Below are 56,696 nucleotides of genomic sequence, written 5' to 3'. Positions count from 1 at the left end.
GCCCCGCGGGAAGAGCTTCTGGAACCGTCGCCTCAGAGGCGGCGGAGGACTGCGACCACCTTGCCCAGGATCGCCGCGTCGTCGCCCAGGATGGGCTCGTAGGCGGCGTTGTGGGGCAGCAGCCAGACGTGCTCGTCGGTGCGCTTGAAGGTCTTCACCGTCGCCTCGCCGTCGATCATCGCGGCCACGACGTCGCCGTTCTCGGCGTCCGGCTGCTGGCGCACGGCGACCCAGTCACCGTCGGTGATGGCGAGGTCCACCATGGAATCGCCGACGACCTTGAGCAGGAACAGCGTCCCGTCGCCGACGATCTCCTTCGGCAGCGGGAAGACGTCCTCGATCGACTCCTCGGCCAGGATCGGGCCGCCGGCCGCGATGCGCCCCACCACCGGCACGTAGGCGGGCTTGCTCTGCCCGGAGCCCTCGAGCTCCGGCTCGCCGCCGACCAGCACGCCGACCGTGCGCGGGCGGTGCGGGTCCCGGCGCAGGTAGCCCTTCCGCTCGAGCACGCGGAGCTGGTAAGCGACCGACGAGGTCGAGGTGAGGCCGACGGCATCACCGATCTCGCGCACGCTTGGCGGATAGCCGTGCTCGCGCATCCACTTGCGGATGGCGTCCAGCACGCGCAGCTGGCGTTCGCTGAGCTCTTCGACTCCGCTGGGCTGCTCGGGCAGGGTGTGCACCTCGGCCTGGGAGTCCTTGATGTCTTGTACCTGGCCCTTGATCGAGCCGGTCGCATTGCTCGCCACCGCTGCCTCCTGTCCATGTGGGTGAACTGCGGTGTTGATCGCGGGGGCGTTCGGAACGCCCGGTTTCCACAGTAGACGCGCGAAACGCAGAGATCAAACACCTGTTCGAGTTAATTTTGACCCCAGGTATCGCGCTGCGGGGCACTCTTGGTACACAATCGCACGCAGGTTCGATCGAACATTCATTCGATCTTGGTTCGCAGTGCGGGAGGCGGCATGACCACGTTCATCGATGCGGCGGGGCGGACGCGCCAGGTCGAGCGGCGGTCGGCCGCCCGGCGGAGGACGGCTGAGCCGGCCGCGGTGATCCGGCCTCGTGAGGGGGAAGTGCAGGCAGCCGGCCGGGTCGTGCCGCGCGCGGTGCGGCCGGCCTCGGTCGCGTACGACCGGGCGGGCCGGAGCGGCGAATGGATTTGGCTGACCTCGGTGGCGATCTTCACTTTCCTCATTGTCATGCTGGTGGGGCTCTTCGGGTTCCGCGACGCGCCGATGGCGGGCGGTACCACCCTGGTTGAGGTACACAGCGGCGACACTCTGTGGGGGATAGCCGACCGGGTGGCCCCGGGCGGCGATCCGCAGGCCGTGGTCGCCCGGATCGTGGAGCTGAACGAGTTGGACACGACCGCCGTCGAAGCCGGTCGACTGCTGGTGGTTCCGGTGTCCGGTTGATCTGCTCGGCGGAGTGGCCGGGGTCTCGCGGCCGGCTGCTCCGCGCGGCGACCTGCCGGTTTTCGATCGCGGCGCGCGGGGGAGGCGGACGCGGCACGCCGAAGGTCGTTCCCGGTTTGCATCGCGCTGTCGGCGAGGTTTAGAGTCGACCACAACATCTAGTAGTTACGTCCGTGTATTTAGTCCACAGGTTGGGCTTATAAGGTGTTCGCGCACCCACGGAGCGTGAATGGTCGTCGACTGCCGCGAGGCAGGTGGCGGCGAACTGGGGAAGGGGGGTGAGTGCCGGTGCGGTGCCCATTCTGCCGCGGGGAGGACTCCAGGGTCGTCGACTCGCGCGAGGTCGAGGAAGGCCAGGCGATCCGGCGCAGGCGATCGTGCTCGACGTGCGGTCGGCGCTTCACGACCATCGAAGAACTGGTGCTGTCGGTGGTCAAGCGCTCCGGTGTCACCGAGCCCTTCAGCCGGGAGAAGGTCGTGCGCGGCGTGCGCCGCGCGTGCCAGGGACGTCCGGTCGAGGAAGACGCGCTGCAGCAGCTCGCGCACCAGGTGGAGGAGACCGTCCGGTCGCTCGGCGTGTCCGAGCTGCCCAGCCACGAGGTCGGTTTGGCGATCCTCGGGCCGCTGCGCGAGCTGGACGAGGTCGCCTACCTGCGCTTCGCGAGCGTGTACCAGGCGTACTCCTCGGTGGAGGACTTCGAGAAGGAGATCGCCGAGCTGCGAGCGGCCCGCGAGGCCGCGCGGACCGGTGCGGAGAACAGCAGTGAGTAAGGCGCGCCGGCGCGCGGTTCGCCGCCAGGCCGGAAACGCAAGACGTCAGCAGGAGTCCCGACCGGGGACGCCGCTGAGTGAACAGCCACGACCGAACCGGACGGGTAGCCCGGACGGGGCCGACCAAGCACGACGAGCGAGTGACAAGGAAGAGGGTCAGGTCATGACAGAGACCGTCGGTAGCCCGGCCGGCGCAGCGGGGGAGTCGGCAGCAGGTGCCCGCGAGGGCATCCGGGTGCAACGCGTCTACACCACGGAGGGGGTGCATCCCTACGACGAGGTCAAGTGGGAGCACCGCGACGTGGTGATGACCAACTGGCGGGACGGGTCGGTCAACTTCGAACAGCGCGGTGTCGAGTTTCCCGACTTCTGGTCGCTCAACGCGGTCAACATCGTCACCAGCAAGTACTTCCGCGGTGCGGTGGGTTCCGAGGAGCGGGAGAGCAGCCTCCGGCAGCTCATCGACCGGGTCGTCAAGACCTACGTCGCCGCCGGTGTCGAGCACGACTACTTCGCCACCGACGCCGACGCGGAGATCTTCGAGCACGAGCTGACCTGGATGCTGCTGCACCAGGTGTTCAGCTTCAACTCCCCGGTGTGGTTCAACGTCGGCACCAGCTCGCGCCAGCAGGTGTCCGCCTGCTTCATCCTCTCCGTCGACGACACGATGGAGTCGATCCTCGACTGGTACAAGGAAGAGGGCCTGATCTTCAAGGGCGGCTCCGGTGCCGGCCTGAACCTGTCCCGCATCCGCTCCTCCCGCGAGCTGCTGTCCTCGGGCGGCACCGCTTCCGGTCCGGTTTCGTTCATGCGCGGTGCGGACGCCTCGGCGGGCACCATCAAGTCCGGTGGCGCGACCCGCCGCGCGGCGAAGATGGTCGTGCTGGACGTCGACCACCCGGACATCGAGGAGTTCATCGAGACCAAGGCGCGCGAGGAGCACAAGATCCGCGCGCTGCGCGACGCCGGGTTCGACATGGACCTCGGCGGCGCCGACTCCAACTCGGTGCAGTACCAGAACGCGAACAACTCGGTGCGCGTCTCCGACGAGTTCATGCGCGCGGTGGAGAGCGACGGCCAGTTCGGGCTGCGCTCCCGCACCTCCGGTGAGGTGCTGGACTCGGTGCAGGCCCGCGACCTGTTCCACAAGATGGCCAAGGCCGCTTGGGGTTGCGCCGACCCGGGCATCCAGTACGACGACACGATCAACGACTGGCACACCTCGCCGGAGACCGGTCGGATCACCGCGTCCAACCCGTGCTCGGAGTACATGCACCTGGACAACTCCAGCTGCAACCTGGCGTCGCTGAACCTGCTCAAGTTCCTGCGCGACGACCTGACCTTCGACGCGGACCTGTTCGAGAAGGCCGTCGAGTTCGTCATCACCGCGATGGACATCTCGATCTGCTTCGCGGACTTCCCGACCGAGTCGATCGGCATCACCACCCGCAAGTTCCGCCAGCTGGGCATCGGCTACGCCAACCTGGGCGCGCTGCTGATGGCCACCGGTCACGCCTACGACTCGGACGGCGGCCGCGCCCTGGCGGCGGCGATCACCTCGCTGATGACCGGTACCGCCTACAAGCGGTCGGCCGAGCTGGCCGGTGTGGTCGGCCCGTACGAGGGCTACGCCCGCAACGCCGAGGCGCACCAGCGCGTCATGCGCAAGCACGCCGCGGCCAACGACCTGGTCCGCACCTACCACCAGAACGACGCCGCCGTGCACAAGCTGGCGACGAAGGTGTGGCAGGAGGGCCTGGAGATCGGTGCCCGCAACGGCTGGCGCAACGCGCAGGCCTCCGTGCTGGCCCCGACCGGGACCATCGGCCTGATGATGGACTGCGACACCACCGGCATCGAGCCGGACCTGGCGCTGGTCAAGTTCAAGAAGCTGGTCGGCGGCGGCTCGATGCAGATCGTCAACCAGACGGTGCCGCGCGCGCTGCAGGCGCTGGGCTACCAGGACGAGCAGATCGAGGCGATCGTCGAGTTCATCGCCGAGAACGGCCACGTCGTCGACGCGCCGGGCCTGCGCCCGGAGCACTACGAGGTCTTCGACTGCGCGATGGGTGAGCGCTCGATCGCGCCGATGGGCCACGTGCGGATGATGGCCGCGGTGCAGCCGTTCATCTCGGGTGCGATCTCCAAGACGGTCAACATGCCGGAGTCGGCGACCGTCGAAGAGGTCGAGCAGCTCTACTTCGAGGGCTGGAAGCTGGGCCTGAAGGCGCTGGCGATCTACCGCGACAACTGCAAGGTGGGTCAGCCGCTGTCGGCGGGCAAGGGCGACAAGGCCGAGAAGGAGAAGGAGGTCGAGAAGCAGATCGAGTACCGCCCGGTCCGCAAGCGGCTTCCGAAGAAGCGCCCGAGCCAGACGGTCTCGTTCACCGTGGGCGGTGCCGAGGGCTACCTGCACGCCGGTTCGTACCCGGACGACGGGCTGGGCGAGATCTTCGTCAAGCTCGGCAAGCAGGGTTCGACCCTGGCGGGTGTCATGGACGCCTTCTCGATGTCGATCTCGGTGGGTCTGCAGTACGGCATCCCGCTGGAGTTCTACGTCTCGAAGTTCCAGAACCTGCGCTTCGAGCCGGCCGGCATGACCGACGACCCGGACGTCCGGATGGCCAGCAGCGTGCTGGACTACCTGTTCCGCCGCCTGGCGCTGGACTACCTGCCCTACGAGAAGCGCGCCCAGCTGGGCATCTTCACCGCCGATGAGCGGGAGGCGCAGGTCAACGGCGAGGTGGTCCCGGCCGAGCAGCCGAACGAGGTCCACCTGGACACCTTGCGCTCCACTGTGGACTACTCGAAGCAGGAGAAGTCCGAGGACACGAGCCGGGCGGGCAGCTCGACCGAGCTCCTGGAGCTGCGACTGGGCAAGGCCGCGGACGCGCCGCTGTGCATGACCTGCGGCACCAAGATGCGCCCGTCGGGCTCCTGCTACCTCTGCGAGGGCTGCGGCTCCACCTCCGGCTGCAGCTGATATCGAGCGGAATTGCGTTTGATGCAACACTGATCAACCGCGAGTAAAAGCATACTGGCAGGTCAGAGGGTGGTCCGGCGTAATGCCGGGCCGCCCTCTGGGCGTGTGAGCAGCCATGAACAGGCCCGGTTGCATCTAACTTCACGATGTTGTGTTAGATGCAACATGTGGATCAGCTTGTTGAGCTTGCTGGCGCGGCACACGAGGTGCTGCCGACTGGTGTCACGCATCTCGATCCGGCTCCTGCTGTTTTCGAGGCGATGTTGGAGGGTTGGACTCGACAGCAAAGAGTCCGGTTCCTTAAGGGTGACACGATCAAACCGCGGGTCGACTTGGTTCGTCGCCTGGCGGATTTCTCGAACCAGTACCCGTGGCAGTGGACTGCCAGCGAAGTGGAATGCTTTGTCGACCATCTGCGCTCTGGCGATAAACCGATCATGGTGTCCACCGCTCGGGGATACCTGGCTTCACTTCGCCTCTTCCTGGACTACGTCACCGATGCCCGTTATGACTGGCCCCGGGTATGCCGTGAACGGTTCGGTGAGATTCCACAACAGGTGCTGAACGAATGGAACACGGTTACTCATGTCGCCGAGTTCGAGGGACAGCCGCATCGTCGGCCGTTGACCTATGACGAGGTGCAAGCTCTCTTCGATGCTGCTGATGGGCTCGCTGAAGAAATCCGCGCCAAGAAGCGGAAGGGGGCCCTTGCTGCGCAACGTAACGCCGTCTTGCTCAAGACGATTTATGCTTACGGATTGCGACGGAGCGAAGCGTGGGGTCTCGATCTTGCTGATCTTCGGCATAATCCCAAAGCTCGCGAGTTCGGCCGTTTCGGCGGGTTGTTCGTTCGATGGGGGAAGTCGTCGAACGGCAGCCCGCCGAGGCGGCGCACGGTACTCACTGTGCCTGAGATGGATTGGATCACTCCAGCTTTGGAACAGTGGATCGACGAGATTCGCCCGCTGTTTTCCCCGGACAAACACCATGCCCTGTGGGTGACTGAGCGTCGGGGACGGCTCTCACGGCGGGGCATCAACGAAGCGTTCGAGGAGGCAAGAAACGCGGCTGGTCTGCCGAAAGAGTTGGATCTGCATTGCTTGCGGCACTCCTACGTCACGCACCTCGTAGAGTTCGACTATCCGGAACGTTTCGTGCAGGACCAGGTCGGACACGCCTATGCTTCGACTACGGCGATCTACACGGGTGTTTCTGATGACTATCGCAACCGGCTGCTCGCACGCGCACTGCGGGAGCAGCAGATCGAAGGGCTGGGCGGGCTTCCTTGATCAAAAAGATGGGTTTCCAGTGGCATCTACGTACTCGTATGGCAGAGAAAGGGTTGTTTCAGACCTCAGACTTGGTCCCGTTGTTGGCCGAACGGGGTGTGCATCTGTCACGGGAGCAGGTCTACCGTCTGGTCGCGCAGCCTCCGCAACGACTCTCCATGGATGCGTTTGCTGCGTTGTGCGACATCCTTGACTGTCAGCCAAATGACCTGATCGAGGTCCACGTTGTTAACCAGCAGGTTCGCAAGACCGCAGATCAAGATACACGGCCTGCACCGCCGGTCCGCCGGAGCACTATCCGTCGTCCGGAAGGGCTGTAGGGCTAATGAACAAACCGCAATCAACTGATCAGATCCTTGAGCTGCTGACCAAGGCTATTCCTAGCATCATGAGGGAAAAGGCGTTGACGGCGGTTATCGAATCTGCGCCATCGCCGCAGCTCTTGAGCCAGCTGCGCAAGCATTTGGTCGAACATCCGGACGCGCTGACGTCTGGAAACTCGGATGTTCCTCTCGTCATTGTTCGTTTGGCGCATGCACTGAAAGCAGTTGGATGTGGGGCGATCCAGCCGCCTACATGTGTGGATTGCGGTGAGCCCAAGGCGGATCTCAGGCGCCGGGCTGAGGGCGGACGTCGCTGCGGCGCTTGCTACCACCGACACAACGCCGAGCCATGCGCAAGTTGTGGGAAAAAGAGCCGGATCGTCAAACGGACCGCCGACGGTCGGCCGCTCTGTCAGTCTTGCTACGTGCGGGATCATCGACCCCGCGAGACGTGCGGCGAGTGCGGGCGTCCGACAAGGGTCAACGCTCGACGTGCAGACGGAGCCGCCCTCTGTGGAAAGTGCTACCAGCCACCACCGAAGCTATGCGCATCCTGCGGGCAGGAAGCGCCTGCGGCGGCGATTCGCGAGGAGGGGCCGATCTGCCGCCGCTGCTACCGATATCCCAAACGACGGTGCGGTCTGTGTGGCCGCGAACGCCGGATCCGTACCCGTGCCACGGCAGACCAACCCGATATCTGCTTCGGCTGCCACACCGACCCGATAGCGGAATGCACAGTCTGTCTCAGGGATAAGCCTTGCCGGCGCGTCGGTCCCAACCGATCGCCTATATGTGCGGGATGCCGTGCCCGTACTCGCCCTCTATCGCGCTGCGTCTCATGTGGACGCAACAGGCTCGTAGCTGCTCGCTGGCCAATTGGCACAGTATGCAGTACCTGCTACCTCTACATTCGGCGGCGAACCGAAGAATGTCCGCAGTGCCACCAGCTTCAGCCCCTGATCGGGCTCGATTCTAGGAATGAACGAATCTGTGGTCCATGTGCCGGGGCTGAAGTGGACTACATGTGCCGCACCTGCCACATAGGTACCGAACTCTATGCTGACCACGAATGTCATCGATGCGTATTGAAGCGACGACTTGGCGAACTCCTGTCTGCCCCGAACGGTCAGATCCATCCGCAGCTCGTGCCACTCCTGGAGTCATTTAGCGAAGTGGATAGTCCAAGTGTGATCCTGAACTGGCTGAGAAGAAGTGATCACACTCAACTGCTTCAAGACCTCGCGTGTCAACCCGAGGGCGAGATCCACCATCGGTTGCTCGATGAGTGGCCCCAGAGCCAAGCCCTGCACTACCTTCGCTCCGTTCTCATGCATACCGGTGTCCTGCCTGAGCGATCCGAATATCTTGAGCGGATCGGACCATGGCTTGAAGGCGTTCTTCAAGATGAGTCGCGTGAGCGCAGACGGCTACTTCGAGCTTACCTAAATTGGTTCGAACTGCCGCGTGCTCGCAGGCGTGCGCTGAGGCGTGACTTCACCGAATCGGCCAGCCGGTCTCTTCGTGCAAAGCTCGCTGCAGCCCTTGACTTGCTCGGCTACCTTGAAGTCCGCGGTAAACGACTTGGCGATCTGGATCAGAGCGACATGGACGAGTGGCTCATCGATAATCCACGCGGCGCCCAACGTATCCGTGGATTTCTCGCCTGGGCCAAACAGCGTGGATTGATCGACGAGATACGCGTTCCTAGGATTGGCCAGCCACAGCCCCATGAGTTCCTCGACATTGAGCAGCGCTTTCAGCAACTAAGCCGGTGCCTTCAAGATGTTGCTCTACCTCTGGATGTTCGAATAGCGGGAGCGTTGCTGTTGCTTTACGGGCACCCCATCAGTCGAACTGCCGCTCTCACCGCTGACCAACTGACGGAACGGAATGGAAATACATATCTGATCTTGGATAAGTGCCCGGTACTCGTGCCCCCGGCACTTGCCCGGCTACTGCACATCCAGCGGGCCACTGCGGAGCCACGGTCACTCGTCGAGCGAGGACAAGCAGAAGGTCGATGGTTGTTCCCTGGTTGGTCACCGGGCCGGCACGTAACCGTCTCCGGATTGAGCTCCAAGATCGCGCGGCACGGAATTTATGCCCGAGTCGCACGCAACACTGCACTCGCCGCTCTCGTCACCGAACTGCCACCTGCTGTCATTGCTGACTTGCTGGGTATTCACATCAACACAGCCGTTCGTTGGAGCAAGCAAGTCAGCCGAGACTGGCTCGACTTTGTCTCCACACGCTAACCGCACGGTTGACAGTGATCGTGCCCCTACCGCCACAGTAGAAGAGAGCCCCAGGCGGATCTGGAAGGGCGGGAACCTGGTGACCCCGCGGAATCAACTGTCCGTATTTCCCACGAGATGACTGGGAGTGATCACCACGCAGCGGCGCGGACCGGGTGTGCGACACGGGCATCTAGTCGCTGTCGATCTGGTCCGTGGTTGCGCCCGTGATGTCGCCGAAGTACTTCTCCCACAACGCCATTGCGTCGGCCCGTGACGGAGCACCAGCCGCTTGCAACGCCTTCGCCTCTGCCCAGAACCCCTCAAGCTGAGGAGGCGGCGTTGCCAGGAAGGTGAGGCCATCCGAGAACAGTGTGGCCTGCTGGCGGACCACGGACTCCACCAGCTCGACCTGCTGGATCGCAATGTCCTCGTCGATCGACTGCGCCGGCGTGAGGACCGCACCGGTGCCGCGGTCGACATCGACGTAGAAGCCCATTTGCTTCAGTTTGTCGCTGTCGGCAGCTCGTCCTGACCGTGAGTTCCACGCGATCAACCACTCCGCGTCCCCAGGGCCGCCCGCTGGTCCCCACTCCTGGCCGTCAACGAACTGCTCGACCAGATTCGTGTACTTTGGCTGGTGGCCGCCGAATTCCTTCCAGAACTTCGTCCAGGTCTCCTTGGTGGCGGTCTCCAACTGCAACGCCGTCACCACGCTGAGGTAGAACTTGCCGTACTCCTCGGCGGCCAGGATCGCCAGCGAGCAGGCCCTCGGCCATCGTTGCATCGCCAGCAGGATTCGCGCGTCGTCAAGCAGTTCGACGGCGTTGTCCAGTGCGGCCTGCGCCAGCGCCGTGAGTTGCGGCCTGGTCAGCCGTCTCGCACCCTTCGGCATGTGACTCCCTTCCCTGCAGGCCGGACCACTAGTGACCCTGCGGAATCAATTGTCGCGTGTTCTCTGCTCGCCTAGCCAGCTGGCTGCGGTTGCACCCGGCCGCGGCCCCTTCCTAGCGTATTCGGTTCGTACCCTTGGAATAGCGCACACTTCGAATAAGTGCACTGCGCCAGTAGGTCGGGATCTACCGCATCTAACAGAAAACCGAGCACCTGAAGCGAAGTCGCGAAGGTGCTGCTGAAAGGGGAGTCGGCCACTCAGGTCGGCTCCCCTTTCCAGTACCCCGCGACCTCACTCTCCGGTGCTGGTGGGAGACACCCGGGTCAAAATTCCATTGAAATCGAAGATCCGATTTCCATGGAATTTGCGGAGGTTGTCCGCAGACGTTGGCGGCTCTAGTCGTGGACGAGGTTGTCGACGTCGTAGCGAACTCCGGTCAGGTCTTCCGAGATCTCCCACAGCCGGCGCGCGGTTTCGACGTCGTGCAGGGCCCGGTGCTGGTTGCGCGGTGCGGGACCGCCGCGCAGTTCGAGGAATCCGGACGGGGCGAGGTAGCTTCCGCTGGGCACGTTCGGGTCGGTCGCGGCGCGCAGGGACGTCCTGGCGCCTCCGGGCGTGGGCTGGAAAGCGGCTCGGATGATCAGCGGCATGACGGTCCGGTAGAGCGCACCGCGTTCGGTGTTTGCGCCTCCGGTGAGCACGTTGCTGCGGGTGAGCCCGGGAGCGACGGCGAGGCTGTGCAGGTGCGGGAAGGCTTTCGCCGCACGGCGGTGCAGTTCTCGGGCGAAGTAGAGGTTCGCCCGCTTCGACTGCACGTAGGCGAATGCGGCTCGGTATCCGCGTTCGGCGTTGAGGTTGGTCAGGTCGAATCGCGCGAAGCGCTGGCCTTCGCTGCTGACGGTCACGACCCGGGGTGCAGGTGCGGCGAGCAACCGGGGGAGCAGTCGTCCGGTGAGGGCGAACGTGCCGAGGTGGTTGACGCCGAACTGCGACTCGAAACCGTCTGCGGTGCGGGCGAGGGGAACCATGGCGATCCCGGCGTTGTTGATGAGCAGGTCGATTCGGTGGTGCGGGAAGGACTCGGCGAACTCGCGTACCGACTGAAGGCTGGCGAGGTCGACCTGCTGCAGCTCGACTCGGGCGTCCGGAAGCTCAGCTCGCAAGCGTTCGAGCGCGGCTCGCCCGCGTTCCGCGTTGCGGCAGGCCAGCACGACGTGGGCGCCGCGGCGGGCTAGTTCTCGCGCGGTCACCTGGCCGATGCCGCTGTTCGCCCCGGTGACCACGGCCAGGCGTCCGGACTGATCGGGGATGGAGCGGAAGGTCCAAGAGCTGCGCTCGTCCGGTCCGGACCTGCGTTTCGTCACGTCTCGATCTCCTAGCATCCAACAACGCAACTTTGAGTTGCGATAATCTGATGCTGGCACGAAGCGGGAAGCTAACGCAACACGGAGTTGCAATGACATCTGATGCCGAGCCGCGCAAAGCGGTGGGGCGCGGCGAGAAGGTCCGCGCTGCAGTCCACGCGGCCACGCTCGCAGAACTGGTGGACAAGGGCTATGCCGCCCTCACGGTGGACAACGTCGCGCAGCGCGCGGGGGTGCACAAGACGACCGTCTACCGCCGGTGGGCGGACCGGGAGAGCATCGTCGTGGACGCACTGGCCGAACACGTCGCCGCGGACATCCCGGTGCCCGATACCGGCGCTGTCGACACCGATCTCCGCGAACTCGCGCGCTCGCTCGTGCACACGATGACGAGCCCGACCGGGCAGGCAGTCCTCGCGGCGATGCTCTCGGATGCGGCGCGCCTGCCGGAGATCGCCGACGCCAGGAAGCGCATCTTCGGCGACCGGCTCAGGCGCGCCGAGCCGGTGATCGCGCGGGCTGTCGAGCGCGGAGAGCTTCCCACCGACACAGACCCCGGCGAACTGCTCAAGACGCTCGCCGCACCGATCTACTTCAGGCTGCTGATCAGCGCCGAACCGGTCGACGACTCCACCGCCGAGCACGCAGCCGCCCTAGCGCTCGCTGCCGCACGCGGCGGCGTGGTGCGCAAGGGGTGAACCGAACTCCGGGAGATCAGGAACTCTTGGCGGAGCGATGCTCGCCACCTGTTGAACAGCCGGCGATGCCGGAGCCGCTATCGTGGTGCGGGGTCGTGACTGGCGTTCAGGTGGAGTACCACCGGGGAGCGGCCCGGCCGGTTCTGCCGGTCCGAAGCCGCGCGCCTGGGTGATGAGGAAGAACGACACCCGAGGAGCAACGCATGGCTGACGCTCGTCTGATCGACGGCACCGCAGTGGCCCGCGACATCATGAACCGCACCGGTGAGAAGGCCGCGGACTTCGAGAAGCGGACCGGGGCCAAACCCTGCCTGGCGACCGTGCTGGTCGGCGAGGACCCTGCTTCGGTCACCTACGTGCGGATGAAGCGGAACCGGTGCGCGAAGTTCGGCATCGAGTCCCGTCACGTGCCGCTGCCGGACACGATCACGACCGAGGAACTGGTCGGCGCGATCACCGAGCTGTCGAACGACCCGTCGGTGCACGGCATCCTGCTGCAGCACCCGGTCCCGGCCCACATCGACGAGCGCGCAGCGTTCGACGCCATCTCGGCGGAGAAGGACGTCGACGGCGTCACCTCGCAGTCCTTCGCGGCGATGGCGTTCGGATTCGACGGTTTCGCCTCGTGCACGCCGGCGGGGATCATGCGCCTGCTCGACGCCTACGACGTGGATCCGCGCGGAAAGCACGCCGTGGTGATCGGCCGCAGCGCCATCCTGGGCAAGCCGATGAGCATGCTGCTCCTGGCGCGCGACGCCACGGTGACGGTGTGCCACTCGAAGACGACCGACCTGCCCTCGCACGTGCGGAACGCGGACATCGTGGTCGCTGCGGTCGGCAAGCCGGAGTTCGTCCGCGGCGAGTGGATCAAGCCCGGTGCGGTCGTGATCGATGCGGGCTACAACGAGGGCAACATCGGCGATGTCGAGTTCGACGCAGCGGCGACCCGGGCCGGCCTGATCACCCCGGTGCCGGGCGGAGTCGGTCCCACGACGATCGCGGTCCTGCTCGAGCAGACGGTGACCGCGGCCTTCCGCCAGCAGCAGATCCCCGCCGAGGCGTAGTGCGGAACTGATTCCACATCGGACAGCGCTGGTCGGAGCGGCGATCGCGGGATTTTCGTTCGCGGGCGGTGCGAAACTGGTTCCATGGCCATCGACCACGCGTTGGCGGGTTACCGCGTCGCTTCGCGCGCCGCTCGGCAGGACTGGCAGGACGTCGGACTCCCGAGCGCCGATCTGGTGTCGATGAGCAGCTGCGTCGTGGACGTGCTGGAATCCGACCCGGACGGTTGGGACGGCTGGTTCGACGACCTGCGATCGGCCGAACGAGCACGCGCTCTGGAGAGCCGCGAGCTGCACGTGCTCGAGGTGGGATTCGCGGTACCGGATCTGCCGGAGCTGTCGGCCGACATCGCGGACGGCGGCTGGGACGCAGCAGCGGGCAGCTTGCCGGAACGCCTGGCGCGGGGAGAGCCCTGCTCAGGAGGACGACTGCTCGGCTTCGAGCTGGTCGGCTACGACTGCGGGCTCTGGCACACCTGGACCTGCCTCGGAGGTCTGGTCCGCGACGTCGGACGGGCGACCGGTGTACGTCCCGGGCAGTGGGGGCTGATCCAGGACGAGCAGCAGGCGCGTCAGGCGGCTGACTGGCTCACGGAGTCCGGGCTCGGCGACCCGAAGGTCTTCCGGTGGGTCGCGGCGAGACTGGTCGCAGCCGGTGGTTGACCTGGGTGGGGGCCGCACTCGCGACCCCCACCCGCGGCGTCAGTTCTGGCGGTCGGCGAGGAGCTTCTCGGTGCCGACGAGGCGGACGCAGGTCGCCAGGCCCGCGATGGCCTCTTCGAGTTCCGCCTGGTCGGGGAAGGTCGGCGCGATTCGGATCACGCTGTCGGTCGGGTCGTCGCCGTAGGGGTGGGTCGCACCGGCCGGGGTGAGGGCGATGCCCGCCTCCTTGGCCTTCGCGACCACCGCGCGGGCGCAGCCCTCGGGAACCTGCAGGCTGATGAAGTAACCGCCGGCCGGCTTGGTCCACGAGGCCAGGCCGGTGTCGCCCAGCTCGGCGGTCAGGATCTTGTCGACCGCGTCGAACTTGGGGCGGATCAGCGCCGCGTGCTGCCGCATGTGCTCGCGCAGGCCCTCGGCGTCGCGGAGGAAGCGGACGTGGCGCAGCTGGTTGATCTTGTCCGGGCCGATGCTGCGCTTGGCGGTGCAGGCCAGCCACCACTCGATGTTGGCGGGGGAGGAGCCGAAGAAGGCGACGCCGCCACCGGCGAAGGTGATCTTCGAGGTGGAGCCGAAGATGAAGGCCCGGTCCGGGTTGCCGTTCTCGGCGCACAGCGCGAGCACGTCGGCGATCTCGACGGCCTCGTCGGTGAGGTGGTGCACCGCGTAGGCGTTGTCCCAGAAGATCCGGAAGTCCGGGGCGGCGGTGGGCATGGCGGCCAACCGGCGCACGGTCTCGTCGGAGTAGACGGTGCCGTCCGGGTTGCTGTACTTGGGCACGCACCAGATGCCCTTGATCTTCGGGTCCTCGGCGACGAGGCGCTCGACGACGTCCATGTCCGGGCCGTCGGCGGTCATCGGGACCTGGATCATCTTGATGCCGAACCGCTCGCACAGCGCGAAGTGCCGGTCGTAGCCGGGGACCGGGCACAGGAACGCGATCTCGGGCTCCTCGACCCAGCGGCGCTGGCCGCCCGGGAGGGTGCCGAGCTGCGCGAAGACCAGCGCGTCGTGCATCAGCTCGAGGCTGGAGTTGCCGGCCGCCAGCAGCTGCTCGACCGGCACCTGCAGGTCGTCGCTGAAGATCGACCGCAGTTCGGGCAGGCCCTGCAGCCCGCCGTAGTTGCGCAGGTCGGTGCCGTTGGCGGAGGTCAGCGGGTCCTGGACGGTCGCCAGGTCGTTGGAGAGGTCGAGCTGGCGCGGCGACGGCTTGCCCCGGGTGAGGTCCAGCTTCAGGCCGCGCGCGACCAGGGCCGCGTGGTCCTGGCTGGCGCGGTCGCGCTGGGCGGTCAGCTCTTCGACGGTCGATGCTGGAGCGTTCACCGGAGTCCCTTCGCCGTGAATCGTGGATCAGGCCACCTGTACACCCTAATGACCTGCTCGCAGCCACTTCGACGGCACCGGGGCGCGGTGCGTGCCGACCGCCCGGCGCGGCGGCGGAATCCTCGCGCTGCCAACCGATCCGGTGGATCGTGTTCCTGGCCACAGCCGTCACGGCAGCGCTGTGGGCAGACCTTCGCGGTAGGTCGGGTACTGCGGGGTCCAGTCCAGTTCGCGTTTGGCCTTGCCGTTGTCGAGCCGGATCCGGGTGCCGACCAGCAGGGCGTGCAGGTAGGGCGCGGTCCGCAGCAACCAGCCCGGAACGCGCAGCGGGGCCGGCGCTCCCGCGGTCTCGGCCACCGCGCTCAGGAAGTCGCCCATGTCGACGGGTTGGTCGTCGACGATGTTGTACGCCTGACCGGCTCGTCCGCGCTCGAGGGCGGCGACCGTGGCGGAGGCGGCGTCGGCGATGTGGATCGGGTGCAGCGTCGCTGCTGGGCGTGGCACGGGGAGCAGTCGTTTCCGCGCCAGTGCCAGCATCTTCCGCGTCGCGGGCTCCGGCCCGTAGAACAGGCCGTAGCGCAGGGCGATGCCTTCGACCCCCGGAGTTCTGAGCACCTGGTCCTCATTGGACCGCAGCGATCGCAGGTGGTGGTCGAAAGCGCCGTGTCCCGTCTCGGCGAACGGGTGCTCTTCGGTGAGGCGCTGCTGGCCGTGGTCGCGCCACCCGTAGCCGAGGAAGAACGACTGGGTGACGAACCTGCGGGCCCCGAGCTGCGCTGCGGCGCGCAGCAGGTTTCGGGTGCCCGCATCGCGCAGGGCATCTGTGGGGTGCAGGTCGCGATGGCGAGCGGGGGTGCGTGTGATGGCGGTGGCCTGGTGGATCACCGCGTCCGCGGTCTGCCCGTCGAGCGCGGTCAGGAGTGCCTCGGCGTTCATCACGTCGGCGAGCACGGGCACGACTCCGGCGGCGCGGAGTCGCTGCGCCCCGTCGGAACTCCGGGTGAGACCGACGACTTCGTGGCCTGCTGCGAGCAGCTGCGGGACCAGTGCGGAGCTGATCGTTCCGGTCGCTCCTGCCAGCACGACCTTCATCGGCCGACCTCCAGCCCGGAGTGGCGGATCGTGCGGATCCGGGTCAGGAGCGCAGCGGCCCCCACCGCGGCCGTGCCGAACAGGATCCACGAATCGGACGGGCGACCGCCGCCGGCGTCGACTGCGTGGTTGATCCCGTGGAGCAGGTTGACGACCGCGAAGCCGGTGAGCACGACGGCCAGGGCATCGCGCCAGGTCAGGGCGGTGAGCATCATCAGCCCGATGCCGATCTGGAACACCCCTGCGTCGTGCAGGAAGTGCTCGTGGTTCGGCCAGTTCGCCCACTCGGCGAAGCCCGTCGGATCGAGCCGGCACCAAGCGCCGATCACGAGCATCATGGCTGCGCCGATGATGGTCGCGGTCGTGGTGAAGGCGTTCCGCGGGCGCTGTGCGCGCGTTGTCATCGAGGTCCTCCTTCTCGTCGCAGGGTGGACGAGAAGGGCCGCCGGAACGTGACAGGAGCGGGCGGTCTCGAGGTTGCACCGTTCCGCCCAGATCGCTCGCGCGAACACGCGTCCAGCGCGGTGGTCGTACGCTGCGCATTGGTCGACCGTTGTCCAGTAGCTCGAGGCGAACCTCAGCGGGGTGAGTTGCGGTGGCGAGTGATCTGCGGCGTCCGGGTGTGCGAGAAGTTGCGGTACCCGACGATGTTCGGTCGTGCAGTTCGCTGCGCGAGGTTGATTACGAGGATGCGTTCAGCGTTCACATCGGCGCGGACGATGGTGGCGCTGAGCGGTGGGCGCGGGCGACGCTCGAGTCCGCGCCTGGGCCTGCTCGGGCCTTCCTGCGCACAGGCTGGTGGATGCTCGGTGCGGAGCTCGGCCCGGCGTCGTCATCTCCGGCGCACGTGTTCGGTTGGCGGATCGGTGAGGTGGGATCCGACTGGATTCGCCTCGAATTGCGTTCGAAGTTCGGTTTGCGGGCGAACTTGGTGCTTCGCGTGAGATCGGAGTTCTTCGACTTCGCGACGTTCGTCGAGCACTGCGGGGCGGCGGGTCGGATCATCTGGCCGTGCGTCGTCCCGATCCACCTGGTGGCACTGCGCTACTTGCTCTCCCGGGTCGCTCGTGTTCCGCCGGAGGACGCTCGCTGAGCAGTATTGGACAGATCAGTTCATAACCTGTTACGGTCTTCGCATGGCGCGACCGAGGTTGTTCGACGAGGACCGTGCGCTCGAAGCCGCGATGCGGACCTTCTGGGCGAACGGTTACGAAGCGACGTCGACCCAGGACCTGTGCGAGGCGACCGGCCTCGGTCGCAGCAGCATCTACAACACCTTCACCAGCAAGCACGACCTGTTCATGCGCTCGCTCGTCCGCTACATCGACGCCATGACGACGAAGCAGCTGGCGATCCTGGACGACCCCGAGAGCTCCGAGCTGGAGCGGATTCGGGCGCTGTTCGCGGAGATCGTCGAAGCCGAGCTGGAGAACCGCCGGGGCGGGCGCAGTTTCGGTTGTTTGACGGTCAATTCCGTCGTCGAGCTCGCCGGCCGGGACGAAGAGGCCGCGCGGGTGCTGGACCGGGACGGCGAGCGTCGCCTGGACGCGTTGCGGATGGTGATCGAATCCGGTCAGCGCGGCGGCAGCATCACGTCCGCGCGCGATGCGGATGCGCTCGCCAGGTTCGTCAACGCGGTGATCGGCGGGATGCGGGTGTCCGGCCAGGCGGGGGCTGACCGGGCCGTTCTGGAATCCATCGCTGAGACGGCGATGGACGCTCTGACCAGCTGAAACCGGCGCCGACTCGGCGCGCGCCGAACTCTGCTCAAATTTTGTACTGATCTATCTAAAAGGGAGAGCCATGCCACGCGCGGTCTACATCCTCGCTCTGGGCATATTCGCCATGGTGACCAGCGAGTTCGTGGTCGCCGGACTGATGCCGCAGATGGCCGTCGGACTCGACGCCACCATCCCGCAGATCGGCTACCTGATCACCGCCTTCGCCGCCGCGATGGCCCTGGGCGGGCCGTTCCTCTCCGTCGCGCTGATGAAGATCCGGCCGAAAGCGGCGCTGCTGGGCCTGTTCGGGATCTTCCTCGTCGGCAACCTGCTGGCGGCCACCGCCGCCGGCTACGGGGTGATGCTGGTCGCCCGCATCATCACCGGCGTGGCGTCGCAGGCGTTCTTCGGCATCGCGCTGTCGCTGTGCGCGCAGCTGACCCGGCCGGAGGTGCGCGGCCGCGCCATCGCGGTGGTGATGAACGGACTGATGCTGGGCACCCTGCTCGGCATGCCGTTGTCCACATTGGTCGGTGAGAATCTGGGCTGGCGCGCGGCGTTCTGGGCGATTTCGGCGTTGGCAGTGGTTGCGGCGCTGGCCACCGTGGCCGGGATCCCGGGTATCTCCGGAGCTGCGGAAGAGGGGAACTTCCGGCAGGAACTGGGTGCTTTCCGCCGCCCGAAGCTGTGGTTGGTGCTGCTCACCAGCACCCTCATCATCGGCGCGACGTTCTCGGCGTTCAGCTACTTCAACCCGATCCTCACCGAGCTGAGCGGCTTCAGCACCGGAACCGTCCCGCTGCTGCTCGTCGCCTACGGCGCCGCGACGGTCATCGGGAACACCGTCGTCGGACGGCTCGCCGACCGGCACACGACAACCGTGCTGCTCGTGGGTCTGGTGCTCAACGCGGGTTTCCTGACCGGATTCGCACTGCTGGCGCACGTCAGCGTTGCCGCGGTGGTGTTCATGCTGGGCATCGGGCTGGTCGGAGTGACGATGAACCCGGCGATGATCACGCGCGTCCAGCGCACCGCCAACGCGCGGCCGCTGGTCAACACCGTGCACTCCTCGTTCATCACCTTCGGCGTGATGATCGGATCCTGGGCCGGAGGAACGGCCATCGACCAGTTCGGCCTGCGGGCCCCGCTCTGGTTGGGCGTCGCCCTGGCGCTGATCGGAATCCTGACGCTGCTCCCAGACCTGCTGCGCCGCCGCGCAGCTGCGGATACCAGCGCTGGTCAGCCCGCCGACAAGCGGTCTGCGGCAACCGTCTAGAAGCACTCGCTGCGCCGTGCCGGGTTCCTGCTCGGCACGGCGCAGCCGGGCAGGTGCGTTAGCCTCCACGGCATGACGGCTCCTGTTCATGCTGCTGTGGTCGGTTAGTTCCGGATCTCGCCCCACCGGCCGAGGCGTGCGCGCCCGGCTGGGGATCTGAGCGTCCACCTCCCACTTCGTGCAGCTCAAGCGCGCAATTCGCTGCTGAGCTGCATCCGACCGCATCAGCAGGAGCGGTTCATCCATGCACCTCCCAGAAGGCGATGCTGCCTGCGCGCAGCAGGTCATGCCCGGAAACGCACTGCGCTGGTTCTCGGCGAACGGCGCAGAACCACCGGTCCGATTCGTCCACGCCGATGACCGGATGTCCGCGAACCGGGCATACCGGCTGGTATCCCGGGGGACCGGGTTGCTGTGGCAGGGCGATTTCCACCAGGCCCGCCAACTCCTCAGCGCGCTCTCCCGCCGTCTCCAGCGGCCGCAGAAGCGCACCTCGTCCGCTGCCGAAGCGTTCTTGCACCACCGGCAGGAGCAGTCGCGAAGAGCACGGGTGCTGTCGCTCGTCATGGTCCGCATCGAGAGCGACCACGCGCTGGAGCTGCGTCGCGCACCAGACGTCGGTCCTGCTTGCCGCGACGTGTACGGCGAGGTCGACGCGCCGTACGTCGTCCCGTTGCGGGAGTTGCTCGGCGTCATCAGTGCGGGGGAATGGCGGCGGAAGGGCGTCGCAGTGCCGGCGCTCGGGGCGCACATCCACCCGCACTACGGGGTGTTCGCCCCGACGAGGAACGAGTACGTCGACCTGGTCGCGGATGCTCCGCTGCCGCAGGTCCGGACCGCATTCGACATCGGTACCGGAACCGGCGTGCTGGCAGCGCTTCTCGCGCGCCGCGGCGTGGCACGGGTGGTGGCCACGGACAGCTCGGCACGCGCGATCCGGTGCGCCGAGGACAACGTGCGGCGGTTGGGACTCACCGGCCGGATCGAGCCGGTGGAGGCCGATCTCTTCCCGCCGGGACGCGCGCAGCTGGTCGTGTGCAACCCGCCGTGGCTCCCGGCCCAGCCGCATTCGTCGCTGGACCACGCGGTCTACGACCCGGAGAGCCGGATGCTGCTGGACTTCCTCGACCGGCTGCCCGACCACCTGCAGCCAGGAGGGGAGGGGTGGCTGATCCTCTCGGACCTGGCTGAACGCCTCGGCTTGCGCACTCGGGCCGAGCTGCTCGACGCCGTTCACCGGGCCGGGCTCCGCGTCGTCGCCAGATCGGACACCGAGCCCCGCCATCCGAAGGCCGCGGCGCCCGGAGATCCGTTCCACGCCGCTCGCGCCGGCGAGGTCATCTCCCTGTGGCGGCTCGCGCCGATCGAGGGCTGACCGGGCATCCGCGGGTGCCGTCGGGTGGCGGCACCCGCGGGTGTAACGTTCTGCGGCTTCGGCTCGTCCTCGTGGTGTCTTCGGGAAAGGATGGACGAGTGCGGAATCCGATTTTGGTGACGGGTGGGACGGGCACGCTGGGCAGAGCAGTGGTGGAGCGGTTGCTCGATGCAGGGCACGACCTGCGAGTTCTCAGCCGCAGGAGTCGCCCGGCCGCGGCAGGGTACGAGTGGGCGACCGGGGATCTGCGCACGGGAGAGGGCATCGACGCGGCCACTTCGGGAGTCGACGCCATCGTGCACTGCGCAACCACGTTGGGGCGCAAGGACGTGGCGGCGACGCAGCGGCTGATCGACTCGGCGCGGCGCAGCGGCGATCCGCACCTGGTCTACATCTCGATCGTCGGCGTCGACGAGGTGCCGCTGCCCTACTACCGGGCGAAGCTCGAAGCCGAGGAACGCGTGGTGAGCTCGGGACTGCCGTGGACGATCCTGCGAACCACCCAGTTCCACGACCTGGTGGCCCGGATGACCTCGGTGCAACGCCGATCACCCGTGATCGCCGCGCTCGCGGGGGTGGACTTCCAGCCGATCGACGTCCAGGAGGTCGCGGCGCGCCTGGCCGAGCTCGCGGTCGGTGCTGCGGCGGGACGCGTCCCGGACATGGGCGGGCCGGAGATCCGCAGCCACCGCGACCTCGCCCGCGAGTACCTGGCCGCGACTGGACGCCGTCGCCTCGTGCTGCCGATCCGCGTGCCGGGCGCAGCTTTCGCCGGTTATCGCCGGGGTGGGCACCTGGCCCCGGAGCACGCGGTCGGCCGCGTGACCTTCAGCGATTTCCTCGCCGGAGAAGCGCGGTGACGATGCGCAGCTGGCTCCGCGCAGGTCTGTTCGTCCTGACCTTCGTGCACGTCGCAACGGGTATCTGGACGTTGTTCTTCCCGCAGTCGTTCTACGACGACGTGCCGACCGTCAGCGACTACCCGCCGTTCAACGAGCACCTGTTCCGCGACTTCGGGGCGATGAACCTGGCCATGGCAGTGGTGCTCGGCGCAGCCGCGGTGCTCCTCGACCGGCCCTTGGTCCTCGTCGCGCTGGTCTCGAACCTCGTCTGGGTCGTGCCGCACCTGGTCTTCCACACCGCGCACCCGGCGGGCCCGCTGCTGGTGGTGGGCCTGGCCGCGATCGTCGCGATTCCGGTGGTGCGCTCGTGCTTACCTGCGGTGCTTCGCCAGCAGGTGAGCGGCGACAGCAGTCGCGCCGGTGACGGAGAAGACCGACGGCCAGGCCCCGATCTTCTTGGCCAGCGGGTGCGAGCCGGTCAGCGCTGCGGTGTAGGTGGCGCCCAGCGCGAGAGCCGGGACGACACCGGTCCGGCGGCGGCAGGTCTCCATCGCGGCGAGCCCGGCGCCGGCCGCGACAACTCCGCCCCAGTGCCGGTGCTTGGTGGCGCGGGCGACCGCGAAACCGCCGATCAAACCGGCCGAGGTGAGCAGGCTGGACGGGATGGACATGCGCACTCCTTGCAGCTGGCTGCGGACTAGCCTCCGCGACTCTACCGGGACGGGAGGGGGGAAATTTGGCGCAAACCCGCCTGGAACGTGCTTGACCGGGCATTTCGAGCTAAGAAATGTCCTGGTGTCATGTCCCTTCGTCGTTCCCGGGGAGCCTGCATGCGGCGCGTTCGGATGGGTTTGCTGGCTGCGTTGTGCGTCCTACCGCTGAGCGGGCCGCCCGCGGTGGCGCAACCGCCGCAGGGCCCGGTGTTCCAGGACGGCGAGGCGCAGCCGGTGTTCGACCCGGCGCAGGCGGTGCGCGAGGACCTGTTCGTGACCGCGCCCGTGGACAGCGATCGCGACGGGCAGGACGACCGGGTGCACGTCCAGGTGGTGCGCCCGAAGGAGACCGACCAGGGCTTGCGCGTTCCGGTCGTCTACCAGGCCAGCCCCTACTTCTCCGGTGGCAACGACGTCCCGAACCACAACGTCGACACCGAGCTCTACGTGCCCGAGGCGCCCGGCAACCGGTCGCTGCGCACTTCCGCGGCCGACGAGCGGATGGCGGTGGCCGCCGACATCAAGTGGGACTACGAGGAGTACTTGCTGTCCAGGGGTTTCGCCGTGGTGTACGCGGAATCCCTGGGCACCGGGGAGTCCACCGGATGCCCGACCACCGGAGCCGAGAACGAGACCATCGGCGCGAAATCGGTCGTCGACTGGCTCAACTCGCGAGCGCCCGGGCACAGCGCCGACGGCGCGCCCGCGGCTGCCGGCTGGGCGACCGGCAAGGTCGGGATGATGGGCGTGTCCTACAACGGCACGCTGCCCAACGCGGTGGCCAGCACTGGCGTCGACGGGCTGGAAGCGATCGTGCCGATCGGCGCGATCTCGAACTGGTACGACTACTACCGCAGCGACGGAGCGGTCGTCGCGCCCGGCGGTTACCAGGGCGAAGACGCCGACGTGCTCGCCGAGTACGTGCACACCCGGGCCGACCGCGAACCGTGCCGCGCGGTGCTCGACCAGCTGCGGGCGGACCAGGACCGGATCACCGGCGACTACAGCCCGTTCTGGGACGAGCGCAACTACCTCAACGACGTCGGGAACGTCCGGGCCGCAGTGCTTTCCGTGCACGGGCTCAACGACTGGAACGTCAAGACCAGGCAGGCGGCCCAGTGGTACGAGGCCCTGCGCGAGCGCGACGTTCCGCACAAGATCTGGTGGCACCAGTCCGGGCACACCGATCCGATCCGGCTCCGCAAGGAGGAGTGGCTGCGCGAGCTGAACCGCTGGTTCACCCGCTACCTGTACCAGGTGCCCAACGGGGTCGAGGGCGAGCCGCGCGCCACCGTTCAGCGCGAGGACGGCAGCTGGGTCCAGGAGCCGGAATGGCCGTCGCCGCAGGCCGAGGACGTGGTCCTGCGACCGGCTCCCGGCGGTCCTGAGCGGGGTGGGCTGACTGCGGAGAAGAAGTCCGACCGGGCCGTTGAGTCGCTGCGCGACGACGCCACCCGGACTGCCGAGGACCTCGCGGCCGCGCCGGGTTCGCCGAACCGGCTGGCCTACTTCGGCGAACCGCTCGCGGAGCAGGTCAGGGTCAGCGGAACGGTGCGGGCGGACCTCGCCCTGGCCTTCGACCGGCCTGCCGCGAACGTGACCGCGCTGCTGGTGGACCAGGCGCCGGACGGCTCGGTGTCGGTGGTGACCCGGGGGTGGGCCGACCCGCAGAACCGGCAGAAGATCGACATGACCTCCCCGATCAAGCCCGGGCAGACCTACCAGATCGAGGTGGCCATGCAGCCGGACGACTACGTGTTCGCGCCTGGGCACCGCATCGGTGTGGTGGTGCTGTCCAGCGATCACGACTTCACGTTGCGTCCGAAGCCGGGCGCGGGGCTGGCGCTGGACCTGTCCCGGACGTCGATCACGTTGCCTGTGGTCGGGTCCGTCAGGTAGCGGTCCGCGGGTTTCAACGGGCGGTCGGAGCTTCGGCTCCGGCCGCCCGTTTTTGATAGAACTTCGTGTTGTTGTGCCGGTTTCGGAGCGCATTCGCCGATCAAGCGATCCGCTTCACCCGGCCGAATGTCATTCCATAGTGGACTTTTTGAGGTCTTGCTCGACAATTGTCCACACCGGACCTATTGATCCACAGATTTCGAAAAACCCCTTTCCACAACGGGTTTCGACGGTGATCGTGGTGGCATGACAACTCGACTGAACACCACCGTTTCCCTGTCCGAACCCGACGACGTGCTGGCCGCGGTGCCGCACATGCTCGGCTTCCACCCGACCAACTCGCTCGTGGTGCTGACGCTGCACGACCTGGGGTTCACCCCGAGGTTCGGCGTCACGGTGCGCACGGACCTGCCGTGCTCGATGCGGATGTGCGGCTTCGGCGAATACCTGCTGTCCGGACCGCTGGGACGGCAGCGGGCGGAAGCCGTCATCCTCGTCGTCATAGGGGAGGAACCCAGCACGGACGCCTGCGACGACAACTGCGCCGGCGCCTGCCGGCGACCACTGCTCAACGGGACCGGTGCGGACGAGATCGATACCGGCCCGCCGCTCGCGGACCTGGTCGACGTGATCCGGGATTCCTTCCACCGGGCCGGAATCGTGACCGCGCACGCCATGTGGGCGCCGCAGATCCAGGCCGGTGCGAGCTGGCGCTGCTACTCCGATCCGGAGTGCTTCGGCGAGATCCCCGACCCGAAGTCCTCGCCGGTCGCGGCGGCGATGGCCGCAGCGGGATCGGTGACCTTCGGCAGCCGAGACGAACTCCGCGCACTGGTGGCCCCCGAGTCGGCCCAGGCCGTCACGCGCTGGTCGGCGAAGCTCGACGCGCTGGCCGAGGAACGCATCGAGGACCACGATCCGGCCAGGGTGTCGCGAGACGTGCAGCTCGTGCACGCGGCGATTCAGCGGGCGGCCAGCGGTTCCGCGCTGACCGAGGACGACAAGCTGCGAGTGCTGCTAGCGGTGTCCGACACCCGAGTCCGCGACATCGCCCTGGGCACCGCGCTGGGCGACACGGCCAAGGCGGCCGAAGAGCTCTGGCTCGCCCTGGTCCGCAACGCCCCGGACCCGGAACTGCCCGAAGTCGCCGCGCTGCTGGCGTTCTCCGCCTACTTGCGCGGCGAGGGGGCGCTCGCCGGGGTCGCGCTGGAACGGATCGAGCGGGTCGAGCCGGACCACCAGCTGGGCGCCCTGCTGCGGCAGGCCATGGAAGCCGGCCTGCCGCCCACCGAACTGGCCGTCATCGCCAGAGACGCCGCTGAAGACGCCCGGATCATGCTCGAAGAGGACGGAGCTTGGTGATGCAGGACAACGTGAACACCCGACGGTCCGGGAACCGCTGGTCAGGACTGCTGGCGCTGCTGGGTGAACTCCCAGGCGTCGCGCACGATGACGTCGAGGTCGGCCCGCTGCGGCTGCCAACCCAGCTCGTCCCGCGCGCGCTGGCTCGACGCCACCAGCGTCGCCGGGTCACCGGCGCGCCGGGGCGCCACCTCGGCGGGGATCGGGTGACCGGTCACCCGGCGGCAGGTGTCGATGACCTGCTTGACCGAGAAGCCGGTGCCGTTGCCCAGGTTGTAGATCCGGTGCTCGCCGGCGACGGCGTTCTCCAGCGCCAGCAGGTGGGCGTCGGCCAGGTCCGTGACGTGGATGTAGTCGCGGACGCAGGTGCCGTCGGCGGTGGGCCAGTCCTCGCCGAACATCTGCACCTGCTCCCGCTGGCCGAGTGCGACCTGCAGCACGATCGGGATGAGGTGCGTCTCGACCGTGTGCCGCTCGCCGAACGCGCCGTGCGCGCCGGCCACGTTGAAGTACCGCAGGCTGACCGCGCCGATGCCGTGGGCGTTGGCGTAGGAGGTGATCGCGTGGTCGATGGCCAGCTTCGTCGCGCCGTAGGTGTTGGTCGGCCGCGTCGCCGTGTCCTCCGTGATCGGCGAGACCTCCGGTTCCCCGTAGGTCGCCGCGGTGGAGGAGAACACCAGCCGGGGCGTGCCGTGCTCGCGCATCGCGTCCAGCAGCCGCAGCGAGGTGACCACGTTGCCCTGCCAGTACTTCTGCGGGTCCTGCATGGATTCGCCGACCAGCGACTTGGCCGCGAAGTGCAGCACACCGTCGAACGGCTCCGCGAGCAGCTCGCCCGCCGCCGCGGCGATGTCGGCCTCGACGAACTTGCAGCCGTCCGGGACCGCGTCGGCGTGCCCGGTGGACAGGTCGTCGACCACGACGACCTCGTGACCGGACTCCACCAGGCGTGCGGCGCACACGCTTCCGACGTAGCCGGCGCCGCCTGTGACGAGGAGCTTCAACTCGGTACTGCCTTCCGTGCGAGTTCTAGTTCGGCCGCCGTGGACCGGCGAGCGGCAGCGGTCGCCCGGTGGTCACCGGTCCCGCCCCGCACCGGCGGAGGGTACCGCTGTGAACAGCCGGGGTTCGGTCAGGTGCGCCTGCGCGAAGGCGTCCAGGACGGCCTGCTCGATCCGCGGCCGGTCGGCGACGGGTACGAGGGCGATCGCGGAACCGCCGAAACCACCGCCGATCATCCGGGAGCCCAGCGCGCCGGTGGCCAAGGCGGTGTCGACCGCGAGATCCAGCTCGGGGCAGGAGATCCGGTAGTCGTCGCGCAGGCTGACGTGCGAGCCGTTGAGCAGCGGCCCGATCTCGGCGTACCGCCCGGCGCGGAGTTCGTCCACTGTGGCCAGCACCCGGTCGTTCTCGGTGACGACGTGCCGCACCAGTGGCCGGAGTTCCTCCGGAAGCTGCGGCAGCACCGTCGGCAGCTCTGCCGCGGTCACGTCGCGCAGGGCCTTGCGCCCGAGCAGCTCCGCTGCGCGCTCGCAACCCCGCCGGCGTTCTCCGTAACCGGATTCGCTGTGCGAATGCTTCACGCGGGTGTCGATGACGAGCAGCTCCAGGCCTGCGCTGAGCGGGTCGAACGGGATCTGCTCGGCGTCGCCGGAGCGCACGTCGAAGAACAGCGCGTGCGCCTCGGTGCAGGCCAGCGAAGCGGTCTGGTCGAGCAGGCCCGTCGGCGCCCCGGCGAAGTCGTTCTCGGCCCGCTGCACCAGGCGCGCGATCTCCCCGAGGCTCGGCGCGCCCGGCTGCCCCGGCGCGGCGTGCGCGGTGTCGAGCAGCGCCAGCGCCGTCGCGCACTCCAGCGCGTGCGAAGAGGACAGACCGGCACCGGTCGGCACGTCACCGGCGATCACCAGGTCTGCCCCGCCGAGGGTGAAACCGGCTTCGCGCAGCGCCCAGGCGACCCCGGCGGGGTAAGCGGCCCAGCCGGTGGGCGAGCCCGGTCGCAGCTCGTCGATGCTGGTCTCGGGACTGCGGTGGAGTCGTCCGTCGCTGCCGTAGGTCGCCGTCGACAGGAGTCCGTCGGTGCGGGGCCGGATCGCGACCGCGGTGCGGTGCGGCAGGGCGAAGGGGAGCACGAACCCGTCGTTGTAGTCGGTGTGCTCCCCGATGAGGTTCACCCGGCCTGGGGCGGACCAGACCGCGTCGGCGGCACCGCCGTGCTCTTCGGCGAACGCTGCCGCCGCGCGCTCGGCCGAGGTCACTTGGCGTGCACCATGACCGCGTGCGCGATGCCGGTGGTCAGCTCGGTGGTGCCGTTGTCGCCCCGCACCTCGATCGGCTTGTTCGGCCCGATGACCGACATGATCTCGACCTCGTTGCCCGGCACGACGCCGACGTCCTTCAACTCGGTCATCAGGTCGGGGTCGAGCTGGACGTGCTCGGCGATGCGGCGGATGACCGCCCGCCCACCGCCGTTGCGGGCGATCTCGTCGACCCGCTGCAGGTCACCTTCGGCCGAGGTCTCGGTGTCGTCCACGCCGAGCTCGTCGAGGCCGGGGATCGGGTTGCCGTAGGGGGACGTGGTGGGACGGCCGAGCAGCTTGACGAGCTTGCGCTCGACGGCCTCGCTCATCACGTGCTCCCAGCGGCACGCTTCGTTGTGCACGTGCTCCCACTCGAGACCGATCACGTCGACGAGGAGCCGCTCGGCGAGGCGGTGCTTGCGCATCACGCTGACGGCGCGCGCGCGGCCGGTCTTGGTGAGCTCGAGGTGCCGGTCTTCGGCAACGGTCAGCAGCCCGTCGCGCTCCATGCGGGCCACCGTCTGGCTCACCGTGGGGCCGCTCTGCTCCAACCGCTCGGCGATCCGTGCCCGGAGTGGAACAACGCCCTCTTCTTCGAGGTCGTAGATGGTGCGCAGGTACATCTCAGTGGTATCGATGAGATCGTTCACGTCGGCTCCCCATTCAGTCCCAACCACGATGCTAGTCGCCCCGGGCGACAGCAGTCAGCGGTCGGGGAGTTGACTGCCAGGATTTTCGACCGACCTCGTCGCCGGGCTACGAAAGGCCGTCCAGATGGATCCTTTGATCAGTACCGATGATCTCATGGCCGCGTTGGCGGAGCAGGCACCCCCGACCCTGCTCGACGTCCGTTGGTCGTTGCTCGGACCACCCGGCCGGGACGCCTATGAGGCGGGCCACCTGCCGGGCGCGGTGTTCGTCGATCTGGACGCCGAACTGGCCTCGGAACCCGGTCCGGCGGGCCGCCACCCGCTGCCGGAACCCGGCGACTTCGAAGCCGTCCTGCGGCGGGCCGGGGTGGACGCGGACCGGCCGGTGGTCGTCTACGACGCCGACAACGGTTCAGCCGCTGCCCGCGCTTGGTGGCTGCTGCGTTGGGCCGGCCATCGGGAGGTGGCGGTGCTCGACGGCGGGTATGCGGCGTGGACCGCGGAGGGGCGGCCGACTACGACTGAGAAGCCGCAGCCGGTCGAAGGCGGGTTCCGGGTCCAGCCCGGCTCGATGCCGGTGGTGGACGCCGACGGCGCAGCGCAGCTCGCCCGCGAGGGGACGCTGCTGGACGCGCGCGCACCGGAGCGCTACCGCGGTGATGTCGAGCCGATGGATCCGCGGGCCGGGCACGTTCCGGGCGCTCTGAACGCACCGTTCGCCGCGCACGTGGACGACGCCGGGAAGTGGCGTTCCCCGGAGGAGCTGGCGGCTCACTTCACCGCGCTCGGCGTCGGCGCGGGCGGGGCGGTCGGTGCGTACTGCGGTTCGGGCGTGACGGCCTGCTCGGTGCTGCTCGCTCTGGAGCACGCCGGAGTGACCGATCCGCAGCACCCGGCCGCGCTGTACGCGGGCTCGTGGTCGAACTGGTCGGCAGACCCGGACCGCCCGGCCGCGACCGGAGAGGAGGCGGGCTGACCGAACGATCCGGCCAGCTCGATCAAGCGCAGCGCAGTGTCCTGGAACACTGTGTTGGCGGACACAGGGCGGGTAGCGTCCGGGCCATGGGTTCTCAGTGCGCAGTGGTGTGGGACGAGTCGCTGCTCGACTACGACCTCGGCGGGCACCACCCGCTGCATCCGATCAGGTTGGACCTGACCATGCGGTTGGCGAGGTCGCTCGGAGTCCTCGACGGCGTCGAGGTGCTCGAGCCGGAACCGGCGGCCGAGGAAGACCTGCTGCGGGTGCACACCCGGGAGTACATCGAGGCCGTGCGCGCCGCGCCGATGGCGGGCTGGGAGGTCGGCCACGGGCTCGGCACGGAGGACAACCCGATCTTCGACCGGATGCACGAGGCCGCGGCGCTGATCTCGGGCGCCTCGATCCGGGCAGCGGAGCAGATCGTGTCGGGCAAGGTGGACCGGGCGTTCAACATCGCGGGCGGGTTGCACCACGCGATGGCCGACCATGCGGCGGGGTTCTGCATCTACAACGATTGCTCGGTGGCCATCGCGTGGATGCTCGAGCAGGGCGTGGAGCGCATCGCCTACCTCGACGTCGACGTGCACCACGGCGACGGCGTGCAGGCGGCGTTCTACGACGACCCGCGGGTGATGACCATCTCCCTGCACCAGCACCCGCTCACCTTGTGGCCGGGAACCGGGTTCAGCACGGAGATCGGCAGCGGCGCGGCGGACGGCACGGCGGTGAACATCCCGCTACCCCCGGGGACGGGGGACGCGGACTGGCGCCGCGCGTTCCACGCGGTGGTGCCCTCGGTGCTGTCCGCGTTCCAGCCGCAGGTGCTGGTGACGCAGTGCGGGGCCGACGCGCACCGCGACGATCCGCTGGCCGACCTGTCGAAGAGCGTGGACGGGCAGCGCGCCACCTACCAGGACCTGCGGGAGCTGGCCGACAGCTGCGCCGGTGGCAAGTGGCTGGCGCTGGGCGGTGGCGGGTACTCGCTGTTCCGCGTGGTGCCGCGCGCCTGGACGCACCTGCTGGCCACCTTGTTGGACCGGGACGTCGCGCCGGAGACGACCATCCCGGAGGATTGGATGGCGCATGCGGTGCGGGTCTCCGAGAACGTGCCGCTGCCGACGTCGATGACCGATGGGGCCGACCCGTCGTTCGAGCGCTGGACGGGGGTGACCGCGTCCTCGGTGGACACCGCGATTCGCGACACCCGGCACGCGGTGTTTCCGTTGCACGGTCTCGACCCGGTCGACAGCCGCGACTGAGGAGTCCGAAGTGGACGGAACGGTTCAGGGGCAGGAGAAGGCCCCGGAGGAAGTGGAATACCCGCGGCAGTGGGAAGCCGACGTGGTGCTCTCCGACGGTGGCACGGTGCACATCCGGCCGATCACCGGTGCGGACGCCGAGAAGCTGATCGCCTTCCACGGGCGGCTCAGCGACCGGACCCGCTACTACCGCTACTTCGGCCCCTACCCGCGGATGCCCCAGCGCGACGTGGAGCGCTTCACCCACGTCGACTACGTCAACCGGGTCGCGCTGGTCGCGCTGCTCGGGGACGACATCGTCGCGGTGGGCCGCTTCGACCGGCTGGGCGAGCAGCGGTCGGCCGAGGTCGCGTTCGTGGTGGAGGACTCGCACCAGGGGCGCGGTCTCGGGTCGATCCTGCTGGAGCACCTCGCGGCCGCCGCTCGGGAGCGGGGGTTGCAGCGCTTCGTGGCCGAGGTGCTGGCGGAGAACTCGACGATGGTGCGGGTGTTCCGCGACGCCGGGTACCAGGTGAGCCGCGCGATGGAGGAAGGCGTCGTGCACCTGGAGTTCGACATCGACCTCACCGAGGAGTCGGTCGCGGTGGCCCGCGCCCGGGAGCAGGCCGCCGAGGCGCGCAGCGTGCACAACCTGCTGAGACCGCGGTCGGTGGCGGTGATCGGGGCTTCCACCGACCACCGCAAGATCGGCCACGCGGTCCTGACGAACCTGCTCACCGCGGACTTCTCCGGGCCGGTGTACCCGGTCAACCCGGAGCACCGCTCGGTACGGGGCGTGCGCGCCTACGCCTCGGTGCTCGACATCCCGGACGAGGTGGACCTGGCCGTGGTGGCGATCCCGGCCGCCGGCGTGACCGAGGTGCTCGACGACTGCCTGGCCAAGGGGGTCAAGACCCTGGTCATCGTCAGCTCCGGGTTCAGCGAGAGCGGTCCGGCCGGGCGCGAGGTCGAGCGCGCGATGGTCCGCGAGGCCCGCGTGCACGGCATGCGGGTGGTCGGTCCGAACGCGCTGGGCGTGGTCAACACCGCCCCGGACCTGAGGCTGAACGCGAGCTTGGCCCCGCAGCTGCCCGGCCGCGGGCGGACCGGGTTCTTCTGCCAGTCCGGTGCGCTCGGGGTGGCGATCCTGGCCACCGCGACCGAGCGCGGGCTGGGGCTGTCGACGTTCGTCTCGGCGGGCAACCGCGCCGACGTGTCCGGCAACGACCTGCTGCAGTACTGGCAGACCGACCCGGCCACCGACGTGGTGCTGCTCTACCTGGAGTCGTTCGGCAACCCGCGCAAGTTCGGCCGGCTGGCGCGCCGGTTGGCCCGCAGCAAGCCGATCGTGGTGGTCAAGTCGGGGCGCAACGCGGTGCGCCCGGGGTTGGCGGCGACCTCGGTGCAGGTGGACGAGACCAGCGTGCAGGCGCTGTTCGAGCAGTCCGGTGTCATCCGCGTGGAGTCGGTGGCGCAGATGTTCGACACCGCGCTGCTGCTGGCGCACCAGCCGCTGCCGCAGGGCGATCGCGTTGCGATCGTGGGCAACTCCTCGGCGCTGGGCATGCTCGCAGCGGACGTGGCCCAGGCCCAGGGGCTGCAGCTGGCAGGCGATCCCGTCGATGTGGGCGCGTCGGCGGGGCCGGAGGACTTCGCCGCCGCAGTGCGCGACGCCGCTCTGCGCGAGGACGTCGATGCGCTGGTGACGGTGTTCGCGCCGCCGGTAGCGGTTCCCGGGACCGCTTACGCGCGGGCCATGCGGGAGGCGTTGCAGGAGGCCGACGTCGCGCGGTCCAAGCCGGTGGTGACGACCTTCCTGGCCGCCGAAGGCGTGCCGGACGAGCTGGTGGTGCCGGGTGCGGACGGCATCGCGGGCAAGGGGTCCGTCCCGTCGTACCCGAGCCCGGAGCGCTCGGTGCTGGCCCTGGCCAGGGTGACCCGCTACGCGCAGTGGCGCGCCGCGCCGCAGGGCCATTTCGTGCGGCCCCCGGACGTCGACGCCGAGCGGGCGCGGACGCTGGTCGAGGGTTGGCTGGCGGCCGGTGTCACCACGCTCGAGGACAAGCGCGTGCTGAGCCTGCTCGCCTGCTACGGCATCGACGTGGTGCCGTTCCGCCGGGTGAGCAGCGTGGACGCGGCGGTGGCCGCGGCCGAGGAGCTCGGATACCCGGTCGCGCTGAAGACGGTCGACGATCAGCTCCGCCACCGCAACGACCTCGTGGGCGTCCGGCTCGACCTCGGCAGCGCCGATGCGGTGCGCGCGGCCTACGCCGACATCCACGGGGTGTCCGGGATGGACGAGGTCTACGTGCAGCGGATGGCGGTGCGCGGAACTTCGTGCGTGATCGACCTGATGGACGACCCGTCGTTCGGCACGCTGGTGTCCTTCGGGCTTTCCGGGGTGGCCAGCGAACTGCTCGGCGACAAGGCGTACCGCGCGCTCCCGCTGTCCGATGTGGACGTATCGGCGCTGGTCCGCGCGCCGCGGGCGGCGCCGCTGCTGGCGGGTTACCGGGGCAGCGAGCCCGCTGATCTCGCGGCGCTGGAGGACCTGGTGCTGCGGGTGGCGACGCTGGCCGAAGACCTGCCGGAGGTGCGGGAGCTGGCGTTGCGCCCGGTGCTGGCTTCGCCGGCGGGTGCTGTGGTCACCGGGGCCAAGGTCGCCATCGGGGAGTCGCCCGCGGTGCTGGACACCGGGCCGCGGCGGCTCCGCTGACGCCCTGTCCGAGACGCAAGCGTTCCGTTAATCTGTGCCTCGTGGACACCGAAACCGCCGCTGGCATCCCGGAGCCCGACGCACCCGCTTCGGTCGTGCTCGGCCTGGTCTCGGCCGGACCGCACCGGATCAAGGTGCGCGCGGCCCAGCAGGACGACCCGAGCAGCCCGGTGGTCGTGCTCGTCCCCGCCATGGGCGTGCCCGCGCGCTACTACCGGCCGTTCGTGGCCGACTTGCACCGCCAGGGCCTGACCGTGGTGACCTACGACCTGCGCGGCCAAGGTGAGAGCAAACCGCAGGCGGCCCGCGGCGTGCGCTACGGCTACCAGAGCCTGATCGACGACCTGGACGGCGTCCTCGACCTGGTCGGATCGGTGCTGCCGCAGGCGCCGCGCTTCTTGATCGGGCACAGCCTCGGCGGCCAGATCGCCATGCTGCACTCGGCACGCCACCAGGGGCGGGTGCAGGGCGTCGCGCTCATCGCCTCGGGATCGGTGTGGTTCCGGAGCTTCCCCGGCTACTACAAGCTGCGCACGCTGATCGGCACGCAGGTCGTGGCCAGCGCCTCGACGCTGCTCGGCTACTGGCCAGGCCACCGCTTCGGCTTCGGCGGTCGGCAGGCGGCAGGTCTGATGCAGGACTGGGCACGTCAAGCCCGCACGAGCAAGTACCGCCTCAACGGCTCGACCACCGATTACGAAGCGGGGTTGGGCGAGATGCGGATGCCGCTGCTGACCGTCAGCGTCGCGGGGGACCGGTTGGCGCCGCAGTCCTCAGTGGACCACCTGGCGGGCAAGGCGCGGCACGCGCTGCGCACGTCCAAGCACTACACGCGGGACACGTCCGGCGCGGAGAACCTCGGCCACTTCAGCTGGGTGCGCAACGGCGGTGCGCTCTCGCAGTGGATCCGGGACTGGATCGCGGCCGCGCACGAGCCGTCCGTCCACTCCTGAGCTTGAGATGACGAGGCGGGTGGGACGTCGATCCCACCCGCCTTCGCATCAGCAGACCGAGTCGGTCGGTTTCGGAACGCCGAGGCCGAACAGCGGGCGCAGCTTCAGCCCGATCCAGGTGCCTGCCAGGGCCAGCAGTCCCCAGACCCAGCCGTGCAGCGAGAACGAGGCGATCCCGGAGAAGTAGGCGCCGATGTTGCAGCCGTAGGCCAGACGCGCCCCGTAGCCCATCAGCAGGCCCCCGATCACCGCCGCCAGCACCACCTTCGCCGGAAGGCGCTTGACCAGCAAGAACGCGCCCGACGCGGCGGAGGCGACCAGTGCGCCGACCATGATCCCGAAGTCGAGCACCGAGGTGGAGTCGGCCAGCAGCGGACCGGCCAGCGACGCAGCCCGCTCGCCCTGCCAGTAGGGCCAGCTCGCCACGTCGACGCCGACCGCCTGCAGCGCCTTCGAACCCCACAGGACGAACGCCGAGGTGATGCCCCACGGCGAACCGCGGGTCAGCAGCACGACCGCGTTGAGCGCGGCCAGCAGGATCGCGCCGACCCACAGCGGCCACGAACCGCGCAGTACCCGCCACAGCCCGCGCGACGTCGGCGGGCGACCAGCCGGGGGAGCGTCGTGCCGACGAGCCCACCGGGTCGCCGCGAACCCGATCGCACCCAGCACCGCCAGCTGCACGATCAGCGCGCCGAAGTAGCCCAGACTGGTGTCCTCGGCCAGCGAGAAGGATCCGAGGGTGATCGCGTCGGAAGTCCACAGTGGAAAGTGCAGGGCGCCCAGCACGGAACCGCAGATGAAGAAGAACAGGGTGACGACCAGCAGGCTGTTCCCGCCGCCGACGGCGAACAGGGTTCCGGAGGCGCAGGCGCCGCCGAGCTGCATGCCGATGCCGAACAGCAGCGCGCCGACGACCAGGCCGAGACCGACCGGTGAGACGTTTCCTTCCACCTCACCGCCGAAGAACGACACCCCGCCGGCCAGGATCGGGGCGAACAGAATCGACGCCGCACCGAGCATCAGCAGGTGAGCCCGGATTCCCTCGGTCTGCCCGACGGAAACGAGCTGCCGCCAAGCCGAGGTGAACCCGAACCGGGAGTGGAACAGGGTCAGTCCGAGGGCGAGCCCGAGCGCGGCCAGCACGGCGGACTTCACCCCGACCACGGCGGCTGCGGCAGCAATCAGGGCCACAGCTGCGATCACGCCGACGGTCAGCGGAACCCACTGCGGTTTTCCCTGCGGTTCTTCCGGGGGCGCAGTTCTCTCTGGGGCGGATGTGGCAGTGGTCGACATTTCTCGTCACTCCAAGGCTGGAAGTGGATCGCATCGACCAAACCACGACCAGGTGACCGATTACCAGCAGTTCCGGACTGTGGGAAAGCTGTTGAGGATCGGTGCGATTTCCACGCAACCCGCCGCGCGGCCCGTTCCGTCTCTAGGGCATGAGACGCCTACACACCGCAATGGGTGCGGGGGCTCTGCTCCTTGCGCTGGCCGCCTGCGCCCAACAGCCGACAAATGAAGTGGGTTTCGGTGGGCAGCCGCCGGCACCGCCGGGACCGGTGCAGCCGAAACCGGAGAACGAACGCACCCCCGTCGCCGAGGGCTCGCTGGACTCTTCGGCGCTGCCCAAGGGGTACCCGACGAAGGTCTGGACCCAGGACGACGGGACCGCCCTCGTGGCCACCGGTCAGGAAGGCGGCTGCAGCAAGGTGCACGCCGAGGTGGCCGAGCAGACCCCGCAGCTGGTCAAGCTCGTCCTGGTCGAGGAAACCCCGGAGCCACCGGGGATCTGCACGATGGACCTGCGCTACCCGCCGGTGGCGGTCCGCCTGGACGCCCCGCTGGACGCCCGCAAGGTCGTCCTGGAACAGCGAGACGTCAAGGTGCCGCGCTGATCGTTGGCGCACAACGGAATCCTGCCGCGAGGACACAGTGAGGTTTTCCATCCTCGTCCTGCGTGGCGGTGCCGGTCATGCCTCGCAGTCGCAGACCAGACAGGATGGAAAAGGCTCATTGAGTAGATGAGGAGAACGCCGTATTTCCAAAGGGAGGTGGGGCTCCTGAGGAAATGCGGCGTTCTCCGCTGGTGCGGGTCGAGTTCTCGTCCTGCCGGAGAAAGCTCGACCCGCACTCAGATGTTTCTAGTTCGTGCTCGTTCCCTCAGCGGTTGAAGGAGATCTGCAGGGTCGGCTTGGTGGCTTCGGCGAAGAAATCGTCGCCCTTGTCGTCGACCACGATGAAGGCCGGGAAGTCCTCGACCTCGATCCGCCAGACCGCCTCCATGCCGAGCTCGGGGTACTCCAAGACCTCGACCTTGCGGATGCAGTCCTGAGCCAGTCGGGCCGCCGGGCCACCGATGGAACCGAGGTAGAAGCCGCCGTGGGTGCGGCAGGACTCGGTCACCTTGGCCGACCGGTTGCCCTTGGCCAGCATGACCAGCGAGCCGCCCGCGGCCTGGAACTGCTCCACGTAGGCGTCCATTCGGCCCGCGGTGGTGGGGCCGAAGGAACCGGAGGCGTAGCCGTCGGGCGTCTTCGCCGGACCGGCGTAGTACACCGGGTGGTTGCGCAGGTACTCGGGCATCGGCTCGCCGGCGTCGAGGCGCTCGGCGATCTTGGCGTGCGCGATGTCGCGCGCCACCACCAGCGGACCGGTCAGCGACACCCGGGTCTTGACCGGCAGCTTGGACAGCTCGGACCGGATCTCGTCCATCGGGCGGTTCAGGTCGATCTTGACGACCTCGTCGGACAGCTGCTCGTCGGCCACGTCCGGCAGGTAGCGGGCCGGGTCGCGCTCCAGCTGCTCCAGGAACACGCCCTCCGGGGTGATCTTGGCCTTGGCCTGGCGGTCCGCGGAGCACGACACCGCGACGCCCACCGGCAGCGACGCGCCGTGGCGCGGCAGCCGGATGACCCGCACGTCGTGGCAGAAGTACTTGCCGCCGAACTGCGCGCCGATGCCGAACTGCCGGGTCATCTCCAGGACCTGCTGCTCCATCTCGACGTCGCGCAGCGCGTGCCCGGACGCCGAGCCCTCGCGCGGCAGTTCGTCGAGGTAGCGGGCGGAGGCGAGCTTGGCGACCTTGAGGTTGAACTCGGCGGACATGCCGCCGACCACGATCGCCAGGTGGTAGGGCGGGCAGGCCGCGGTGCCCAGCGAGCGCAGCTTCTCCTCGAGGAACCGGCCGAGCCGCGTCGGGTTCAGCAGCGCCTTGGTCTCCTGGTAGAGGAAGGTCTTGTTCGCGCTGCCGCCGCCCTTGGCCATGAACAGGAAGTCGTACTGCGGATCGGTGCCGGCCTTGGAGTACAGCTCGATCTGCGCGGGCAGGTTGCTGCCGGTGTTGCGCTCTTCCCAGAAGTTCAGCGGAGCCATCTGCGAGTACCGCAGGTTCAAGTCCTGGTAGGCGTCGAAGATGCCGCGCGCCAGCGCCTGCTCGTCCTGACCGCCGGTGAGCACGGACTCGGTGCGCTTGCCGATCACGATCGCGGTGCCGGTGTCCTGGCACATCGGCAGCACGCCGCCTGCCGAGACGCACGCGTTGCGCAGCAGGTCGGTCGCCACGAACCGGTCGTTCGGGCTGGCTTCCGGGTCGTCGATGATCGCACGCAGCTGGGCCAGGTGCGACGGGCGCAGCAGGTGCTGGATGTCCTTGATCGCCTCGCTGGCCAGGGCGGTGAGCGTGGTCGGCTCGACTTCCAGGAAGCGCCGCCCCGCGGCCTCGACCACTCGAACACCTTCGTCGGTGACCAGGCGGTATTCGGTGTTGTCGGGGCCGAGCGGCAGTACCTCGGTGAAATCGAACTTCGTGGTGGTCACGTCGCGGCTCCTTTGCGCGCGTTCGGGTTACGCGATGCCCCATGTAACCGCGTGGTGGATCAGCGCGTCCACGGGGGTGGCTCAGGTGTGACGAAACGCCTCCGACCGGTGTGCGGGGAGCGGTGCGGAACCTGCGACGCTGGCAGCAGGACTTGTCGCCGCACTTCGAGCGGTGCCCGCAGCTACGGAGGTCACTTTGTCGACGACGGATCCACTCGACCGGCTGGTCAACCTTCGCGACCTGGGCGGACAGCCCGTCGGGGACGGTGCGATGACCCGAACGGGCGTCGTCTACCGCAGTGATGCGCCGCACACCGGCGATCGCGCCCCGGATGGCATGCCGAGCTGGCCGCCGAAGGTGGTGGTCGACCTGCGCGATTCGTGGGAGACGGAGGGCAAGCAGCACCCGCTGGCGGAGGTCGCGGAGGTGCGCCACATCCCGCTGCTGGAGGACCTCGACGAGGTCGAGCTCGAGCTCGACGACTCGGCGCACGACCTGACCAAGCTCTACCAGACGATCCTGCAGGGAGCCTCGAAGAAGCTGGTCGAGGTGTTCCGCATCGCGCTGGAAGCCGACGGCCCGGTCCTGATCCACTGCGCTGCGGGCAAGGACCGCACCGGGGTGTCGGCGGCCATGCTGCTGAGCGCGGTGGGGGTCCGCGAAGACGCGATCGTGGCCGACTACGCCCGCACCGACCAGAACATGTTCGGGGTCCTCAAGCGCCTGGACGCGGCCCCGGTCCTCCCGCCAGGTGTGGACGAGGAAGTGGTCCGAGAGCTCATGTCGACTCCCACCGAGGCGATCGAAAGCGTCCTGGCGACCTTCGCCGCCCACGAAGGCGGAGCGGCGGGCTGGCTCCGATCCCACGGAGCCACGGAACAAGAGCTGACCCGCTGGCGCCACAAGTTCACCCCGAAGCCCTGACCGCACCAAGACGAACGGCCTGTTCACCTCGAAGCACGAGGTGAACAGGCCGTTCGCACAAACCCAGCGCGACCCTCAGAACGTCGAGCCGAGGGCCCGCCCAAGTAAGGGTCGGGAGGTCGGACCCGTCCAAACGACGACCCCGGCCTCCCGGAGAAAGCGGCGGAAACCCACCGCGAAGCCAAAGAACAAAACCCCCAAGCCCAAAAACCCTGCCCCCACCACCCCAAAAGGTCAACAAGCCAACCGGGTCAACAACAAAACCTCGGGCGGACCAACCCCCAACCCCTGGGCGTCCCACGGACCAGTGGGCGCCCCACGGACCAGACCGAACAAGGGCTGGTCCGTGAGCAGGGTGGGGAACGCCAGGAGGGCGAGGAGCCCTCCTGAACGTCACCACCGCACCGTGGGGGTCTGCGGGGGCTCGGCCCCCGCAACATCATTGGAGGGGCGGTGGTGGCCTGTGCTTTCCGCAGGCACACGTCACCCGCACCCGCCCCCTCAACTCGCGTAGGCGCGCAGGCGGTCGGCGCGGTCGCCCTGCCGGAGCTTGGACATGACCTCGCGCTCGATCTGCCGGACCCGCTCGCGGGACAGGCCGAACGCCTTGCCGATCTGGTCCAGGGTGCGCGGCTGGCCGTCGTCGAGGCCGTAGCGCATCCGGATCACCGACTGCTCGCGCTCTTCCAGGGTGGCCAGCACGCGGCGCAGGTCGTCCTGCAGGAAGCCGGAGATCACCGCGTTCTCGGCGTCGGCGGATTCGGCGTCCTCGATGAAGTCACCGAGCGGCGCGTCCTCCTCGGCACCGACCGGCATGTCCAGGCTGACCGGGTCGCGGGAGTGGTCCATCAGGTCGAGGATCTTCTCCACCGGGATGCCGGCCTCTTCGGACAGCTCGTCGTCGGTGGCTTCCCGGCCGAGCTTCTGGTGCAGGTCGCGCTTGATGCGGGCCAGCTTGTTGACCTGCTCGACCAGGTGGACGGGCAGGCGGATGGTGCGGCTCTGGTCGGCCATGCCGCGGGTGATGGCCTGCCGGATCCACCAGGTGGCGTAGGTGGAGAACTTGAAGCCCTTGGTGTAGTCGAACTTCTCGACCGCACGGATCAGGCCCAGGTTGCCCTCCTGGATGAGGTCCAGCAGCGGCATGCCGCGACCGGTGTAGCGCTTGGCGAGGCTGACCACCAGGCGGAGGTTGGCCTCCATCAGGTGGTTCTTGGCTCGACGACCGTCCCGGACCACGGCGTTGAGGTCGGAGCGCCGCTCGGGGGAGAGGTTGTTGCTGGTTTCCAGCAGGTGCTTGGCGAACACCCCGGCCTCGATGCGCTTGGCGAGGTCGACCTCTTCCTGTGCGGTGAGCAGCGCGGTTCGCCCGATGCCGTTGAGGTAGACGCGCACCAGGTCAGCCGATGGGCCCTGGGTGTCCAGGTCTTCGGCAACTGCGACGTCTGGCTTGGTGGTCTGCGGGACGGTCATGAGCTCCCTCCCTGACGGGCTGGCTTGGCTGGAGCAATTCACACCTGCGCGCCGTTGCGCGGTGCGTTTGACGCGTACGCTCGTTGGTACGGGCTTGCGCGTCGACGTCTCCTCCGGGTGTTGTCGATCAGTGCGGGGCACCTCTCGGCATGGCCGTCGAAGCTTCGTTACCTGGAAAACGACCGGCGTGCCGAATTCGTTCCCGAAGTTCTCGATTGGGAGACGTCATGGCGGTCACATCCGTTGCGCCACCAAGTCTGAGGATTTCCTGAGAATCCTCGTTACATTTACACCTCGACCAAAAGTGTGAATGGCCCGTCGTTGACGCTCTCCACCGACATCATCGCCCCGAAGGTCCCCGTGGACACCCGCGCGCCGCGCTCCCGCAGCTCCGCCACGACCGCCTCCACCAGCGGTTCGGCGTGCTCCGGGCTGGCTGCCTCGGTCCACGACGGGCGGCGTCCCTTGCGGGTCGAGCCGTACAGCGTGAACTGGCTTACGACGAGCAGCGGTGCCCCGGTCGTGGCGCAGGACTCCTCGTCGCGCAGCGCGCGAATCTCGTGCAGTTTGCGCGCCATTTTGACGACTTCTTCACGCCCGTCGGAATGCGTCACACCCAATAGCACTAACAGCCCGGGCTCTTCGATCTTGCCGACGACGACGCCATCGACCGTTACCGAGGCCCGAGTGACCCGAGTGGCGATTGCCCTCATTGCGCACCACCCGCCCATTCCGCCGGAACGAGCATTCCGTGCCGGATGAGCTCGCGCACCACGGGCAGCGCGGCGCGGGTCAGTTCCTCGGAGTCCTCGCCGAATCCCATCGCGAGCAGTTCGATCAGCTCCTCCAGCGGCAGCGCGCCCCGGCACCCGGCGAGCAGCCGCACGCCGAGCTCGTCGACCTCGTGCTGCCAGCCCGGGCCGTCGGTGCGGTGCAGGCGGTGCACCAGCGGGCTCCAGCCCTCGTCGCCGGGCGCGGACACCTGCTCCAGCACGGTGCTGTCCGCGGTGATCAGGCGTGCGGCCAGCAGCCCGTCGTTCGAGCCGTGCGCGCGCAGCCAGTCGACGCGCCGCAGCCACTGGTCCGACTCCGGGCCCAGCGGGTCCTCGAAGGCGTGCCGCAGGTCCTCGCAGACGACCTCGCCGCGCTCGGCGTCGGTGCGGCGAAGGGTGACGAACCCGAACCCGATGCCGAGCACGCCGTTGTCCTCGAACCAGTCCAGCCACTCGCCGGCCTTCTGCTGGCCCGCGGGTGAGCGCAGGTCGTAGCCCGCGTCGCGCAGCCAGGTGCCGACGTACAGCGCCGGGTCGGCGACGTCGCGCTGCACGAACCAGGCGTCCACCCCGGCGCCCGGCGGCAGCCACCGGGACACGCGGTCCTCCCAGTCCTCGCCTTCGCGGTGCACCCAGGACGCCAGCAGCTGCCCGGTGCCGCCCTCGTTGAGGAAGGAGGGCAGCTGGCGCACCACCAGCGCGCTCGCGTCGTCACCGGCCAGGCCGGAGTCCCGGTAGGTGAAGTCGGTGCGCGGCGGCCCCACCACGAACGGCGGGTTGCACACCACCATGTCGAAGCGGCGCCCGCGCACCGGCTCGAACCACTCGCCCTCGGCGAGCTCGACGTCGAGCTCGTTGAGCCGGAACGTCGCGTCGGCCAGCGCCAACGCCCGCTTCGAGACATCGGTCGCGGTGATCCGCTGAGCGTGCTTGCTCGCGTGCAGGGCCTGCACACCGCAGCCGGTGCCCAGGTCGAGCACCGAGCCGACCTCCCGCCGCGAGGTGGCCCGGACCAGGCTCAGCGAAGCGTGCCCGATGCCGAGCACGTGGTCCGGCTCGACCGGGCGCCCGCCGCGCAGCTCCGAGTCCAGGTCGGACATCACCCACCACGAGTCGTCGCCGACGCCGTGCGGGCGGACGTCGAGCCCGGCGCGCACCCGGTCGCCGTCGGCGACGACGATCCCGGCGGCCTGCGCTTCGGCCAGCGGCAGCGGCGCGAAAGCGGCCTCGACGGCGGCCTGCGGCTCGGCCTGGCCGAGCAGGAACAGGCGGATGAGGGTGCCGAGCGGCCCGCCGTCGGCAGTGGCGCGCAGCGCGGGCACCAGCTCGCCGCGCCCGAGGGAGATGTGCGCTTCCGGGCCGAGCAGTTCGACGACGCCGTCGGCGTCGTATCCAGCGGCGCGAAACGCGTCGCGAAGTCGGTCGATGCGGTCGTGGGACAGATCTGGAATCACGCCCCGAATCCTCACACGCCCGCCGAACGGCGCATCCGCCCGCCGAACGGCGCATCCGCCCGCCGAACGATGAGCTCAGCCCGCCAGGACGCGTTCCAAGGTGCGCCTGCCCAGCAGGCTCATGGTCGGGTTGCTCTCGACGTAGTACCAGACCAGGCCCATGGCCTGCACGAACGCCCACGCCTTGCCGCGCTCCCACTCGAGGTGGCCGCAGCCGAGCTCGTCGCGCAGCGCCTGCCGCGGTTCCCCGTCGAGCAGGTGCCAGGCCGCGACGAGGTCCAGCGCGGGATCGGCCGGCCCCAGCCCGCCGACGTCGATGATCCCGGCCAGCCGCCCGCGGGACACGAGCACGTTGCCGGGAATCAGGTCGCCGTGCGTCATCACATCGGGCGAATCGCGGGGCAGCTCTCGCAGGGCTTCCCACACCTGCCGGAGCCGCGCGACGTCGAGGAGTCCGACGCTGTTGCCGAAGCAGGTCTCCAGCCACGCGTCGTGCGATCGCAGGTCGCCGCCCCGGCCGTCCCCGGAGAACGTCCGCCCGCGCGTGTCGATCGACCGAACACCGCGGATGAACTCGCCCAGGTCACGTGCGAAAGCGACCGATTCGCGCGGATCTTCCTCGGTGGCCACGACCCCGGGCAGCCAGCTCTGCACCGACCACGGAAGCGGATACCCGGCCCCGGGCTCGCCGAACGCGACCGGCTCAGGAGTGCGGAACCGCGTGCGCCCGAACAGCTCACGAGCTGCGGAGGCCTCTTCCTCCCGCTTCCGCCGCACAGATTCGACGTCTCCGGGCTCCAACGGAAACCGAGCCGCGAAGTCCTCGCCGATGCGGAAGATCGCGTTGACGGTCCCCTCCGAAGCGAGCTCCCGGATGGGCAACCCGCACCACTCGGGGAACTGCTCATCAACCAACTCGCGCACCATCTCCGGTGACACGGTCAACTGGTCGGCGTGCATCTCCACGTCGGCAGCGTCACACGTGCCGATCTTCGACCGCAAAGCGTTTTCGGTCGTGCGCGTGCCGCACCGGCGATGCGAACTTCAGCTGTCGGCGCCCGTGCAGGCGGCGATCTGCTGCCGCGGCCCGTGCTGGCTCCCGATCACAGCTGATCCGCGGGGATCTCGTAGATGATCTCCAAGCCGTCCTCTTCGTCCCACTGGTCTCCGACCTCGATGAAGCCGTACTGGGACGCCAACCGGTAGGACGCCGTGTTGTCCGGGCTGATGGTGACCCGGACCGTGCGCACTCCTGGCTCCCGGGCAGCGCGCTCGAGGAGGGATTCCAGCGCTGCGCGGGCGTAACCGCGCCGGCGGTGCGCGGGATCGACCGCGTAACCGATCTCCACCAACCCCGATGCGTCCGGAGGTCCGTGGTAGCCGGCGTGGCCGACCGCCAGCTGACGCTGCTCGTCCCAGATGACTCCGGTCACCCACCCGGCGCTGGCGGGATCCTCCTCGGCCTGCTCGCCGCGCATCAACCACACCCCGCGCCAGTCCGGGTCGGTGAAGTGGGTGGTGAGGGGCACTGGGCTGACAGCGTTCGCCGCAGCCAGATCCCCGGCGGCCAGTGCCTGGAACACGGGGCCGCTCAGGTGCACGATCCGAACGTCAGGCTTGCGGTGCTGCTCGGGAGTGGGTTCGTCGGTCATCGCGAAAGACTTCCAGCCGGACGCCGGGAAGCGCACCTGATTTTCGGATGCTTCGGCGGGTCCCAGCGGCCGGGCGTCGGGCGGGCCGGGTTTCTGGCGAAAAGCGCTTTGCACAGGCGTCCCGGTGCGGCAATCTTCACCGCGGTCCCGCTGCATTCGGTCGTGGAAGGTCGCGATGTTCTCGATTTCCCTGGGTGACGACGGCGCTGAGCTCCGCCCGCTGGAGCCGTGGTCGGCGGAGGAGTTCCTGGCCCACATGAACCGGGGGAGGGAATTCATCGGTCAGCACATCGGGCTGGCTGACATGGTCACCGATCTGGATTCGAGCCGCTCGTTCCTCCAGCAGTACGCGGCGAAGGCCGCGGCCGACACCGCGCGGATCTACGGGATCTGGGTGCAGGACCAGCTGGTCGGCGGTGTTCTCTTCCGGACGATGGACGTCCCGCGCGGCATCGCCGAGGCGGGCTGCTGGCTGGAGCCGTCGGCGGCGGGCCGGGGACTGGTCACCAGGGCGGCGCAGGTGATCATCGACTGGGCCGTGGAGGAGCGCGGCATCCACCGGGTGGAGTGGCGCGTCTCGGCGGCGAACCAGGCCAGCATCGCGGTGGCCAAGCGGCTGGGCATGGTCAAGGACGGCACGCTCCGCGGAGCCGGCCTGCACCGCGGTGAACGGCAGGACCTGGAGATCTGGTCCGTCCTGGCCCCGGAGTGGCGGGCGAGCAAGCAGGAGCGCTAGCCGGCATCGGATGGTTGCAGCCGGTCGGCGGGGACCTCGTAGATGATCTCCAAGCGTTTTTCGATCGGTTGCGCACCGGCGCCTCTATGCCGAGCGCACCTCTCAGCGCGCATTGGTTTCTTGCGTCGGCTCACCTATCGCTTCTTCTCGGCGTCGAAGAGCTGACTGATGCGCAGGTGGAGTGAACTCGAGGGCGGCGGCGTTTTCGGCTGCCTCGGCTTCGGTCGCTTCGGTTTCATCGTCGGCGACCTGAGCGCGGATGGCGTCGTGTCGCGTACGGCGAGCTGTCTCGGCTCTCCTTGCGAAGGAGGCTTGGTGGAGTGGCGTGCGACGATGTAGCCATGCCGAAGAAGCTCAACCTGACCGGCGATGCCGAGGCCGACAAGCTGCTCAGCGACGACCCGTTCGCGCTGCTCACCGGGATGCTGCTCGATCAGCAGGTGGCGATGGAGGTCGCGTTCGCCGGGCCGAAGAAGATCGCCGAGCGGATGGGCGGGTTCGACGTCACCAAGATCGCCGAGTCTGACTTGGACGAGTTCGTCGAGCTGTGCGTGCAGAAGCCGGCGATCCACCGGTACGGCGGTTCGATGGGCAAGCGGGTGCACGCGCTGGCCCAGTACGTCGTCGAGCACTACGACGGCCGGACCGAGGCGATCTGGACCGAGGGCGACCCGGACGGCAAGGAAGTGCTGAAGCGGCTCAAGGCGCTGCCGGGCTACGGCGACCAGAAGGCGCGGATCTTCCTCGCGCTGCTGGGCAAGCAGCGGGGCGTCGAACCCACCGGGTGGCGCGAGGCCGCCGGGGGTTACGGGGAGGAAGGCTCCCGCCGATCGATCGCCGACGTCGTCGACGAGCAGACCCTCAACGAGGTCCGGGCCTGGAAGAAGGAGCAGAAGGCCGCCGCCAAGGCCGCCAAGGGCTGATCGAAAACCGGTCGACGTCGGGTCGCCCGGGCGGTTAGCGTTGGCCCGTGGTGGACGAGCAGCGGTTGGTGCGGGTTTCGAAGTACCTGGCCAAGCACCTGCGGCACCAGCCGGAACGCATCGGCGTCGAGCTCGACGCGAACGGCTGGGTGGACGTCGAGGTGCTGCTCGCCGCCGCTGCCGCGCACCGGTTCCCGATCTCGCGGGCGGAGCTGGCCGAGGTCGTCGCGAGCAACGACAAGCAGCGCTACGTGATCGACGGCGACCGGATCCGGGCCAGCCAGGGGCATTCGGTCCAGGTCGACCTCGACCTGCCGGTCGCCGAGCCGCCCGCGTTCCTGTTCCACGGCACCGTCGGCCGCAGCCTCGCCGCGATCAAGCAGGAGGGGTTGCGGCCGATGGGGCGCCAGGACGTGCACCTGTCGACCGACCGGGAGACGGCGCAGCGGGTGGGTGCGCGGCGCGGCAAGCCCGTGGTCCTGGTGATCAGGGTGGGCGAGATGCACCGGGCCGGACACGAGTTCCGGGTCAGCGCGAACGGGGTCTGGCTGACGGCGCACGTCGCGCCGTCGTTCATCGACTTCCAGTGACCCGTGAGCACATTGTGTCGCCATGGCACCACTAAGTGCTCACGGGTGCGTTCTCAGGCCGCCGCTGCGCCCGGGCGCTGGTACCGGTCGACGTACTCCTGGTCGGAGAGCTCCGCGATGGCGTACATGATCTCGTCGGTGATCGAGCGCAGGACCGGCAGCGAGCTGTCCAGACCGGCGTAGCGGCGGAAGTCCAGCGGGTCGCCGAAGCGCACCGAGACCGGGTGCAGGCGCGGGATCTTCTTGCCGCGCGGCTGGAGCTTGTCGGTGCCGGTCAGCGCCACCGGCACCACCGGCGCCCCGGTGCTCAGCGCGAGCCGGGCGACACCGGTGCGGCCCCGGTACAGGCGGCCGTCGGGGGAGCGGGTGCCCTCGGGGTGGATGCCGAACGCGCCGCCGTCGAGCAGCACCTGCTCCGCGGCGTCCAGCGCTTCCTTCGCGGCGCGGCCCTTGCCCCGGTCCACCGGAATCGCGCCCAGCGAGCTGAACAGCCACTTCGTCAGCGCGCCCTTGGCGCCGCTGCCGTTGAAGTACTCGGCCTTGGCCAGGAACGCGACCGGGCGGGGCAGGACCAGCGGGACGATGAAGCTGTCGAGCACGGCGAGGTGGTTCGGCGCCAGGATCACCGGACCGGTGGTCGGAACCTTGTCCGCGTCGATCACCTTCGGCCGGTAGACCGTCCGCGCGACCGCGCCGACGACCCGCTTGCTCACCGCGTACAGCATTCACCCTCCACGACTCGGATCCCGCTCGAATCTAACCCCTGGAGGTTTCGCGCGTGCGGCGTGCTGGTCAACCTCGGGGGCGAGCCGTGAATTCCGCGCGGCACCCAGGGTGTTGGCGGCGGCGATCGAGTGGGAGCATGGACGGTGGAGGTAGCGCCGTGAACAGTTCACATCGTGACGACTCCCCGGTGCTGATCACCGAGGCCAAGCCGTCCTTGGACGACGAGCAGGCGACGCGTCGCCGCAGGTACGCGATCATGATGGCCAGCCGGATCCCGTGTCTCGTGCTGGCGGCAGTGGTGTTCCAGGTGTGGCAGTTGTGGTGGCTGTCACTGATCATCCTGGCGATCTCCATCCCGCTGCCGTGGATGGCGGTGCTCATCGCCAACGACAAGCCGGCGAAGAAGAGCGAGAAGGTGAACCGGTTCCGCCGTTCGCACCACGCCCTGGAGTCCCGGCAGCACCAGGTGATCGACAGCTGACGCGGCCCCGTGCGAACCGGCCTCCGGAAGCCGCCGGGCGCGGTCCGGAACCATTCGCATCCGTCGTGGGGCATCATTGGGGCATGAGCACGATGACGCTGCCGGAGACCGACACCCGGACCGAGACCACTGATCAGACCAGTGACGACCGGCCGGAGATGTTCCACTACGTGCAGAAGAACAAGATCGCCGAGAGCGCGGTCATGGGCACGCACGTGGTGGCGCTGTGCGGTGAGGTCTTCCCGGTCACCAAGTCGCCGAAGCCGGGGTCGCCGGTCTGCCCGGACTGCAAGGAGATCTTCGAGTCCCTCCCGCCCGGCTCGGACGAGTGACTTCCGACTGCGGCCGCGCGGTGGCTTAGCCGCCGCGCGGTTCGGTCTGCTTCCGCGGCTTCGGCAGCGGAATGCCGTTGCGCGGTAGTTCCACCGTCTCGCCCTTCTCGGGCTTCTCCGGCGCCTTGGGCTCCGCCGGCTTCTCCGGCGCCTCGGGCTCCGCAGGCTCCTCCGGCGCGCTCTCCTCGTCCGAGGTCTGGCCGTTGCGCCACGCGCGATAGCCCTCTTCGGTGTGCATGCGCTGCGCGAGGCGCTTCATCTCCAGCCGTCGCCACCGGCGGCGCTCCCGGCGCGTCATCTTCGCCGGGTACATCTCCTGGATCGCGTTGTTGAACTGGGCGCCCATGATGATCGCCAGACCGATGAAGAACGCGAACAGCAGGAACGCGATCGGGGTCGCCAGCGCGCCGTAGGTGTAGCCGGTGCTGGTGACCCAGGTGATGTAGAGCCGCAGGCCGATGCTCGAGCACAGGAACAGCAGCATCGCCAGCAGCGCGCCCGGCAGGCCGCGGTGCCAGGGCAGCTTGCGCGGCACCGCCACCTTGTACAGCGTGGCCAGCGCCACGACCAGCCCGATCGCCGTCGCCGGGTAGTAGAAGATCTGGATCAGCCAGGCGATGTCGTCCTGGTAGTCGCGCGGGAAGACCGTCGGCAGCCAGTCCGGGCCCAGCGCGATGATCGGCAGCCCGACCACCGCGAGCACCAGGCACACCAGGTACAGCAGCAGCGCGAAGATCCGCTGCCAGATGCTGTTGCGCACCAGGTACTGGTTGTAGGCCATGGTGATCGAGTCGACCAGCGACGCCAGCGCGGACGAGCCCGCCCACAGCGACAGCAGGAAGCCGACCGAGACGATCTCGCCCTTCCCCTTGGTCAGGATGTCGGCGACCGTCGGGCCGATGATCTGGTCCACCACGTTCTGGGTGAACACGGTTCGGGAGAAGGCCAGGATCTTGTCGTGCACCGCGTCGACGACCGACGGTCCGAACCAGTCCCCGAGGAAGCCCAGGCTGCCCAGCAGACCCAGCAGCAGCGGCGGCATCGACAGCGTCTGCCAGAACGCGGCGGCCGCCGACTCGGAGAAGATGTTGTCCCACCACGCCTTGTCCAGGGTGCGCGCGATCAAGCGCAGTGGTCCACGTCGCACCGGGGCATCCCGCGGTGCGGTGGCTGCACTGCGTCCCCGGCTGTCTGGCGAACTCGGCGAACCCATGGCACCCATAAGGATGCTGCATCGGTCCGGCCGATGAGCGCCCACCCGGAAAAACGGTGTGTCGCATTCGTCTCCACGGCCGTCCCGGTGAAGATCGAGGCGCGAAGGTAAGCTGCACGACGGCCCGCAGCGAGTCGACGAACTCCAGTTCGCGGGCGTTCGCAGGGCGTTGCCACGGCTCGCCCTCGCCATTCAGGTATGGGGAGACCTAGGAAGGAGCGGCGAGCCGGCGTGTCCGAAGCGCAACTCGACAATCCAGTCCGATCCGTGCTCAGCGACCCCTCGCAGACTTCTTCTCGGCCACTGCGCGCCTGGCAGCGCAGAGCGCTCACCAAGTACTTGTCGACCAAACCGCAGGACTTCCTGGCGGTCGCGACGCCGGGCGCGGGCAAGACGACCTTCGGACTCCGGGTCGCGGCGGAGCTGCTGGCGGACCGGACGGTCGAGGCGGTCACGGTCGTCGCCCCCACCGAGCACCTCAAGCACCAGTGGGCGTTGGCGGCGGCGGGTGCGGGCATCGCGCTGGACTCGAACTTCCGCAACGCCGACGGCATCACCTCCAGCGACTACCAGGGCGTCGTCGTCACCTACGCGCAGGTCGCGGCGCACGAGGCCCTGCACCGGGTGCGCACCGAGCGCCGCAAGACGCTGGTGATACTCGACGAGGTGCACCACGCGGGCGACGCGAAGTCCTGGGGCGACGCGATCCGCGAGGCCTTCACCCCGGCCGTGCGGCGGCTGGCGCTGACCGGTACGCCGTTCCGGAGCGACGACTCGCCGATCCCGTTCATCGGCTACGAGCCCGACGCCGACGGTTCGCTGCGCAGCCGCGCCGACCACTCCTACGGCTACTCGGACGCGCTCAACGACGGCGTGGTCCGGCCGGTGGTCTTCCTGGCCTACTCCGGCGAGGCGCGGTGGCGCACCAGCGCCGGTGACGAGTTCAGCGCCCGGCTCGGCGAGCCGCTGACGGCCGAGCAGACCGCCCGCGCCTGGCGAACCGCCCTGGACCCGGCGGGGGAGTGGATCCCGTCCGTGCTGCGGGCCGCGGACACGCGGTTGGCGCAGCTGCGCAAGGGCGGCGTGCCCGACGCCGGCGGTCTGGTGATCGCCACCGACCACGTCACCGCCAAGGCCTACGCCAAGACCCTGCACAAGCTCACCGGCGACGAGCCGGTGGTGGTGCTCTCCGACGACCCGCAGGCCTCCGGCCGGATCGCCGAGTTCGCCGAGTCCGACGACCGGTGGATGGTCGCGGTCCGAATGGTGAGCGAAGGCGTCGACGTGCCGCGGCTGGCCGTCGGCGTGTACGCCACCAGCGCTTCGACCCCGCTGTTCTTCGCCCAGGCCATCGGCCGCTTCGTGCGGTCCCGGAAGCCGGGGGAGACGGCCAGCGTCTTCCTGCCCAGCGTGCCGGTGCTGCTGGAGCTGGCCAGCCAGCTGGAAGCCCAGCGCGACCACGTCCTGGGCAAGCCGCACCGGGAGAAGGACGGCTGGGACGACGAGCTGCTCGCCCAGGCCAACCGCAAGGAGGACGAGCCCGGCGAGGAGGAGAAGTCGTTCACCTCGCTCGGCGCCGATGCCGAGCTGGACCAGGTGATCTACGACGGCTCGTCGTTCGGCACCGCGGCCTTCAGCACCTCCGAGGAGGAGCAGGACTACCTCGGCCTGCCGGGCCTGCTGGAACCCGACCAGATGCGGGCGCTGCTGCGCCAGCGCCAGTCCCAGCAGCTCGAGGACGTCGCCAAGCGGGAGGCCAGCGCGAAGGCGGCGAAGGCCGCCGAGCAGGCCGAGCAGCGCGCGAACGCGAAGCCGCAGAGCGTGCAGGAACGGCTGGCGAAGCTCCGCAAGGAGCTGAACACCCTGGTGTCGCTGCACCACCACCGGACCCGCAAGCCGCACGGCAAGATCTACAACGAGCTGCAGAAGTCCTGCGGAGGCCCGCCGACCGCGATGGCCACGGTCGAACAGCTCGAGGAGCGGATCGCCACCCTCCGCTCCTGGTGACGAGCAGTTTCAATTGAAACTGCGCCCAGGGTTCTGCGGTTTCAATTGAAACTGCGAAGTGGCCCGTTCGGCGCAGCGTGCTGCCGTGACCGGTCTCTTAGGGTCGGCGCATGGGTTTCGACGTGGAGAAGGTCCGGGCGCAGTACCCGGCGCTGGCGGACGGCAGGGCGTGGCTGGACGGCGCGGCGGGCACCCAGGTGCCGCAGCCGGTGATCGACGCCGTCAGCGATGCTTACCGGATCGGGATGTCCAACGTGGGCGGGCCGTACGAGTCCAGCCGCCGCGCCGGCGGCGTCGTCGCCGAGGCCCGAGCGGCCGTGGCCGACCTGGTCGGGGCGCCCGATCCGGCGTGCGTGGTGTTCGGCCCGAGCATGACCGCCCTGACCTACCGGTTCGCCGCCGCGCTGGCCGATGGCTGGCGGCCCGGCGACGAGGTCGTGGTGACCCAGCTGGACCACGACGCCAACGTCCGGCCGTGGGTCCAGCACGCGCAGCGCGCGGGCGCGACGGTGCGCGTGGCCGAGCTGGACCCGGCGACCGGCGAACTGCCCGCGCAGCGCGTCACCGACCTGATCGGCGAACGCACCAAACTGGTCGCGGTCACCGCGGCGTCCAACGTGCTGGGCACCATGCCGGAGCTGCGGACGATCACCGACCGAGCCCGCCAGGTGGGCGCGATCTCCTACGTCGACGGCGTGCAGCACTGCCCGCACGCCCACGTGCAGCTCGCGGAGCTGGGCGCGGACCTCTACGCGACCAGCGCGTACAAGTGGGCGGGACCGCACCTGGCCGCGGTGGTGGCAGGGGACGCGTGGACGTTGGAGAACCTGCACCCGGACAAGCTCAAGCCGTCGCCGGACACCTCGCCGGACCGCTTCGAGCTCGGCACCAACCCGTTCGCCGCCATGGCTGGTGTCGTCGCCGCGGTGGAGCACCTGGCCGAGCTCGACGCCGACGCCGACGGCAGCCGGGCCGAGCGCCTGGCGGTCTCCCGCCGCGCGGTGCTGGCTCACGAAGACGCGCTGGCGAGGACGCTGTTCGACGGGATCGCGGCGTTGGACGGCGTGGTGCGCTACGGCGCTCCGCAGGGCCCGTGCACGCCCACCGCTTTCTTCGGGCTGCGAGACCTGGAGCCGTCGGCGGTGGCTGAACGGCTGGCCGAGCGGGGCCTCAACGTCTCCCACGGCCACTCCTACGCCTGGGAGGTGGTGCACGCGCTCGGCATCGGCCCGAAGGGCGGCGTGCGCGCGAGCCTGTCGCACTACACGAACGAGTCCGACGTCCGACGCCTCCTCGACGCCCTCGGCGACCTCACCGCCTGACCGGACCGCGAAAAGACCGTGCCCCCGCAGGAAGCCCTGCGGGGGCACGGTCATCTCGTCTTGCGGGTGGTTTACTGCTCGCCCTGCTGGAGGTCGGCCTGCACCTCGCGCAGTCCGTCCTCGTACGCGCGGGCGTGGTGCCCGCAGAACAGAAGCTCGCTACCGGATGGCAATACGGCGCGAAGCTTGGCAGCGGCCCCGCAGCGGTCGCAGCGGTCGGCGGCGGTCAGCTCGGGGCGGGTGAGCGTTCCCGGCATAGTGATCTCCCTCCGTCCCGGCGTCGGTGTGATCCGACGCCCTCGATCCTGCTACGACCACCGGTGGCCCACTGGCTGCGGGGTCGGTGCTCGTTGCCTCCACTCTTCCAGACGCTCGGGCACTAGTCAGTGTTCCCGCGCCGACCGGCGACGGTCGTCACCATGAAGCACCCGGTTGCAGCAGCGCTGTTCGCGGAACGTGATCGAATCCGCGAAAACCCTTGTGACAAGGGAAAATGCGGTTCCAGTTGCGATCACCGGAGATGTCCGGTGTGGATCTTATTCCGGACATTCGGTGTTTCAGATCACAGACCGGACGGCCATCGGTGAACGCCGTTTCCGCTGGAAGCGAACAGCGAATCTCACGAGTTGGACCGCTCCCGCCGCTGAACGGAGGCCGAACCCGTCGCGAAGAGCGGCCAGAACCATCGACCGAACGGTCGAAGTCCGGGATGCGCCGTCGCAGGCGCCGCTGAGCGCTCGTCCCCGGAAATGGAGAATGCCGCCGCCCGCGGAGTGCGGGCAGCGGCATTCTTCGAGCAGAACCTCAGTCCAGGTAGTCGCGGAGCACCTGGGAGCGCGACGGGTGGCGCAGCTTCGACATCGTCTTCGACTCGATCTGCCGGATGCGCTCGCGGGTCACGCCGTAGACCTGGCCGATCTCGTCCAGCGTCCGCGGCTGGCCGTCGGTCAGGCCGAAGCGCAGGCGGACCACGCCGGCCTCGCGCTCGGACAGCGTCGCCAGCACCGACTGCAGCTGGTCCTGCAGCAGCGTGAACGACACGGCGTCGACCGCGACGACGGCCTCGGAGTCCTCGATGAAGTCGCCGAGCTGGCTGTCGCCCTCGTCGCCGATGGTCTGGTCCAGGGAAATCGGCTCCCGGGCGTACTGCTGGATCTCCAGCACCTTCTCCGGGGTGATGTCCATTTCCTTGGCGAGCTCTTCGGGCGTGGGCTCGCGGCCCAGGTCCTGCAGCAGCTCGCGCTGGATGCGACCGAGCTTGTTGATCACCTCGACCATGTGCACCGGGATGCGGATGGTGCGGGCCTGGTCGGCCATGGCGCGGGTGATCGCCTGGCGGATCCACCACGTCGCGTAGGTGGAGAACTTGTAGCCCTTGGTGTAGTCGAACTTCTCCACCGCGCGGATCAGACCGAGGTTGCCCTCCTGGATCAGGTCCAGGAACGCCATGCCGCGGCCGGTGTAGCGCTTGGCGAGGCTGACCACGAGTCGGAGGTTCGCCTCCAGCAGGTGGTTCTTGGCGCGCTCGCCGTCCCGCACGATCCAGCGCAGGTCGCGCCGCATCTGGGTGGTGAGCTGCTCGCCGGACTCCTCGATCTGCCGGATGCGCTCGGCGCCGTAGAGGCCGGCCTCGATGCGCTTGGCGAGCTCGACCTCTTCCTCGGCGTTGAGCAGAGCGACCTTGCCGATCTGCTTCAGGTACGCGCGCACCGAGTCGGCGGAAGCGGTCAGCTCGGCGTCCTTGCGCGCCTGGCGCAGCGCCTCGGACTCCTCCTCGTCCCAGACGAAGTCGCCGGACTCCTTGGAGTTCTCGTCCGGAACCGGCTCCTCCGGGATCTCCACCTCGACTTCGGCGAGGTCGGCGACGTCCGGGGAGGTCAGGTCGGTCTCGATCGGTTCGTCGATCTCCATGCCCTCGCCGCTGCCCTTGGCGGAAGCCGACTTGGTCGACTTCTTGGCCGGGGCCTTGGCGCCCTTCTTGGCCGCCGCCGTCTTCGGGGCGGCCTTGCGGGTCGTCGACTTCGCACCCGTCGAGCTCTTGGTGCTCTTCCGCGCGGCGGTGGACTTCGTCTGGTCGTCAGACGAAGCAGCCGCCTCCGAAGCTGGGGTGGCCTGGGACTGGCCCGACTCGGACTGGGCGCCGCCGGTTGCGGCGGAGCTGGAGCGTCGGGTTGCGGTTTCTGCGGCTGCCACGTACGCCCTTTCGCGACGGTCGATCAGGGCTGGCCGGAGGGCGCGAAACCTCGGCCGCCAAAGGTCGGGGAACAACCCACCGGACTCCAGTCCCCGCGCGGAAGGGGAGAACACCAGGTGAAACCGGTGCTTTCTCCTTGCGGAAGGGCCTCGAACCAAGTGGGCCGTGTTCCATTGTAACTGCGATCCGGGGGTGCGGTTCCGCTGCAAGGCGCAGTCCGCGCGTCCCGGCGTGTGCTAGATGGTCCCCGGGTCAGGCGTTGCTGCTGGTAGCAGCGGTGGCGGCGCCGACGATGCCCGCGTCGTTGCGCAGCGACGCGGCCACGACCGGGGTGCGCGTCTCCAGCAGCGGAATCCACTTGTGACCCTTCCTGCTGACCCCGCCGCCGGCGATGATCAGGTCCGGCCACAGGAACTGCTCGAGGCCCTGGATGTAGCGGCTGACCCGCGGGGCCCACTCCGGGTAGCTCAGGTCCAGGTTGTCCTTGACCGAGGCGGCCGCTTCGGACTCCGCGTCGTGGCCGTCGACCTCGATGTGCCCGAACTCGGTGTTGGGCACCAGCTTCCCGTCGATGAACATGGCGCTGCCGATCCCGGTCCCGAAGGTCAGCACCACGACCAGCCCGCGGTGCCCGGCGCCGGCGCCGGCGCGTATCTCGGCGATCCCGGCGGCGTCGGCGTCGTTGAGCACCAGGACGTCCTCGCGGGCGCGGCCGAGCCGCTCGGCGAACAGCGCCTGCGCGTCGGTGCCGATCCAGCCCTTGTCGACGTTCGCCGCGGTGAGCGCGGTGCCGTCCTTGATGACGCACGGGAGGGTGATGCCGACCGGGCCCGTCCAGGAGAACTTGTCGACGATCTCGGCGACGGCGTCGGCCACCGCGGACGGGGTCGAGGGCTGCGGGGTCGGGATCCGCATCCGCTCCTCGGCCAGCACGCCGCCTTCGATGTCGACCGGACATCCCTTGATGCCGGACCCGCCGATATCCACGCCGAAACCGCGGGCAGTCCCCATGGCTGATCCTTCCTATTCGATTCAGACCGAGGTGTGCAGACCTTAACCGGGTTGTGTTGCGATGTGGGCGTGGGATTGGCAACTGAGGTAGATGCAATGGCGTTGCGCGAGGTCGCGGTGCAGATCGCGATCGACGCGGCCAAATTGGCCCGTACTGTGCGTGACGAAGCAGTCACCGGTGGTGTTGACACGAAGAGTACCGAAACCGATGTCGTGACGGCCGGTGATCGCGCGGTGGAGCGGCTGGTCCGCGAGCGGCTGGCCGAGCTGCGCCCCGGCGAGTCGGTGCTCGGCGAAGAGGAGGGCGGGGAGGAAGCGCTCGAGGGACTGCGCTGGGTCGTCGACCCGATCGACGGCACGGTCAACTACCTGTACGGGTTCCCCTGGTACTCGGTGTCGCTGGCCGCGCAGGTCGACGGGCGTTCGGTGGCCGGCGCAGTGGTCGAGCCGGTGTCCGGGCGGGTCTGGAGCGCCGCCCTCGGGCACGGCGCGTTCCTGGACGGCCAGCGCTTGCGTGTCTCGGCCGCCGACCGGCTAGACCTGTCGCTGATCGGCACCGGCTTCGCCTACGACGCCGAGCGCCGCAAGGCGCAGGCGGCGGTCGTGGGCGAGCTGATGGGCCAGGTGCGCGACATCCGCCGCGCCGGCGTGGCGTCGCTGGACCTGTGCGCGGTCGGCGCCGGCTGGCTGGACGGCATGTACGAGGTCGGCTTGAAGCGGTGGGACTGGGCGGCCGGTGCGCTGGTCGCCGAAGAGGCGGGTGCCCGGTTGCGGCTGCCCGAGCGCGGCACCACCGACGGCCTGGGTGACGAAATGCTCATCTGCGCCGCGCCCGGCATCACCTGGTTGACCGATGCGATGGAGCTGCCGGTCGGTGCCCCGGTACGCCTCGACGAGCTAATCCACCCGCGGATCGAACCGGAGATC

The 56,696-nt window shown here is 68.8% G+C and carries 52 protein-coding genes and 1 riboswitch; of the genes, 30 read left to right on the top strand and 22 right to left on the bottom strand.

The features are described from left to right. Positions 1-32: 32 nt before the first annotated feature. The gene (gene lexA / locus ABTZ89_RS01050) at positions 33-749 is read right to left on the bottom strand and encodes a transcriptional repressor LexA (RefSeq protein WP_502949496.1); all 717 of its coding nucleotides are present in this window, start codon (positions 747-749) and stop codon (positions 33-35) included. A gap of 216 nt (positions 750-965) precedes the next feature. On the opposite strand from lexA, the gene ABTZ89_RS01045 reads away from it, so the two are divergent. From ABTZ89_RS01045 to ABTZ89_RS01025, 5 genes are all read left to right on the top strand, one after another. Further along, the gene (locus tag ABTZ89_RS01045) at positions 966-1,418 is read left to right on the top strand and encodes a LysM peptidoglycan-binding domain-containing protein (RefSeq protein ID WP_270948018.1); all 453 of its coding nucleotides are present in this window, start codon (positions 966-968) and stop codon (positions 1,416-1,418) included. Between the two features lie 288 nt (positions 1,419-1,706). Continuing rightward, positions 1,707-2,189: a transcriptional regulator NrdR gene (nrdR, locus tag ABTZ89_RS01040; RefSeq protein ID WP_270948017.1), complete on the top strand. Its 483-nt coding sequence runs from the start codon at positions 1,707-1,709 to the stop codon at positions 2,187-2,189. Between the two features lie 163 nt (positions 2,190-2,352). Beyond that, positions 2,353-5,172 (top strand): vitamin B12-dependent ribonucleotide reductase, encoded by a 2,820-nt coding sequence (locus ABTZ89_RS01035; protein WP_270948016.1) that lies wholly within the window; start codon positions 2,353-2,355, stop codon positions 5,170-5,172. A 158-nt stretch (positions 5,173-5,330) separates the two neighbouring features. Further along, positions 5,331-6,461, top strand: coding sequence for a tyrosine-type recombinase/integrase (locus ABTZ89_RS01030; RefSeq protein WP_351038701.1), 1,131 nt, complete (start codon positions 5,331-5,333; stop codon positions 6,459-6,461). A gap of 8 nt (positions 6,462-6,469) precedes the next feature. Next, positions 6,470-6,781, top strand: coding sequence for a helix-turn-helix domain-containing protein (locus tag ABTZ89_RS01025; protein WP_351038699.1), 312 nt, complete (start codon positions 6,470-6,472; stop codon positions 6,779-6,781). 1,445 nt (positions 6,782-8,226) lie between these two features. Here ABTZ89_RS01025 and ABTZ89_RS01020 read toward each other — a convergent pair. The 3 genes from ABTZ89_RS01020 to ABTZ89_RS01010 form a co-directional block, all read right to left on the bottom strand. Beyond that, positions 8,227-8,547 carry a hypothetical protein gene (locus tag ABTZ89_RS01020; protein ID WP_351038697.1) on the bottom strand — a complete coding sequence of 107 codons (321 nt, stop codon included), beginning with the start codon at positions 8,545-8,547 and terminating at the stop codon, positions 8,227-8,229. Between the two features lie 664 nt (positions 8,548-9,211). After that, entirely contained in the window at positions 9,212-9,913 is a 702-nt protein-coding gene (locus ABTZ89_RS01015; RefSeq protein ID WP_351038695.1) for an AbiV family abortive infection protein, read from the bottom strand. Between the two features lie 395 nt (positions 9,914-10,308). Further along, positions 10,309-11,277: an oxidoreductase gene (locus ABTZ89_RS01010; protein ID WP_351038693.1), complete on the bottom strand. Its 969-nt coding sequence runs from the start codon at positions 11,275-11,277 to the stop codon at positions 10,309-10,311. A gap of 92 nt (positions 11,278-11,369) precedes the next feature. On the opposite strand from ABTZ89_RS01010, the gene ABTZ89_RS01005 reads away from it, so the two are divergent. From ABTZ89_RS01005 to ABTZ89_RS00995, 3 genes are all read left to right on the top strand, one after another. Continuing rightward, positions 11,370-11,975 (top strand): TetR/AcrR family transcriptional regulator, encoded by a 606-nt coding sequence (locus ABTZ89_RS01005; RefSeq protein WP_351038691.1) that lies wholly within the window; start codon positions 11,370-11,372, stop codon positions 11,973-11,975. 85 nt (positions 11,976-12,060) lie between these two features. Continuing rightward, positions 12,061-12,153, top strand: a riboswitch (ZMP/ZTP riboswitch). A gap of 25 nt (positions 12,154-12,178) precedes the next feature. Continuing rightward, complete coding sequence (locus tag ABTZ89_RS01000) at positions 12,179-13,039, top strand: bifunctional 5,10-methylenetetrahydrofolate dehydrogenase/5,10-methenyltetrahydrofolate cyclohydrolase (protein ID WP_351038689.1); 861 nt, start codon at positions 12,179-12,181, stop codon at positions 13,037-13,039. Positions 13,040-13,123: 84 nt separating this feature from the next. Next, positions 13,124-13,702 (top strand): hypothetical protein, encoded by a 579-nt coding sequence (locus ABTZ89_RS00995; RefSeq protein ID WP_351038687.1) that lies wholly within the window; start codon positions 13,124-13,126, stop codon positions 13,700-13,702. A 39-nt stretch (positions 13,703-13,741) separates the two neighbouring features. Here ABTZ89_RS00995 and ABTZ89_RS00990 read toward each other — a convergent pair whose 3' ends face one another. The 3 genes from ABTZ89_RS00990 to ABTZ89_RS00980 form a co-directional block, all read right to left on the bottom strand. Beyond that, on the bottom strand, positions 13,742-15,022 hold the full coding sequence (locus tag ABTZ89_RS00990) for an aspartate aminotransferase type Ic (RefSeq protein ID WP_351038685.1): 1,281 nt from the start codon (positions 15,020-15,022) through the stop codon (positions 13,742-13,744). Positions 15,023-15,190: 168 nt separating this feature from the next. After that, on the bottom strand, positions 15,191-16,114 hold the full coding sequence (locus ABTZ89_RS00985; protein WP_351038683.1) for an NAD-dependent epimerase/dehydratase family protein: 924 nt from the start codon (positions 16,112-16,114) through the stop codon (positions 15,191-15,193). Next, a complete protein-coding gene (locus ABTZ89_RS00980; RefSeq protein ID WP_270948010.1) occupies positions 16,111-16,518 on the bottom strand; it encodes a hypothetical protein in 408 nt (135 codons plus the stop codon). Before ABTZ89_RS00980 ends, ABTZ89_RS00985 begins: the two co-directional genes overlap by 4 nt. Before the next feature lie 536 nt (positions 16,519-17,054). On the opposite strand from ABTZ89_RS00980, the gene ABTZ89_RS00975 reads away from it, so the two are divergent. The 8 genes from ABTZ89_RS00975 to ABTZ89_RS00940 all read left to right on the top strand — a co-directional run bounded on the left by ABTZ89_RS00975 (position 17,055) and on the right by ABTZ89_RS00940 (position 25,302). Continuing rightward, on the top strand, positions 17,055-17,207 hold the full coding sequence (locus ABTZ89_RS00975; protein WP_351038680.1) for a hypothetical protein: 153 nt from the start codon (positions 17,055-17,057) through the stop codon (positions 17,205-17,207). Between the two features lie 43 nt (positions 17,208-17,250). Continuing rightward, a complete protein-coding gene (locus ABTZ89_RS00970) occupies positions 17,251-17,847 on the top strand; it encodes a TetR/AcrR family transcriptional regulator (protein WP_270948008.1) in 597 nt (198 codons plus the stop codon). 70 nt (positions 17,848-17,917) lie between these two features. Beyond that, complete coding sequence (locus ABTZ89_RS00965) at positions 17,918-19,111, top strand: MFS transporter (RefSeq protein WP_351038678.1); 1,194 nt, start codon at positions 17,918-17,920, stop codon at positions 19,109-19,111. A 244-nt stretch (positions 19,112-19,355) separates the two neighbouring features. Next, positions 19,356-20,486, top strand: a complete 1,131-nt coding sequence (locus ABTZ89_RS00960) for a methyltransferase (RefSeq protein WP_351038676.1) — start codon at positions 19,356-19,358, stop codon at positions 20,484-20,486. A gap of 98 nt (positions 20,487-20,584) precedes the next feature. Continuing rightward, positions 20,585-21,346, top strand: a complete 762-nt coding sequence (locus ABTZ89_RS00955) for an SDR family oxidoreductase (protein WP_351038674.1) — start codon at positions 20,585-20,587, stop codon at positions 21,344-21,346. Continuing rightward, positions 21,343-22,029, top strand: coding sequence for a hypothetical protein (locus ABTZ89_RS00950; RefSeq protein WP_351038672.1), 687 nt, complete (start codon positions 21,343-21,345; stop codon positions 22,027-22,029). Before ABTZ89_RS00955 ends, ABTZ89_RS00950 begins: the two co-directional genes overlap by 4 nt. Positions 22,030-22,158: 129 nt before the next feature. Continuing rightward, entirely contained in the window at positions 22,159-23,940 is a 1,782-nt protein-coding gene (locus ABTZ89_RS00945; RefSeq protein WP_351038670.1) for a Xaa-Pro dipeptidyl-peptidase, read from the top strand. Positions 23,941-24,186: 246 nt separating this feature from the next. Then, the gene (locus ABTZ89_RS00940) at positions 24,187-25,302 is read left to right on the top strand and encodes a DUF4192 domain-containing protein (protein WP_351038668.1); all 1,116 of its coding nucleotides are present in this window, start codon (positions 24,187-24,189) and stop codon (positions 25,300-25,302) included. Between the two features lie 41 nt (positions 25,303-25,343). Here ABTZ89_RS00940 and galE read toward each other — a convergent pair whose 3' ends face one another. The 3 genes from galE to ABTZ89_RS00925 form a co-directional block, all read right to left on the bottom strand. Continuing rightward, positions 25,344-26,306, bottom strand: coding sequence for a UDP-glucose 4-epimerase GalE (gene galE, locus ABTZ89_RS00935; RefSeq protein ID WP_351038666.1), 963 nt, complete (start codon positions 26,304-26,306; stop codon positions 25,344-25,346). A 72-nt stretch (positions 26,307-26,378) separates the two neighbouring features. Beyond that, a complete protein-coding gene (galK, locus tag ABTZ89_RS00930) occupies positions 26,379-27,557 on the bottom strand; it encodes a galactokinase (protein ID WP_351038664.1) in 1,179 nt (392 codons plus the stop codon). Beyond that, a complete protein-coding gene (locus ABTZ89_RS00925; RefSeq protein WP_270947998.1) occupies positions 27,554-28,249 on the bottom strand; it encodes an iron-dependent transcriptional repressor DtxR in 696 nt (231 codons plus the stop codon). Before ABTZ89_RS00925 ends, galK begins: the two co-directional genes overlap by 4 nt. Positions 28,250-28,373: 124 nt before the next feature. Here ABTZ89_RS00925 and ABTZ89_RS00920 point away from each other — a divergent pair, with 124 nt between their 5' ends. The 4 genes from ABTZ89_RS00920 to ABTZ89_RS00905 all read left to right on the top strand — a co-directional run bounded on the left by ABTZ89_RS00920 (position 28,374) and on the right by ABTZ89_RS00905 (position 34,135). Continuing rightward, positions 28,374-29,225 carry a sulfurtransferase gene (locus ABTZ89_RS00920; protein WP_351038662.1) on the top strand — a complete coding sequence of 284 codons (852 nt, stop codon included), beginning with the start codon at positions 28,374-28,376 and terminating at the stop codon, positions 29,223-29,225. Between the two features lie 86 nt (positions 29,226-29,311). Next, positions 29,312-30,487 (top strand): acetoin utilization protein AcuC, encoded by a 1,176-nt coding sequence (locus ABTZ89_RS00915; RefSeq protein WP_351038660.1) that lies wholly within the window; start codon positions 29,312-29,314, stop codon positions 30,485-30,487. A 10-nt stretch (positions 30,488-30,497) separates the two neighbouring features. Beyond that, positions 30,498-33,182: a bifunctional acetate--CoA ligase family protein/GNAT family N-acetyltransferase gene (locus ABTZ89_RS00910; RefSeq protein ID WP_270947995.1), complete on the top strand. Its 2,685-nt coding sequence runs from the start codon at positions 30,498-30,500 to the stop codon at positions 33,180-33,182. 41 nt (positions 33,183-33,223) lie between these two features. Further along, positions 33,224-34,135, top strand: coding sequence for an alpha/beta hydrolase family protein (locus ABTZ89_RS00905; protein ID WP_351038658.1), 912 nt, complete (start codon positions 33,224-33,226; stop codon positions 34,133-34,135). A 48-nt stretch (positions 34,136-34,183) separates the two neighbouring features. Here ABTZ89_RS00905 and ABTZ89_RS00900 read toward each other — a convergent pair whose 3' ends face one another. Continuing rightward, a complete protein-coding gene (locus ABTZ89_RS00900) occupies positions 34,184-35,431 on the bottom strand; it encodes a YeeE/YedE family protein (protein ID WP_502949495.1) in 1,248 nt (415 codons plus the stop codon). 269 nt (positions 35,432-35,700) lie between these two features. Here ABTZ89_RS00900 and ABTZ89_RS00895 point away from each other — a divergent pair, with 269 nt between their 5' ends. After that, entirely contained in the window at positions 35,701-36,036 is a 336-nt protein-coding gene (locus tag ABTZ89_RS00895) for a hypothetical protein (protein WP_270947992.1), read from the top strand. A 265-nt stretch (positions 36,037-36,301) separates the two neighbouring features. On the opposite strand, the gene ABTZ89_RS00890 is transcribed toward ABTZ89_RS00895, so the two are convergent. Further along, a complete protein-coding gene (locus tag ABTZ89_RS00890) occupies positions 36,302-37,957 on the bottom strand; it encodes a fumarate hydratase (protein ID WP_351038653.1) in 1,656 nt (551 codons plus the stop codon). Between the two features lie 172 nt (positions 37,958-38,129). Here ABTZ89_RS00890 and ABTZ89_RS00885 point away from each other — a divergent pair, with 172 nt between their 5' ends. Then, entirely contained in the window at positions 38,130-38,882 is a 753-nt protein-coding gene (locus ABTZ89_RS00885; protein WP_270947990.1) for a tyrosine-protein phosphatase, read from the top strand. Between the two features lie 501 nt (positions 38,883-39,383). Here ABTZ89_RS00885 and ABTZ89_RS00880 read toward each other — a convergent pair. From ABTZ89_RS00880 to ABTZ89_RS00860, 5 genes are all read right to left on the bottom strand, one after another. Beyond that, complete coding sequence (locus ABTZ89_RS00880; protein WP_351038651.1) at positions 39,384-40,355, bottom strand: sigma-70 family RNA polymerase sigma factor; 972 nt, start codon at positions 40,353-40,355, stop codon at positions 39,384-39,386. A 287-nt stretch (positions 40,356-40,642) separates the two neighbouring features. Then, positions 40,643-41,068 (bottom strand): D-aminoacyl-tRNA deacylase, encoded by a 426-nt coding sequence (gene dtd / locus ABTZ89_RS00875; RefSeq protein ID WP_351038649.1) that lies wholly within the window; start codon positions 41,066-41,068, stop codon positions 40,643-40,645. Further along, positions 41,065-42,582 (bottom strand): N5-glutamine methyltransferase family protein, encoded by a 1,518-nt coding sequence (locus tag ABTZ89_RS00870; RefSeq protein WP_270947987.1) that lies wholly within the window; start codon positions 42,580-42,582, stop codon positions 41,065-41,067. The genes dtd and ABTZ89_RS00870 overlap by 4 nt, the downstream gene beginning before the upstream one ends. A gap of 75 nt (positions 42,583-42,657) precedes the next feature. Further along, complete coding sequence (locus ABTZ89_RS00865) at positions 42,658-43,542, bottom strand: aminoglycoside phosphotransferase family protein (protein WP_270948037.1); 885 nt, start codon at positions 43,540-43,542, stop codon at positions 42,658-42,660. Between the two features lie 143 nt (positions 43,543-43,685). Further along, positions 43,686-44,234, bottom strand: a complete 549-nt coding sequence (locus ABTZ89_RS00860; protein WP_351038647.1) for a GNAT family N-acetyltransferase — start codon at positions 44,232-44,234, stop codon at positions 43,686-43,688. Positions 44,235-44,409: 175 nt separating this feature from the next. Between ABTZ89_RS00860 and ABTZ89_RS00855 the strand changes: the two genes are divergently transcribed. The 3 genes from ABTZ89_RS00855 (at position 44,410) to ABTZ89_RS00845 (ending at position 46,483) form a co-directional block, all read left to right on the top strand. Beyond that, positions 44,410-44,970 (top strand): GNAT family N-acetyltransferase, encoded by a 561-nt coding sequence (locus ABTZ89_RS00855; RefSeq protein ID WP_270947985.1) that lies wholly within the window; start codon positions 44,410-44,412, stop codon positions 44,968-44,970. Positions 44,971-45,311: 341 nt separating this feature from the next. After that, entirely contained in the window at positions 45,312-45,893 is a 582-nt protein-coding gene (locus tag ABTZ89_RS00850) for an HhH-GPD-type base excision DNA repair protein (RefSeq protein WP_270947984.1), read from the top strand. 50 nt (positions 45,894-45,943) lie between these two features. After that, a complete protein-coding gene (locus ABTZ89_RS00845; protein ID WP_351038712.1) occupies positions 45,944-46,483 on the top strand; it encodes an RNA 2'-phosphotransferase in 540 nt (179 codons plus the stop codon). 53 nt (positions 46,484-46,536) lie between these two features. Here ABTZ89_RS00845 and ABTZ89_RS00840 read toward each other — a convergent pair whose 3' ends face one another. Continuing rightward, positions 46,537-47,208, bottom strand: a complete 672-nt coding sequence (locus tag ABTZ89_RS00840) for a lysophospholipid acyltransferase family protein (RefSeq protein ID WP_270947983.1) — start codon at positions 47,206-47,208, stop codon at positions 46,537-46,539. A gap of 137 nt (positions 47,209-47,345) precedes the next feature. Here ABTZ89_RS00840 and ABTZ89_RS00835 point away from each other — a divergent pair, with 137 nt between their 5' ends. Both ABTZ89_RS00835 and ABTZ89_RS00830 read left to right on the top strand, forming a co-directional pair. Next, positions 47,346-47,690, top strand: a complete 345-nt coding sequence (locus ABTZ89_RS00835; protein WP_270947982.1) for a DUF3099 domain-containing protein — start codon at positions 47,346-47,348, stop codon at positions 47,688-47,690. An 83-nt stretch (positions 47,691-47,773) separates the two neighbouring features. After that, on the top strand, positions 47,774-48,022 hold the full coding sequence (locus ABTZ89_RS00830; RefSeq protein WP_270947981.1) for a DUF3039 domain-containing protein: 249 nt from the start codon (positions 47,774-47,776) through the stop codon (positions 48,020-48,022). Positions 48,023-48,047: 25 nt separating this feature from the next. Here the strand turns inward: ABTZ89_RS00830 and ABTZ89_RS00825 are convergent, their stop codons facing one another. Continuing rightward, positions 48,048-49,169, bottom strand: coding sequence for a YihY/virulence factor BrkB family protein (locus ABTZ89_RS00825; RefSeq protein ID WP_351038643.1), 1,122 nt, complete (start codon positions 49,167-49,169; stop codon positions 48,048-48,050). Positions 49,170-49,466: 297 nt separating this feature from the next. On the opposite strand from ABTZ89_RS00825, the gene ABTZ89_RS00820 reads away from it, so the two are divergent. Next, positions 49,467-51,242 (top strand): DEAD/DEAH box helicase, encoded by a 1,776-nt coding sequence (locus tag ABTZ89_RS00820; protein ID WP_270947979.1) that lies wholly within the window; start codon positions 49,467-49,469, stop codon positions 51,240-51,242. A gap of 110 nt (positions 51,243-51,352) precedes the next feature. Next, entirely contained in the window at positions 51,353-52,564 is a 1,212-nt protein-coding gene (locus ABTZ89_RS00815; protein ID WP_351038641.1) for a cysteine desulfurase-like protein, read from the top strand. A 71-nt stretch (positions 52,565-52,635) separates the two neighbouring features. Here ABTZ89_RS00815 and ABTZ89_RS00810 read toward each other — a convergent pair whose 3' ends face one another. The 3 genes from ABTZ89_RS00810 to ppgK all read right to left on the bottom strand — a co-directional run bounded on the left by ABTZ89_RS00810 (position 52,636) and on the right by ppgK (position 55,769). Then, positions 52,636-52,821 carry a DUF7455 domain-containing protein gene (locus ABTZ89_RS00810; RefSeq protein ID WP_270947977.1) on the bottom strand — a complete coding sequence of 62 codons (186 nt, stop codon included), beginning with the start codon at positions 52,819-52,821 and terminating at the stop codon, positions 52,636-52,638. A gap of 547 nt (positions 52,822-53,368) precedes the next feature. After that, entirely contained in the window at positions 53,369-54,757 is a 1,389-nt protein-coding gene (locus ABTZ89_RS00805; RefSeq protein ID WP_408641820.1) for an RNA polymerase sigma factor, read from the bottom strand. A 253-nt stretch (positions 54,758-55,010) separates the two neighbouring features. After that, complete coding sequence (gene ppgK / locus ABTZ89_RS00800; RefSeq protein ID WP_351038638.1) at positions 55,011-55,769, bottom strand: polyphosphate--glucose phosphotransferase; 759 nt, start codon at positions 55,767-55,769, stop codon at positions 55,011-55,013. Between the two features lie 96 nt (positions 55,770-55,865). Here ppgK and ABTZ89_RS00795 point away from each other — a divergent pair. Continuing rightward, a partial coding sequence (locus ABTZ89_RS00795) for an inositol monophosphatase family protein (RefSeq protein WP_351038636.1) occupies positions 55,866-56,696 on the top strand: 831 nt, incomplete at its 3' end.

It is taken from the genome of Saccharopolyspora sp. NPDC002686, from assembly GCF_040295745.1.
GTDB lineage: Bacteria > Actinomycetota > Actinomycetes > Mycobacteriales > Pseudonocardiaceae > Saccharopolyspora > Saccharopolyspora oryzae.
This window is presented reverse-complemented; position numbering and strand designations above follow the sequence as displayed.

Excerpts from the sequence above, each read along its gene's own strand:
- ABTZ89_RS01045 (WP_270948018.1), top strand. The coding sequence starts at position 966 with ATGACCACGTTCATCGATGCGGCGGGGCGGACGCGCCAGGTCGAGCGG.
- ABTZ89_RS01035 (WP_270948016.1), top strand. The coding sequence starts at position 2,353 with ATGACAGAGACCGTCGGTAGCCCGGCCGGCGCAGCGGGGGAGTCGGCA.
- ABTZ89_RS01030 (WP_351038701.1), top strand. The coding sequence starts at position 5,331 with ATGCAACATGTGGATCAGCTTGTTGAGCTTGCTGGCGCGGCACACGAG.
- ABTZ89_RS01025 (WP_351038699.1), top strand. The coding sequence starts at position 6,470 with ATGGGTTTCCAGTGGCATCTACGTACTCGTATGGCAGAGAAAGGGTTG.
- ABTZ89_RS01015 (WP_351038695.1), bottom strand. The coding sequence starts at position 9,913 with ATGCCGAAGGGTGCGAGACGGCTGACCAGGCCGCAACTCACGGCGCTG.
- ABTZ89_RS01005 (WP_351038691.1), top strand. The coding sequence starts at position 11,370 with ATGACATCTGATGCCGAGCCGCGCAAAGCGGTGGGGCGCGGCGAGAAG.
- ABTZ89_RS01000 (WP_351038689.1), top strand. The coding sequence starts at position 12,179 with ATGGCTGACGCTCGTCTGATCGACGGCACCGCAGTGGCCCGCGACATC.
- ABTZ89_RS00995 (WP_351038687.1), top strand. The coding sequence starts at position 13,124 with ATGGCCATCGACCACGCGTTGGCGGGTTACCGCGTCGCTTCGCGCGCC.
- ABTZ89_RS00985 (WP_351038683.1), bottom strand. The coding sequence starts at position 16,114 with ATGAAGGTCGTGCTGGCAGGAGCGACCGGAACGATCAGCTCCGCACTG.
- ABTZ89_RS00980 (WP_270948010.1), bottom strand. The coding sequence starts at position 16,518 with ATGACAACGCGCGCACAGCGCCCGCGGAACGCCTTCACCACGACCGCG.
- ABTZ89_RS00970 (WP_270948008.1), top strand. The coding sequence starts at position 17,251 with ATGGCGCGACCGAGGTTGTTCGACGAGGACCGTGCGCTCGAAGCCGCG.
- ABTZ89_RS00965 (WP_351038678.1), top strand. The coding sequence starts at position 17,918 with ATGCCACGCGCGGTCTACATCCTCGCTCTGGGCATATTCGCCATGGTG.
- ABTZ89_RS00960 (WP_351038676.1), top strand. The coding sequence starts at position 19,356 with ATGCACCTCCCAGAAGGCGATGCTGCCTGCGCGCAGCAGGTCATGCCC.
- ABTZ89_RS00945 (WP_351038670.1), top strand. The coding sequence starts at position 22,159 with ATGCGGCGCGTTCGGATGGGTTTGCTGGCTGCGTTGTGCGTCCTACCG.
- ABTZ89_RS00940 (WP_351038668.1), top strand. The coding sequence starts at position 24,187 with ATGACAACTCGACTGAACACCACCGTTTCCCTGTCCGAACCCGACGAC.
- ABTZ89_RS00920 (WP_351038662.1), top strand. The coding sequence starts at position 28,374 with ATGGATCCTTTGATCAGTACCGATGATCTCATGGCCGCGTTGGCGGAG.
- ABTZ89_RS00915 (WP_351038660.1), top strand. The coding sequence starts at position 29,312 with ATGGGTTCTCAGTGCGCAGTGGTGTGGGACGAGTCGCTGCTCGACTAC.
- ABTZ89_RS00900 (WP_502949495.1), bottom strand. The coding sequence starts at position 35,431 with ATGTCGACCACTGCCACATCCGCCCCAGAGAGAACTGCGCCCCCGGAA.
- ABTZ89_RS00880 (WP_351038651.1), bottom strand. The coding sequence starts at position 40,355 with ATGACCGTCCCGCAGACCACCAAGCCAGACGTCGCAGTTGCCGAAGAC.
- dtd (WP_351038649.1), bottom strand. The coding sequence starts at position 41,068 with ATGAGGGCAATCGCCACTCGGGTCACTCGGGCCTCGGTAACGGTCGAT.
- ABTZ89_RS00865 (WP_270948037.1), bottom strand. The coding sequence starts at position 43,542 with ATGCACGCCGACCAGTTGACCGTGTCACCGGAGATGGTGCGCGAGTTG.
- ABTZ89_RS00860 (WP_351038647.1), bottom strand. The coding sequence starts at position 44,234 with ATGACCGACGAACCCACTCCCGAGCAGCACCGCAAGCCTGACGTTCGG.
- ABTZ89_RS00855 (WP_270947985.1), top strand. The coding sequence starts at position 44,410 with ATGTTCTCGATTTCCCTGGGTGACGACGGCGCTGAGCTCCGCCCGCTG.
- ABTZ89_RS00850 (WP_270947984.1), top strand. The coding sequence starts at position 45,312 with ATGCCGAAGAAGCTCAACCTGACCGGCGATGCCGAGGCCGACAAGCTG.
- ABTZ89_RS00840 (WP_270947983.1), bottom strand. The coding sequence starts at position 47,208 with ATGCTGTACGCGGTGAGCAAGCGGGTCGTCGGCGCGGTCGCGCGGACG.
- ABTZ89_RS00835 (WP_270947982.1), top strand. The coding sequence starts at position 47,346 with ATGGACGGTGGAGGTAGCGCCGTGAACAGTTCACATCGTGACGACTCC.
- ABTZ89_RS00830 (WP_270947981.1), top strand. The coding sequence starts at position 47,774 with ATGAGCACGATGACGCTGCCGGAGACCGACACCCGGACCGAGACCACT.
- ABTZ89_RS00815 (WP_351038641.1), top strand. The coding sequence starts at position 51,353 with ATGGGTTTCGACGTGGAGAAGGTCCGGGCGCAGTACCCGGCGCTGGCG.
- ABTZ89_RS00810 (WP_270947977.1), bottom strand. The coding sequence starts at position 52,821 with ATGCCGGGAACGCTCACCCGCCCCGAGCTGACCGCCGCCGACCGCTGC.
- ppgK (WP_351038638.1), bottom strand. The coding sequence starts at position 55,769 with ATGGGGACTGCCCGCGGTTTCGGCGTGGATATCGGCGGGTCCGGCATC.